The organism is Mycobacterium sp. BMJ-28, from assembly GCF_054404835.1.
This window is the reverse complement of record NZ_CM136783.1, coordinates 736693-791739: the sequence shown is the minus strand read 5'-3', so window position 1 is coordinate 791739 and position 55047 is coordinate 736693. Positions and strand designations below refer to the sequence as shown.

The 55047-nt window shown below is 67.9% G+C and carries 56 protein-coding genes, 1 pseudogene and 1 riboswitch (2 of these 58 cut by a window edge); of the genes and pseudogenes, 22 read left to right on the top strand and 35 right to left on the bottom strand.

Features of this window, described 5'->3' with window-relative positions; translation table 11 throughout:
• Window positions 1-932, bottom strand: partial view of a glutathione S-transferase family protein gene (locus tag ACXPWS_RS03985; RefSeq protein WP_458711192.1) — the 5' portion only. Its footprint begins 28 nt before the window's first position; the window shows 932 of its 960 coding nt (coding positions 1-932); it begins with the start codon at window positions 930-932; its stop codon lies beyond the left edge, outside the window.
• Window positions 933-1010: 78 nt separating this feature from the next.
• Window positions 1011-1421: a cold-shock protein gene (locus ACXPWS_RS03980; RefSeq protein ID WP_458711191.1), complete on the bottom strand. Its 411-nt coding sequence runs from the start codon at window positions 1419-1421 to the stop codon at window positions 1011-1013.
• Window positions 1422-1572: 151 nt separating this feature from the next.
• Here ACXPWS_RS03980 and ACXPWS_RS03975 point away from each other — a divergent pair, with 151 nt between their 5' ends.
• From ACXPWS_RS03975 to ACXPWS_RS03960, 4 genes are all read left to right on the top strand, one after another.
• Window positions 1573-1968, top strand: a complete 396-nt coding sequence (locus ACXPWS_RS03975) for a YccF domain-containing protein (protein ID WP_458711190.1) — start codon at window positions 1573-1575, stop codon at window positions 1966-1968.
• Window positions 1965-3020: a GTP 3',8-cyclase MoaA gene (gene moaA, locus ACXPWS_RS03970; RefSeq protein WP_458711189.1), complete on the top strand. Its 1056-nt coding sequence runs from the start codon at window positions 1965-1967 to the stop codon at window positions 3018-3020. Before ACXPWS_RS03975 ends, moaA begins: the two co-directional genes overlap by 4 nt.
• 20 nt (window positions 3021-3040) lie before the next feature.
• Entirely contained in the window at window positions 3041-3289 is a 249-nt protein-coding gene (locus ACXPWS_RS03965) for a MoaD/ThiS family protein (protein ID WP_458711188.1), read from the top strand.
• 245 nt (window positions 3290-3534) lie between these two features.
• Window positions 3535-3712: riboswitch (cyclic di-AMP (ydaO/yuaA leader) on the top strand.
• A 9-nt stretch (window positions 3713-3721) separates the two neighbouring features.
• Entirely contained in the window at window positions 3722-4942 is a 1221-nt protein-coding gene (locus ACXPWS_RS03960; RefSeq protein WP_458711187.1) for a transglycosylase family protein, read from the top strand.
• Between the two features lie 81 nt (window positions 4943-5023).
• On the opposite strand, the gene ACXPWS_RS03955 is transcribed toward ACXPWS_RS03960, so the two are convergent.
• Genes ACXPWS_RS03955 through ACXPWS_RS03940 form a run of 4 tightly spaced genes read right to left on the bottom strand, consistent with a single transcriptional unit; the run spans window position 5024 to window position 6598 of the window.
• Window positions 5024-5473 carry a molybdenum cofactor biosynthesis protein MoaE gene (locus tag ACXPWS_RS03955; protein WP_458713404.1) on the bottom strand — a complete coding sequence of 150 codons (450 nt, stop codon included), beginning with the start codon at window positions 5471-5473 and terminating at the stop codon, window positions 5024-5026.
• Window positions 5463-5939 (bottom strand): MogA/MoaB family molybdenum cofactor biosynthesis protein, encoded by a 477-nt coding sequence (locus ACXPWS_RS03950; RefSeq protein ID WP_458711186.1) that lies wholly within the window; start codon window positions 5937-5939, stop codon window positions 5463-5465. Before ACXPWS_RS03950 ends, ACXPWS_RS03955 begins: the two co-directional genes overlap by 11 nt.
• Complete coding sequence (gene moaC, locus ACXPWS_RS03945) at window positions 5936-6361, bottom strand: cyclic pyranopterin monophosphate synthase MoaC (protein ID WP_458713403.1); 426 nt, start codon at window positions 6359-6361, stop codon at window positions 5936-5938. The genes ACXPWS_RS03950 and moaC overlap by 4 nt, the downstream gene beginning before the upstream one ends.
• Window positions 6362-6406: 45 nt before the next feature.
• Window positions 6407-6598, bottom strand: coding sequence for a hypothetical protein (locus tag ACXPWS_RS03940; RefSeq protein WP_458711185.1), 192 nt, complete (start codon window positions 6596-6598; stop codon window positions 6407-6409).
• Window positions 6599-6682: 84 nt separating this feature from the next.
• Here ACXPWS_RS03940 and ACXPWS_RS03935 point away from each other — a divergent pair, with 84 nt between their 5' ends.
• Window positions 6683-8965, top strand: a complete 2283-nt coding sequence (locus ACXPWS_RS03935; protein WP_458711184.1) for a helicase-associated domain-containing protein — start codon at window positions 6683-6685, stop codon at window positions 8963-8965.
• Between the two features lie 34 nt (window positions 8966-8999).
• On the top strand, window positions 9000-10649 hold the full coding sequence (locus ACXPWS_RS03930; RefSeq protein ID WP_458711183.1) for a DNA repair helicase XPB: 1650 nt from the start codon (window positions 9000-9002) through the stop codon (window positions 10647-10649).
• Here ACXPWS_RS03930 and ACXPWS_RS03925 read toward each other — a convergent pair.
• Window positions 10646-11125 (bottom strand): MarR family winged helix-turn-helix transcriptional regulator, encoded by a 480-nt coding sequence (locus ACXPWS_RS03925; protein ID WP_458711182.1) that lies wholly within the window; start codon window positions 11123-11125, stop codon window positions 10646-10648. The two genes, ACXPWS_RS03930 and ACXPWS_RS03925, sit on opposite strands and share 4 nt — an antisense overlap.
• Before the next feature lie 82 nt (window positions 11126-11207).
• Between ACXPWS_RS03925 and ACXPWS_RS03920 the strand changes: the two genes are divergently transcribed.
• Window positions 11208-11624 carry a DUF5313 family protein gene (locus tag ACXPWS_RS03920; RefSeq protein WP_458711181.1) on the top strand — a complete coding sequence of 139 codons (417 nt, stop codon included), beginning with the start codon at window positions 11208-11210 and terminating at the stop codon, window positions 11622-11624.
• Here ACXPWS_RS03920 and ACXPWS_RS03915 read toward each other — a convergent pair whose 3' ends face one another.
• Both ACXPWS_RS03915 and ACXPWS_RS03910 read right to left on the bottom strand, forming a co-directional pair.
• Entirely contained in the window at window positions 11625-11969 is a 345-nt protein-coding gene (locus ACXPWS_RS03915; protein ID WP_458711180.1) for a cupin domain-containing protein, read from the bottom strand.
• 162 nt (window positions 11970-12131) lie between these two features.
• Entirely contained in the window at window positions 12132-12809 is a 678-nt protein-coding gene (locus ACXPWS_RS03910) for an SDR family oxidoreductase (protein ID WP_458711179.1), read from the bottom strand.
• 114 nt (window positions 12810-12923) lie between these two features.
• On the opposite strand from ACXPWS_RS03910, the pseudogene ACXPWS_RS03905 reads away from it, so the two are divergent.
• Window positions 12924-13958: pseudogene (locus tag ACXPWS_RS03905) on the top strand (YbfB/YjiJ family MFS transporter); the annotation flags it as partial.
• A gap of 42 nt (window positions 13959-14000) precedes the next feature.
• Here the strand turns inward: ACXPWS_RS03905 and ACXPWS_RS03900 are convergent.
• Window positions 14001-14933, bottom strand: coding sequence for a LysR family transcriptional regulator (locus ACXPWS_RS03900; RefSeq protein ID WP_458711178.1), 933 nt, complete (start codon window positions 14931-14933; stop codon window positions 14001-14003).
• A gap of 119 nt (window positions 14934-15052) precedes the next feature.
• Here ACXPWS_RS03900 and ACXPWS_RS03895 point away from each other — a divergent pair, with 119 nt between their 5' ends.
• The gene (locus ACXPWS_RS03895) at window positions 15053-15760 is read left to right on the top strand and encodes an SDR family NAD(P)-dependent oxidoreductase (RefSeq protein WP_458711177.1); all 708 of its coding nucleotides are present in this window, start codon (window positions 15053-15055) and stop codon (window positions 15758-15760) included.
• Window positions 15747-16139 carry an SgcJ/EcaC family oxidoreductase gene (locus ACXPWS_RS03890; protein WP_458711176.1) on the top strand — a complete coding sequence of 131 codons (393 nt, stop codon included), beginning with the start codon at window positions 15747-15749 and terminating at the stop codon, window positions 16137-16139. The genes ACXPWS_RS03895 and ACXPWS_RS03890 overlap by 14 nt, the downstream gene beginning before the upstream one ends.
• Here ACXPWS_RS03890 and ACXPWS_RS03885 read toward each other — a convergent pair.
• Complete coding sequence (locus ACXPWS_RS03885) at window positions 16136-17125, bottom strand: LLM class F420-dependent oxidoreductase (RefSeq protein WP_458711175.1); 990 nt, start codon at window positions 17123-17125, stop codon at window positions 16136-16138. The genes ACXPWS_RS03890 and ACXPWS_RS03885 overlap by 4 nt on opposite strands.
• 85 nt (window positions 17126-17210) lie before the next feature.
• Here ACXPWS_RS03885 and ACXPWS_RS03880 point away from each other — a divergent pair, with 85 nt between their 5' ends.
• On the top strand, window positions 17211-17867 hold the full coding sequence (locus ACXPWS_RS03880; RefSeq protein WP_458711174.1) for a hypothetical protein: 657 nt from the start codon (window positions 17211-17213) through the stop codon (window positions 17865-17867).
• Between the two features lie 59 nt (window positions 17868-17926).
• Here ACXPWS_RS03880 and ACXPWS_RS03875 read toward each other — a convergent pair whose 3' ends face one another.
• A complete protein-coding gene (locus ACXPWS_RS03875) occupies window positions 17927-19387 on the bottom strand; it encodes a class I adenylate-forming enzyme family protein (RefSeq protein ID WP_458711173.1) in 1461 nt (486 codons plus the stop codon).
• Window positions 19388-19483: 96 nt separating this feature from the next.
• Here ACXPWS_RS03875 and ACXPWS_RS03870 point away from each other — a divergent pair, with 96 nt between their 5' ends.
• From ACXPWS_RS03870 to ACXPWS_RS03855, 4 genes are all read left to right on the top strand, one after another.
• Window positions 19484-21103, top strand: coding sequence for an esterase/lipase family protein (locus tag ACXPWS_RS03870; RefSeq protein ID WP_458711172.1), 1620 nt, complete (start codon window positions 19484-19486; stop codon window positions 21101-21103).
• 119 nt (window positions 21104-21222) lie between these two features.
• Complete coding sequence (locus ACXPWS_RS03865) at window positions 21223-22851, top strand: esterase/lipase family protein (protein WP_458711171.1); 1629 nt, start codon at window positions 21223-21225, stop codon at window positions 22849-22851.
• Between the two features lie 207 nt (window positions 22852-23058).
• Window positions 23059-23484, top strand: a complete 426-nt coding sequence (locus ACXPWS_RS03860) for a pyridoxamine 5'-phosphate oxidase family protein (RefSeq protein ID WP_458711170.1) — start codon at window positions 23059-23061, stop codon at window positions 23482-23484.
• Complete coding sequence (locus ACXPWS_RS03855) at window positions 23481-23903, top strand: PPOX class F420-dependent oxidoreductase (RefSeq protein ID WP_458711169.1); 423 nt, start codon at window positions 23481-23483, stop codon at window positions 23901-23903. The genes ACXPWS_RS03860 and ACXPWS_RS03855 overlap by 4 nt, the downstream gene beginning before the upstream one ends.
• Here the strand turns inward: ACXPWS_RS03855 and ACXPWS_RS03850 are convergent.
• Window positions 23900-24445 carry a TetR/AcrR family transcriptional regulator gene (locus ACXPWS_RS03850; RefSeq protein ID WP_458711168.1) on the bottom strand — a complete coding sequence of 182 codons (546 nt, stop codon included), beginning with the start codon at window positions 24443-24445 and terminating at the stop codon, window positions 23900-23902. The genes ACXPWS_RS03855 and ACXPWS_RS03850 overlap by 4 nt on opposite strands.
• Before the next feature lie 76 nt (window positions 24446-24521).
• On the opposite strand from ACXPWS_RS03850, the gene ACXPWS_RS03845 reads away from it, so the two are divergent.
• Window positions 24522-25706 carry an FAD-dependent monooxygenase gene (locus ACXPWS_RS03845; RefSeq protein ID WP_458711167.1) on the top strand — a complete coding sequence of 395 codons (1185 nt, stop codon included), beginning with the start codon at window positions 24522-24524 and terminating at the stop codon, window positions 25704-25706.
• A 63-nt stretch (window positions 25707-25769) separates the two neighbouring features.
• On the opposite strand, the gene ACXPWS_RS03840 is transcribed toward ACXPWS_RS03845, so the two are convergent.
• From ACXPWS_RS03840 to ACXPWS_RS03830, 3 genes are all read right to left on the bottom strand, one after another.
• Window positions 25770-27917 (bottom strand): 3-hydroxyacyl-CoA dehydrogenase NAD-binding domain-containing protein, encoded by a 2148-nt coding sequence (locus ACXPWS_RS03840; RefSeq protein ID WP_458711166.1) that lies wholly within the window; start codon window positions 27915-27917, stop codon window positions 25770-25772.
• Between the two features lie 14 nt (window positions 27918-27931).
• Window positions 27932-29143 (bottom strand): acetyl-CoA C-acetyltransferase, encoded by a 1212-nt coding sequence (locus ACXPWS_RS03835; RefSeq protein WP_458711165.1) that lies wholly within the window; start codon window positions 29141-29143, stop codon window positions 27932-27934.
• Window positions 29144-29277: 134 nt separating this feature from the next.
• The gene (locus ACXPWS_RS03830) at window positions 29278-30387 is read right to left on the bottom strand and encodes an alkene reductase (protein WP_458711164.1); all 1110 of its coding nucleotides are present in this window, start codon (window positions 30385-30387) and stop codon (window positions 29278-29280) included.
• 79 nt (window positions 30388-30466) lie between these two features.
• Between ACXPWS_RS03830 and ACXPWS_RS03825 the strand changes: the two genes are divergently transcribed.
• Window positions 30467-31633 (top strand): pyridoxal phosphate-dependent aminotransferase, encoded by a 1167-nt coding sequence (locus ACXPWS_RS03825; protein WP_458711163.1) that lies wholly within the window; start codon window positions 30467-30469, stop codon window positions 31631-31633.
• On the top strand, window positions 31630-32829 hold the full coding sequence (locus tag ACXPWS_RS03820) for a DUF6986 family protein (RefSeq protein ID WP_458711162.1): 1200 nt from the start codon (window positions 31630-31632) through the stop codon (window positions 32827-32829). Before ACXPWS_RS03825 ends, ACXPWS_RS03820 begins: the two co-directional genes overlap by 4 nt.
• 19 nt (window positions 32830-32848) lie before the next feature.
• Here the strand turns inward: ACXPWS_RS03820 and ACXPWS_RS03815 are convergent, their stop codons facing one another.
• The 7 genes from ACXPWS_RS03815 to ACXPWS_RS03785 form a co-directional block, all read right to left on the bottom strand.
• Window positions 32849-33643: a phosphodiesterase gene (locus tag ACXPWS_RS03815; RefSeq protein ID WP_458711161.1), complete on the bottom strand. Its 795-nt coding sequence runs from the start codon at window positions 33641-33643 to the stop codon at window positions 32849-32851.
• Window positions 33637-34359, bottom strand: a complete 723-nt coding sequence (locus tag ACXPWS_RS03810; RefSeq protein ID WP_458711160.1) for an aspartate/glutamate racemase family protein — start codon at window positions 34357-34359, stop codon at window positions 33637-33639. Before ACXPWS_RS03810 ends, ACXPWS_RS03815 begins: the two co-directional genes overlap by 7 nt.
• Window positions 34356-35903 (bottom strand): NCS1 family nucleobase:cation symporter-1, encoded by a 1548-nt coding sequence (locus tag ACXPWS_RS03805; protein WP_458711159.1) that lies wholly within the window; start codon window positions 35901-35903, stop codon window positions 34356-34358. The genes ACXPWS_RS03810 and ACXPWS_RS03805 overlap by 4 nt, the downstream gene beginning before the upstream one ends.
• A gap of 84 nt (window positions 35904-35987) precedes the next feature.
• The gene (locus tag ACXPWS_RS03800; RefSeq protein ID WP_458711158.1) at window positions 35988-36689 is read right to left on the bottom strand and encodes a GntR family transcriptional regulator; all 702 of its coding nucleotides are present in this window, start codon (window positions 36687-36689) and stop codon (window positions 35988-35990) included.
• Window positions 36690-36757: 68 nt separating this feature from the next.
• Entirely contained in the window at window positions 36758-37675 is a 918-nt protein-coding gene (locus ACXPWS_RS03795) for a TIGR03564 family F420-dependent LLM class oxidoreductase (RefSeq protein ID WP_458711157.1), read from the bottom strand.
• Between the two features lie 43 nt (window positions 37676-37718).
• Window positions 37719-38159, bottom strand: coding sequence for an SRPBCC family protein (locus ACXPWS_RS03790; RefSeq protein ID WP_458711156.1), 441 nt, complete (start codon window positions 38157-38159; stop codon window positions 37719-37721).
• A gap of 134 nt (window positions 38160-38293) precedes the next feature.
• The gene (locus ACXPWS_RS03785; protein WP_458711155.1) at window positions 38294-38737 is read right to left on the bottom strand and encodes an SRPBCC family protein; all 444 of its coding nucleotides are present in this window, start codon (window positions 38735-38737) and stop codon (window positions 38294-38296) included.
• 93 nt (window positions 38738-38830) lie between these two features.
• Here ACXPWS_RS03785 and zwf point away from each other — a divergent pair, with 93 nt between their 5' ends.
• Window positions 38831-40327, top strand: a complete 1497-nt coding sequence (gene zwf / locus ACXPWS_RS03780; protein ID WP_458711154.1) for a glucose-6-phosphate dehydrogenase — start codon at window positions 38831-38833, stop codon at window positions 40325-40327.
• On the opposite strand, the gene ACXPWS_RS03775 is transcribed toward zwf, so the two are convergent.
• From ACXPWS_RS03775 to ACXPWS_RS03740, 8 genes are read right to left on the bottom strand one after another with little or no spacing between them, the layout of a single operon-like run.
• Window positions 40328-41800 carry an MCE family protein gene (locus ACXPWS_RS03775; RefSeq protein ID WP_458711153.1) on the bottom strand — a complete coding sequence of 491 codons (1473 nt, stop codon included), beginning with the start codon at window positions 41798-41800 and terminating at the stop codon, window positions 40328-40330. It lies immediately after the preceding gene.
• A 1-nt stretch (window position 41801) separates the two neighbouring features.
• Window positions 41802-42923 carry an MCE family protein gene (locus ACXPWS_RS03770; RefSeq protein ID WP_458711152.1) on the bottom strand — a complete coding sequence of 374 codons (1122 nt, stop codon included), beginning with the start codon at window positions 42921-42923 and terminating at the stop codon, window positions 41802-41804.
• Window positions 42920-44221: an MCE family protein gene (locus tag ACXPWS_RS03765; protein ID WP_458711151.1), complete on the bottom strand. Its 1302-nt coding sequence runs from the start codon at window positions 44219-44221 to the stop codon at window positions 42920-42922. Before ACXPWS_RS03765 ends, ACXPWS_RS03770 begins: the two co-directional genes overlap by 4 nt.
• Window positions 44218-45531 (bottom strand): MCE family protein, encoded by a 1314-nt coding sequence (locus tag ACXPWS_RS03760; RefSeq protein WP_458711150.1) that lies wholly within the window; start codon window positions 45529-45531, stop codon window positions 44218-44220. Before ACXPWS_RS03760 ends, ACXPWS_RS03765 begins: the two co-directional genes overlap by 4 nt.
• Window positions 45528-46559 carry an MCE family protein gene (locus tag ACXPWS_RS03755; protein ID WP_458711149.1) on the bottom strand — a complete coding sequence of 344 codons (1032 nt, stop codon included), beginning with the start codon at window positions 46557-46559 and terminating at the stop codon, window positions 45528-45530. The genes ACXPWS_RS03760 and ACXPWS_RS03755 overlap by 4 nt, the downstream gene beginning before the upstream one ends.
• 8 nt (window positions 46560-46567) lie before the next feature.
• Complete coding sequence (locus ACXPWS_RS03750; protein WP_458711148.1) at window positions 46568-47887, bottom strand: MCE family protein; 1320 nt, start codon at window positions 47885-47887, stop codon at window positions 46568-46570.
• A 4-nt stretch (window positions 47888-47891) separates the two neighbouring features.
• Window positions 47892-48719 (bottom strand): ABC transporter permease, encoded by an 828-nt coding sequence (locus tag ACXPWS_RS03745; RefSeq protein ID WP_458711147.1) that lies wholly within the window; start codon window positions 48717-48719, stop codon window positions 47892-47894.
• Entirely contained in the window at window positions 48716-49489 is a 774-nt protein-coding gene (locus tag ACXPWS_RS03740; protein WP_458711146.1) for an MlaE family ABC transporter permease, read from the bottom strand. The genes ACXPWS_RS03745 and ACXPWS_RS03740 overlap by 4 nt, the downstream gene beginning before the upstream one ends.
• A gap of 161 nt (window positions 49490-49650) precedes the next feature.
• Here ACXPWS_RS03740 and ACXPWS_RS03735 point away from each other — a divergent pair, with 161 nt between their 5' ends.
• On the top strand, window positions 49651-50007 hold the full coding sequence (locus tag ACXPWS_RS03735; RefSeq protein WP_458711145.1) for a UBP-type zinc finger domain-containing protein: 357 nt from the start codon (window positions 49651-49653) through the stop codon (window positions 50005-50007).
• Here the strand turns inward: ACXPWS_RS03735 and ACXPWS_RS03730 are convergent.
• Together ACXPWS_RS03730 and ACXPWS_RS03725 are read right to left on the bottom strand one after the other, a co-directional pair.
• Entirely contained in the window at window positions 50004-51569 is a 1566-nt protein-coding gene (locus ACXPWS_RS03730; protein WP_458711144.1) for a phytoene desaturase family protein, read from the bottom strand. The genes ACXPWS_RS03735 and ACXPWS_RS03730 overlap by 4 nt on opposite strands.
• Window positions 51570-51615: 46 nt before the next feature.
• Complete coding sequence (locus ACXPWS_RS03725; protein WP_458711143.1) at window positions 51616-52215, bottom strand: TetR/AcrR family transcriptional regulator; 600 nt, start codon at window positions 52213-52215, stop codon at window positions 51616-51618.
• 135 nt (window positions 52216-52350) lie between these two features.
• On the opposite strand from ACXPWS_RS03725, the gene ACXPWS_RS03720 reads away from it, so the two are divergent.
• Together ACXPWS_RS03720 and ACXPWS_RS03715 are read left to right on the top strand one after the other, a co-directional pair.
• Entirely contained in the window at window positions 52351-52830 is a 480-nt protein-coding gene (locus ACXPWS_RS03720; protein WP_458711142.1) for an ester cyclase, read from the top strand.
• A complete protein-coding gene (locus ACXPWS_RS03715; protein ID WP_458711141.1) occupies window positions 52827-53597 on the top strand; it encodes an MBL fold metallo-hydrolase in 771 nt (256 codons plus the stop codon). Before ACXPWS_RS03720 ends, ACXPWS_RS03715 begins: the two co-directional genes overlap by 4 nt.
• Window positions 53598-53602: 5 nt before the next feature.
• On the opposite strand, the gene ACXPWS_RS03710 is transcribed toward ACXPWS_RS03715, so the two are convergent.
• Window positions 53603-54451: an SDR family NAD(P)-dependent oxidoreductase gene (locus tag ACXPWS_RS03710; RefSeq protein WP_458711140.1), complete on the bottom strand. Its 849-nt coding sequence runs from the start codon at window positions 54449-54451 to the stop codon at window positions 53603-53605.
• On the bottom strand, window positions 54432-55047 hold the 3' portion of the coding sequence (locus tag ACXPWS_RS03705; RefSeq protein WP_458711139.1) for a cytochrome P450. The gene runs 731 nt beyond the window's last position; only the last 616 of its 1347 coding nucleotides appear in the window; the start codon falls outside the window, past its right edge — the gene reads right to left on this strand; the stop codon is at window positions 54432-54434. The genes ACXPWS_RS03710 and ACXPWS_RS03705 overlap by 20 nt, the downstream gene beginning before the upstream one ends.

Sequence of the window (55047 nt, the reverse complement as noted above, 5' to 3'; positions counted from 1 at the left end):
GGTCTGCCGACCAATGCTTCCCGCCCGTGCGCGGTACGCCAGCCGGACAGCTCGGGTCCCTTGGGCACGATCTGTGTCGGGTTGATGTCGGTGTGCACGACGTAGTAGTGCGTCTTGATCTGGTCGAAGTCGATGGTGTCACCGAAGCCGGGCGTCTGGAACAGGTCGCGGGCGTAGGCCCACAGCACCGGCATCTCGGACAGCTTGGACCGGTTGCACTTGAAATGCCCGTGATACACGGGGTCGAACCGGGCCAGCGTGGTGAACAGCCGCACATCGGCCTCGGTGATGGTGTCACCCACCAGATACCTTTGCGCGCTGAGTCTTTCGGAGACCCAGTCCAGGGCGGTGAACAACCGGTCGTACGCCGCGTCGTAGGCCTGCTGGGTGCCGGCGAACCCGCACCGGTATACGCCGTTGTTGATCTCGGTGTAGATGCGCCGTGCCACGTCGTCGATCTCGTCGCGCAGCGGTTCCGGATAGAGTTGCGGCGCACCGGGCCGGTGGTACGCGGTCCATTCGGTGGAGAAGTCCAGGGTGATCTGCGCGAAGTCATTGGTCACGACGGCGCCGGTGGGCACGTCGACGATGGCGGGCACCGTGATGCCCTTCGGATAGTTCGGGTCGCGTGTGAAGTAGGCGTCCTGCAGCCGCGGGATCTGCAGCACCGGATCGACCCCGCCCGGGTCCAGGTCGAAGGTCCAGCTGCGTTCGTCATGGGTCGGCCCGCAGTAGCCGATGGACAGCGCATCCTCCAGGCCCAGTAGGCGGCGCACGATGATGGCGCGGTTGGCCCACGGGCACGCCCGCGCGACGATCAGCCGGTACCGACCGGCCTCCACCGGAAAGCCGTCACGGCCATCGGCGGTGATCCTGGTGGTGATGTAGTTGGTGTCGCGGTTGAACTCACCCTGCTTGTCGACATAGGCCATGGGCCCAGTGTTCCCGTCGAACGCCGAAAAGATGTCGGCGTGACGCGGATTCGCCGACGGAAAGTCGGCGCCCGCAGATCAGGCGTCGAGCTCGGCGGCGACGGCCTTGACGACCTCGGACACCCGGCGGGCCACCTTGCGGTCGGGGTACTTGCCCTTGCGCAGTTCCGGCTGGATGGTGCTCTCCAGCAGCGTGATCAGGTCACCGACCATGCCGTGCAGTTCGTCGGGGGTGTGCTTGTGTTCGACGGTGGCCGCCTCCCGGCGGGTCCGGGACAAGCTCGGCGGCGGGTCGATCAGCTGGACGCTCAGCGCCTGCGGCCCACGGCGACCGGCAGCCAGCCCGAACTCGACCTTCTGGCCGGCCTTGAGGCCCTCGACACCCGAAGGCAGCGCAGAGGACCGGACATAGACGTCCTCGCCGTCCTCCTGGGACAGGAAGCCGAAGCCCTTCTCCGCGTCGTACCACTTAACCTTGCCGGTCGGCACTGCTGTTCACCCGCTCGTCTCTTGATCACATAATTAATGCGTCCCGCCTGCGCAGGACGCAATGGGAGCAGCTTATCTAATTCCCCGTTGGCCGCGCGGCCGCCCGTCGAATCCGGCCCCCCGGTAGGCTGTGAACACCGCTGGAGGGAACATGCGCCTGGTCCTGAATATCGTCTGGTTGATCTTCGGTGGGTTGTGGCTGGCTCTGGGCTACCTGCTGGCCGCCGTCATCTGTTTCATCCTGATCATCACCATCCCGTTCGGGTTCGCGTCGCTGCGCATCGCGCTCTACGCGTTGTGGCCGTTCGGCCAGACGATCGTGGATAAGCCGGGGGTGCGTCCGGGGGCGCTGGTCGGCAACATCGTCTGGCTGGTCGTGGCCGGAATCTGGCTGGCCATCGGTCATCTGGTGAGTGCCATCGCGATGGCCATCACCATCATCGGGATCCCGCTGGCGCTGGCCAACCTGAAGATGATCCCGGTCTCGCTGATGCCGCTGGGTAAAGAGATCGTGCCGGTCGACGACCCGGCGCGGGTGCTGCGATGACGCTGACCGATCTGGGTCTGCCGATGCCGAGCAGGCCGGTGCCCGCCGGGATGCCCACCGATGGTCCGCTGCGCGACACCTTCGGCCGGGTCGCCACCGACCTGCGGGTGTCACTGACCGATCGGTGCAATCTGCGCTGTACGTATTGCATGCCCGCCGAGGGTTTGGACTGGCTGCCCGGCAGCCAGCTGCTCAGCGCCGCCGAACTGGGCCGGCTGCTGACCATCGCCGTCACCCGGTTGGGTATCACCAATGTCCGGTTCACCGGCGGCGAGCCGCTGGTGTCCAGGAATCTGGAAGAGGTGATCGCGGCCGCAGCGGCCCTGCGGCCCCGCCCGCAGATCGCCATGACCACCAACGGGATCGGACTGGCCACCCGGGCGGCCGGGCTGAAGCAGGCCGGCCTGGACCGGGTGAATGTCTCCCTGGACACCGTGGACGCCACCCATTTCACCGAGATCACCCGCCGTGACCGCCTGGACGACGTGCTGGCGGGGCTGGCCGGCGCCGCGGCCGCCGGCATGGCGCCGGTGAAGGTCAACGCGGTGCTGGACCCGCGGACCGGCCTGGATGATGTGGTACCGCTGCTGCGGTTCTGCCTGGAGCACGAATACCAACTGCGGATCATCGAGCAGATGCCGCTGGACGCCGGGCACGCATGGAGCCGGGATCGGTCCATCGGCGCCGACGCGGTGCTGCAGACGCTGCGCCAGTATTTCGATCTCCGCCCGGACCCCGCCCCGCGCGGTTCGGCCCCTGCGGCGCTGTGGCGGGTCGACGGGACTGCGGCCACCGTCGGGATCATCGCGTCGGTCTCGGAGGCGTTCTGCGGTGCGTGCGACCGGACCAGGCTGACCGCCGACGGCCAGATCCGCAGTTGCCTGTTCTCCACGACCGAGACCGATCTGCGTGGGTTGCTGCGCGACGGGGCGGGCGACGACGAGATCGAGGCCGCGTGGCGGCGGGCGATGTGGGCCAAACCGGCCGGGCACGGCATCAATGACCCGAGCTTCGTGCAGCCCGTCCGGCCGATGAGCGCGATCGGCGGCTGACCGTGAGCGGAGTCGACACGGTGACGGTCACCGTGCGCTATTTCGCCGCGGCGCGGGCCGCGGCCGGGATCGAGACCGAAACGTTGCAGCTGCAAAAAGGCTTGACGCTGAACACGCTGGTGCAGCAACTGTCCGCGCGCGGGCCGGAGTTGGCGAAGGTCCTGGCACGCTGCTCGTTCTTGTGCGATGAGGTCGCCGTCCGCGATCGCGACAAGCCGCTGAAAACAACTCAAACCGTCGATGTGTTACCCCCGTTCGCCGGCGGGTAGCGGTGATTTGCGTCACATAACGAAACGGTCACAAATAGGCCATCGAGAGTTTGAGTGACGAAAACACCTGGGAAAACGCCCGAGCGGCCTGCGCCTTTAACGTTCTCACAAGATTTGCTGCCTGTGAAAACGCCGAAAGCGCACCGAGATGACGCATGCCCGCCGAACAGTTACGGTCTTGCCCAAGCCATTTGACCTATATCAAGTGGCCCGCTGTGCCCACTACGCCGAGCTCCATCCACCGGGCACTGCCACCGACGAACAACTCGGATGGAGGCGGGGGACCCACCGGTCCGCCGAAAGCAGACCAGGGCTCACAGCGTGAGCCCTTGGGGTGAAGCCGGCGTCGGCAACGACGCAGGCCGGGCAACCTCTCCAGCCCGAACCCGACAGCTGACCTCGCAGGCGTTCACGAGAGGACTGTCTTTTTCTATGAGTGGACGGCACCGTAAGCCCACGTCATCTTCAGTAAGCGTCGCCAAGATCGCCTTCACCGGCGCTGTTCTCGGTGGCGGAAGCCTCGCCCTCGCCGGCCAGGCCGGCGCCGCCACCGACGGCCAGTGGGACCAGGTTGCCCGCTGCGAGTCCGGCGGAAACTGGGCGATCAACACCGGCAACGGCTACCAGGGCGGTCTGCAGTTCTCGCCGGGTACCTGGTCCGGGCACGGCGGCAGTGAGTACGCCCCCGCCGCGCACATGGCCACCAAGGAAGAACAGATCGCCGTCGCCGAGCGCGTGCTGGCCTCCCAGGGCAAGGGCGCCTGGCCCGTCTGCGGCCGTGGCCTCGGTGCCGCGTCGCCGCGCAACGTCGTCAACGAGCCGGCCGCCCCGCAGGCTCTGGACAACCCCGAGGTCAACGGCGAGCTGCCCCCGCCGCCGCCCGCCCCGGACGCCGCACCCGCGCCCTTCGACGCCCTCTCCGCGCCGCTGCCCGACGCTCCCCCGCCGCCGCCGGCACCCGAACCGCTGCCGCCGGCACCTGAGGTGGTGCCCGTGGATGCGCAGCTTCCGGCTCCGGCGCCCGCCGACCTGCCGCCGGCCCCGCTGGACGCGCCCGCCCCGGCGCCCGTCGACATCGTCGCCGTCGACAACGTGGTCCCCGAACCGGCACCGATCGATCCCGCCGTCGCGCCGGCCGTCGAGGCCGCCAGCTGGGACGCCGCCCCGGCCCCGGCCGGTCAGCCCGAGGTATGGGCCCTGCACAGCGCCCCGATGCCGCTCGACCCGGTGCTGCCGGTGCCCGCCCCGGCTCCCGCCCCGGCACCCCCGGCCGATCCGCTGGCCCCGCTCGGCGCGGTCAACGTTCCGCAGCCGGCCTACGACGTGGCCAACCAGGCGATCTCGGGCCAGCTGCCGGCGCCGGCCGAAGGTGTCCCGCACCTGATCAGCCCGGAGAACCTGCCCCCGGATTCCACCATGGATCCCAACGTGGCGGGCAACGAGAGCCCCAACGTCAGCTACCTGCGACAGCTGTGGCACGCCGTGCAGAACCAGGACATCAGCGGCAAGGACGCGCTGATCGCCATCGGGACCCAGCGGTCGATGAACAGCCCCATCCCGGACGAGATCCCGGCTCCGCCGACCGCCCCGGGCGCTCCGGCGGCGGCTCCCGCTCCGGCCCCCGGCCCGGCCCCGTTGCTGCCGACGCCCTGATCTGACAACCGCCGAAACGGTATTCCAGCAGAAGAAGTTCGAGAACGAACCTGCTGGAATACCGTTTCGGCGTTTCTGTGCCTAGGCCGAGTTGACCCATTCGTCGGATCCGTCACCGAAGAACTGGTGCTTCCACACCGGCAGCCGGGCCTTGACGGTGTCCACCAGCAGCGCACACGTCTGAAATGCCGCTGCGCGATGGTCGGCGGCCACGGCCACGGTCAGCGCGGCGTCACCGATGTGCAACACCCCGATCCGGTGGCTCACCGCGACAGCCCGCACGCCCGGCGCGTCGCGCGCCACCTCCTGCACCACCTCGGTCAGCGTCTGCAGCGCCGACGGGTGGGCGGAGTACTCCAGCCGGGTGACGGTGCGGCCGCCGTCGTGATCGCGCACCACACCGGAGAAGCCGACCACCGCACCGGCCGCCTCATGCGCCACCAGGGCCTCGTGTTCGGGGAGCGAGATCAATTCCTCGGTCAGGGCGACGCGGAGCACCTCGGCGGTTGCCGAGCGCTCATCAGCGGGCATGATCGCCTCCGGCCAGTTGGTCCAGCGCATGCTCCAGCACACCGTCGAGCACGCCGAGGCCGTCCTTGACGCCCCCGGTGGAGCCGGGCAGGTTGATGATCAGGACGCCGTCGCGCACCCCGCACACCCCGCGCGACAGCACCGAGGTGGGAACGTGCGGAAGCCCGGATCGGCGGATGGCATCGGCCAGGCCGGGAATCTGGTAGTCGACGATGTTGGCGGTGGCGTCGGCGGTCCGGTCGGTCGGCGAGATGCCGGTGCCCCCCGAGGTGAGCACGACGTCCACCCGCGCCGCGACGGCGGCGAACAACGCACGATTGACCGCCACCCCGTCCGCCACCACGATGGGCGCAGGCACCACGAAGCCGCGGGCGGTGAGCCAGTCCACGATCACCGGGCCGGTGCGATCCTCATAGACACCGGCGGACGCGCGAGTGGACGCGACGATCACCTGAGCGGTTCTCATCGAGTCCAGGTCCCCGTCTTGCCGCCCTCTTTGTGCACCACCTGGATCCCGTCGATACGGGCGGCCCGGTCCACGGCCTTGATCATGTCGTACAGCGTCAGTGCGGCAACGCTCACGGCGGTCAGCGCTTCCATCTCGACGCCGGTGCGGTCGGTGGTGCGGACCGTGGCGGTGATGGTGACCTCGGTGGCGCCGATGGCGAAATCGACGTCGACGCCGGTGAGCGCCAGCTGGTGGCACAGCGGGATGAGGTCACTGGTGCGCTTGGCGGCGAGGATGCCGGCCACCCTGGCGGTGGCGAGCGCGTCACCCTTGGGCAGCCCGCCACCGGCGATGAGTTCGATGACGTCGACGCGGGTCACCACGGTGCCCACGGCGACGGCGGTGCGTTTCGTCGCATCCTTGGCCGTGACGTCGACCATGTGGGCGGCGCCAGACTCGTCGAGGTGCGAGAGCCCGCTCACGGATTACTTGTTGACGACGGTGACCGCGTGCGTGAACGGAAGCTCTTCGGCAGGCAGCGGGAAGGTCACATCCCCGAACGGGGAGAGGGCACCGACACGGTCGGTGGCGAGCTCGCTGACGGCATGTTCGCCGTCGGCCACCTGGGGCCAGCCATTGTCGACGTACTGGTTCTTCTTGTCAGCCACACCAGACATTGTGGCAGGTACCGCGCGCCGGGGCGAGACCGGTGGCCGTCTTGCCCGTCTGTCCTCCAGGAGGCTGCTTTACGCTGGTCAGCGATGACCCAACACTCTGCTTCGGCAGGCAGGAACGACGCTGCCGTGGGTGTGCCCCTGGGTGTCTGGCTGGCCGGCCTCCCCGACGACCGTCTCGTGCGTCTGCTGGAACTGCGACCCGACCTGACCCAACCGCCGCCGGGCACCCTCGCGGCGCTGGCCGCGCGTGCCCAGGCCCGCCAGTCGGTGAAGGCCGCCACCGATGCACTGGACTTCCTGCACCTGGCGGTGCTGGACGCCATGCTGGCGCTGCAGGCCGACACCGGTGCGGTCGGCGCCGAGCGGGTGGTCGAGTTCCTCGACGGGCGCACCAGCGCCGACGACGTGCAGGCCGCCCTGACCGATCTGACCGACCGCGCGCTGGTGTGGGGCGAGGGATCGTTGCGGGTGACCCCGGAAGTGGCTTCGGGCCTGCCGTGGTTTCCGGGCCAGTCGGTGCAGGCCGACCCGGAGCTGGCGCCGGCCGAGATCACGGCGCTGCTGGCCGGTGTCGACGAGCCGCAGCGCGAACTGTTGAAGCGGCTGGCCGAGGGTTCGCCGGTCGGGCGGACCCGCGACGCGGCGCCCGGCACCCCGGCCGATCGCCCGGTCCAGCGGCTGCTGACCGCCGGTCTGCTGCACCGGGTGGACACCGACACGGTGATCCTGCCCCGGCTGGTCGGCCAGGTGCTGCGCGACGAGCTGCCCGGTCCGGTCGGGCTGGCCCGCCCGGACCCGACGGTGAACACGACGACGCAGGCCGACGCCGACTCGGTGGCCGCGGGCGCGGCGCTCGACCTGTTGCGCCAGATCGACCTGACCATCGAAACCCTCTCGGCCACACCGATTTCCGAACTGCGCGCCGGTGGACTCGGGGTGCGCGAGGTCAAACGGCTGACCAAGCTGACCGGCATCGACGAGCAGCGGCTGGGGCTGATCCTGGACATCGCGGCCGGCGCCGGCCTGATCGCCTCCGGTGTGCCCGACCCGCTGCCGCCGGACGGCAGTGCGCCGTACTGGGCGCCGACGGTGGCCGCGGACCGGTTCATCGAGGCCGGGACCGCCGTCCGCTGGCAGCTGATCGCCTCGGCGTGGCTGGACCTGCCGTCGCGGCCGGGGCTGGTGGGCACCCGCGGGCCGGACGGCAAGCCTTACGGCGCACTCTCGGATGCGCTGTACTCCACCGCGGCCCCGCTGGATCGGCGGCTGCTGCTGGAGGTGCTGGCCGAATTGAAGCCGGGCGCGGGGGTGGACGCGGTGTCGGCGGCCGGGGCGATGATCTGGCACCGGCCGCGCTGGGCGGCAAGGCTGCAGCTCGAGCCCGTCACCGACCTGCTGCGCGAGGCACACGCGGTGGGCGTGGCGGGCCGCGGTGCGATCGCCTCCCCGATCCGGGTGCTGCTGGCCGGCGGCACCGACGACGACGTCATCGCCGCGATGGACAAGGCGCTGCCGACCCCGCTGGACCACTTCCTGCTGCAGGCCGACCTCACCGTCGTGGTGCCCGGGCCGCTGCAGCGGGAGCTGGCCGAGCAGCTGGGCGCGGTGGCCACCGTCGAATCGGCCGGCGCGGCGATGGTCTACCGGATCAGCGAACCGACCATCCGGCACGCCCTGGATTCCGGGCGGACCGCGGGCGAACTGCACGCCTTCTTCACGCGGCATTCCAAAACCCCGGTGCCGCAAGGCCTCACCTACCTGATCGACGATGTGGCGCGCCGGCACGGTCAGCTGCGGGTCGGGATGGCTGCGTCCTTCGTGCGGTGCGAGGACCCCGCCCTGCTGGCGCAGGCGGTGGCCAGCCCCGCCGTCGAGCCGTTGGACTTGCGGATCCTGGCACCGACCGTGGCCGTCTCGCAGGCCCAGATCGGCGATGTGCTGGCGGCCCTGCGCGGTGCCGGTTTCGTCCCCGCCGCCGAGGACTCGTCGGGGGCCGTGGTCGACATCAGTGCCCGCGGCGCCCGGGTGCCGGTTCAGGGCCGGCGCCGCACCTACCGTCCGCTGTCGGCTCCGGCGGCCCAGACCCTGGCCGCCATCGTCGCCGTGCTGCGCAAGGTGTCGACGGCCCCGGCGGCCGGCCAGCGGCTCGACCCGGCCGGCCTGATCGCCCAATTGCAGCAGGCCGCCCTCGCCCAGCAGCCGGTGGTGATGGGTTATGTCGACCCGGCCGGGGTCGCCACCCAGCGGGTGGTGGAGCCGATCAACGTCCGCGGCGGGCAGCTGACGGCGTTCGATCCGGCTGCCGGCCGGGTCCGCGAGTTCGCGATCCACCGCGTGACCTCGGTGGTGTCGGCAGACCCTGGATAATGGACGGGATGAGTAACAAGGACCGGGCCCGCGCATGACCGAGGGCCCGCTGATCGTTCAGTCCGACAAGACGGTGCTGCTCGAAGTCGACCACGAGCTGGCCGGTGCCGCACGCGCCGCCATCGCCCCGTTCGCCGAACTGGAGCGCGCCCCTGAGCACATCCACACCTACCGGATCACCCCGCTGGCGTTGTGGAACGCCCGCGCCGCCGGGCACGACGCCGAGCAGGTGGTCGACGCCCTGGTGAGCTTCTCCCGGTACGCGGTGCCCCAGCCGCTGCTGGTGGACATCGTCGACACCATGGCCCGGTACGGCCGATTGCAGCTGGTGAAGGACCCGGCCCATGGTTTGACGCTGGTCAGCCTGGACCGCGCGGTTCTGGAAGAGGTGCTGCGGCACAAGAAGATCGCCCCGATGCTGGGCGCCCGGCTCGACGAGGACACCGTCATCGTGCACGGCAGCGAACGCGGCCGGGTCAAGCAGATGCTGCTGAAGATCGGCTGGCCCGCGGAGGATCTCGCGGGTTACGTGGACGGTGAGGCGCATCCGATCACCCTGGATCAGGACGGCTGGGAGCTGCGCGACTACCAGGAGATGGCGGCGGACTCGTTCTGGGCCGGCGGCTCGGGCGTGGTCGTGCTGCCGTGTGGCGCCGGCAAGACCCTGGTGGGTGCCGCCGCGATGGCCAAGGCGGGCGCGACGACGTTGATCCTGGTCACCAACACCGTCGCCGGCCGGCAGTGGAAGCGTGAGCTGATCGCGCGGACGTCGCTGACCGAGAGCGAGATCGGCGAGTACTCCGGGGAGCGCAAGGAGATCCGGCCGGTCACCATCGCCACCTACCAGGTGATCACCCGCCGCACCAAGGGTGAGTACAAGCATCTGGAGCTGTTCGACAGCCGCGACTGGGGCCTGATCATCTACGACGAGGTGCATCTGCTGCCCGCGCCGGTGTTCCGGATGACGGCCGACCTGCAGTCCCGCCGGCGGCTGGGGCTGACCGCGACCCTGATCCGCGAGGATGGCCGCGAGGGCGATGTGTTCAGCCTGATCGGCCCGAAGCGCTATGACGCACCGTGGAAGGACATCGAGGCCCAGGGCTGGATCGCGCCTGCCGAATGCATCGAGGTCAGGGTCACCATGACCGATAACGAGCGGATGCTCTACGCCACCTCCGAACCCGAGGAACGGTACAAGCTCTGCTCGACGGCGCACACCAAGATCGCGGTGGTGAAGTCGATCCTGGAGCGTCATCCGAGCGAACCCACCCTGGTGATCGGGGCCTACCTGGATCAGCTGGACGAGCTGGGCCAGGAACTGAACGCCCCCGTCATCCAGGGGTCCACCAAGAATGCCGAGCGCGAGCAGTTGTTCGACCAGTTCCGCCGCGGCGAGATCCGCACGCTGGTGGTCAGCAAGGTCGCCAACTTCTCCATCGACCTGCCGGAAGCATCTGTGGCCGTTCAGGTTTCGGGGACGTTCGGGTCACGCCAGGAAGAGGCACAGCGGCTGGGCCGGTTGCTGCGACCCAAGGCCGACGGTGGCGGGGCGGTGTTCTATTCCGTCGTCTCACGCGACAGCCTGGACGCCGAGTACGCCGCCCACCGGCAGCGGTTCCTGGCCGAGCAGGGCTACGGCTACATCATCAAGGACGCCGACGACCTGCTCGGGCCCGCGATCTAGGAATCCAGCGCGCCCGCGGCCACCGCGGCCGCATTGATCCGGGTCAGCACCGCGTGCAGGTTTTCCAGCTCGGGCAGATCGACCCCAAGCCGGGCCACCACGGCGGGCGGGATGTCCAGGGCGCGGCGCCGCAGTGCCGCGCCCTCCGCGGTGAGCGCGACGTGGGTGCTGCGTTCGTCGGCGCTGCTGCGGGTCCGGGTGATGAAACCGAGGGTCTCCAGCCGTTTGAGCATGGGCGAGGTGGTCGCCGGGTCCAGCTGCAGCAGCGCGGCGATTTGCTTGACGGATAACGGCTCTCCGTCGGCGTTGGCGTTGTCCCACAGGGCCAGCATCACCAGGTATTGCGGGTGGGTGAGTCCGAGCGGTTCCAGCAGCGGCCGGTATACGGCGAGCACCGCTCGGTTGGTCACCGCCAGCGCGAAGCACACCTGACGTTCCAGGGCGAGCGGGTCGAGGTCTTCGGTCACGGTGGGCATGCTCACAGCGTACTACTTGATTAGTGTCCTAACTATTAGCGTACTATCTAAATAGATATCGGCACCACCCACAGGAGCCACCGTGACCGCACCGCACCCCACTGCGCCGCAGTACCTCGCGTACGCCTACGGGCGGCGCCTGCCCGATTCCATGCGCGCGTGGGTCACCGCGGACCTGACCGGTCCCGGCGCCGTCCGCCGGCACATGATCCGGTACGCGATCCCGCCTCTGCTGATCCTGGCCCCGCTGTGGCTGCTGCCCGCATCCCTTTACGTCCACCTGGAGATGACGGTGCCCATCTACTTCTGGGCGGTGGTGATGGCCTACGTGCTGAACAAGATTTGGCGTAGGCACCGCCTGGACCAGCACGGCCTGGACCCCGACCTGATCGACTCGCTGAACCGGCAGAAGAACGCCCGCCTGCATGACGACTACGCCCGGCGGTACGGGCCCCGGCCGGAATCGGCCAAGTGGCAGGCCAACAGCCGGCCGTTCTGATCAGACGTGCGGGCCGACCGGTTTGACGACGGTCAGCAGCACCGCGGAGTCGGCCAGCGCCATCAGGCTGTGCCGGGTCCGCGGAATCACCAGATGATCGCCGGGCGATCCCTCCCAGCCGGCGTCGGCGCCGCTCAGCCGCACCCTGCCCTCGATCACGTACAGCGTGGCCTCCCCCGGACTCTCGTGCTCGTCCAGGCCGTGGCCTTCGGCCAGGGCGATCAGGGTCTGCCGGAGTGCGTGTTCGTGCCCGCCGTAGACGGTGTGCGCACTGCGCCCACTGCTGGCCGCCCGGGCCGAGGCCAATTCCTGGCGCGCGAGGGCGGTCAATGAGATCTTCTCCATGAGATCCGATGCTCCCACTTCTGGGTTCGCCGCATCCGACAAGGAAGATCTCACATCGAATTCAAACTCGAAGTGGTGGTGCTGCCGGTCTCCGACGCGCCGCCCGGGTCGGCGTGCGGGCTGCACCTGGTGGTGTCCGACGTGGTGGCCGCGGGATGGCCATCAGGCGAGCGAATTCGACAGCGCCGCTTTGGCGTTGCGCGTGATGTCGTCGGCCAGGATCTCCGGCGCACCGTTGAGCAGACCGTCCACTGCCAGCCGCGCGACCACCGCGGGATCGGTCTTCTGCTCGGCCGGGATGTAGCTGACCATGTCGGTGTCCATGTAGCCGACGTGCAGCGCCGAGACACTCACGCCACGAGGGCCGAGTTCCTCGCGCACCGCGTCGGTCAGCGCCCAGGCCGCCGCCTTGGCCGACGCATACGCGCCGGAGGTGTGCGGGTGCAGCCAGGACAGCACCGACAGCACGTTGAGGATGGCGCCGCCGCCGTTGCGTTCGATGACCGGCGCGAAGGCACGGATCACGTTGAGTGTGCCGAAGTAGTGCGTCTCCATCTCGAGGCGCACATCCTCGATCGGCCCGGTCAGCAGGTTGGCCCGGGTGGACACGCCGGCGTTGTTCACCAGCACGGTGACATCGGAGGCGGTCTCCGCGGCCCGGCGCACCGACTCGGGGTCGGTGATGTCGAGCCGGACCGGGATGACGCCAGCCACGTCGACGGTCTCGGGGCTCCGCGCCGCGCCATACACTTTCGCACCGCGTGCGACGAGTTCGGTGGCGAGCTGCTTACCGAGCCCGCGGTTGGCGCCGGTGACCAGCGCGGTGATGTTCTCAGTCATACCGCCGTCAACGCCGGGCCGGCCCGATCCGGTACCCGACGGGTGTGAGGAATTGCCTTCCAGCTGTGAGCAATCCGATCCTTGGCCCGGCGTGGGCGCCACCCACACGATGGAATGATGCGACGACATCTGCACACCCCGGTGTTGCCCACCGCGGCGGCGTTGGCCGCCGCGATGGGCGTCGGCCGGTTCGTCTATACGCCGATCCTGCCGCTGATGACGGCCCAGTCCGGGCTCAGCGCGCACGGCGCCGGGCATCTGGCGACCGCCAACTACGTCGGCTATCTGGGCGGCGCGGTGGCCACCACGTTGTCCCCGCGGCTGGCGCGATCCGGCCTGGCCTGCCGGCTGTCGCTGATCGCGATCGTCGCGAGCATGGCCGCAATGCCGTTGACTGCCAACCTGTTCGGGTGGCTGACGCTGCGGACCGTCGCCGGGTTCGCCAGTGCGGTGGTGTTCGTCGTCGCGGTGAACACCCTGCTGGAGCGGCTACCCGAGAAGGTGGGCTGGGGTTTCGGCGGGGTGGGCGCCGGGATCGCGCTGTCGGCTGTCCTGGTGCTGGCGCTGCCGGCCGAGACGACGTGGCGGGCGGCGTGGTGGGCGGCGGCGGGTCTGGCCGCGGCGCTGGCCGCGCTCGGTTGGCCGGTGCGCCCACAACGGATCTCCTCGTCGACGGCCACCCGAACCGGGGCACACCGCGCAGGCACCGCACGGTTCGTGCTGCTGTTCGTCGGCTACACCCTGGAAGGCGTCGGCTACATCATCGCGGGCACCTTCCTGGTGGCCGCGGTGGCCCAGCACTCCCCCGGTGCGCTGGGCAACAGCGTCTGGCTGGTGGTCGGCCTGGCCGTGGTTCCGTCCGCCGCGCTGTGGGCCCGGCTCGGCAAGCGGCAGGGTCAGCCGGCGGCGATCACCGCGGCGCTGGCGCTGCAGGCCGCCGGCATCGCGCTGGCCTGTCGGGGCGGCGGGGCCGCCAGCTTGGCCGGCGCGTTGCTCTTCGGTGGCACCTTCATCGGGGTGAGTGTGCTGGCGGTGGCTGAAGGCCGGCTGCTCGGCAGGCGCGGTGCGGTGGCGCTGCTGACCGTCGGCTACTCGGTGGGCCAGATCCTCGGCCCGCTGCTGGTGGCGCCACTGTTGGACGATCACGCCCAGGGTTACCGGTCGGCGCTGGTCGTGTCGGCGCTCATCGTGTCACTCGCCGGGCTGGCCACCGCGGCGGTATGGGTCCTGGGCAGGCAACCACGTATCCGGGTCGCCCACACCCAGAGTGCCTGTATCGCGTGTGAATTCGTCGATGACGGCTCGCACGGCCGGCCGGTCTTCCCCGTCGCGCCACACCAGTGACCAGGTCCACAGTGGGGTGGGCTGCACCACCGGCCTGCGCACCAGGCCGCGCGGCTCCGGATCGTGCTGGCCGCGGGGATTGACCAGCACCGGGCGGCCCAGCCTGCGCACGTGCTCGAAGAAGGTCGGCCCGGTGACGCCGCCGTCGTCGGTGCGCATGACACGCGCGCCGGTATCGCCGGCGAAACACTCGGCGTAGCGATTCCACGACGACCAGCTCGCGATGTCGGTATCTGCCAGCACCACAACGTCTTTCGCCTCGACTGGTGATTCGTCGGTGCCCGGGCAGAGTGCGTAGAGCCGGTCCACGCCGATCAGGCCGGCCCGCAACGCCAGCGTGCTGAGGTCATCGTTCTGCACCCAGCAGATCGCCAGGTCCAGCGCACCGTCGGCAACCCGGGCGGCCTGGGTGTGCGACGGCATCACCCAGGTGTCCACCCGCAACTGGGCCACCCCGGCCGCGCGTTCGGCCCAGTCGGTGGGGCACCAGTTGACGCACCCGATGCGCACCGGATCGGTGACCGCCAATCCCGTTGCCCGCCTGCGCAAGGCGTCGGCCTGGTCGATCAGCGCACGGGCGTCGGCCAGCAGGGCGGCACCGGCCGGGGTCAGCGCCACCGACCGGCGGTCCCGGTCGAACAGCTGCACCTTGAGGTCACGTTCGAGCGCCTTGATCTGCTGGGACAGCGACGGGCCTGCGATGCGCAGGCGTTCGGCGGCACGACCGAAGTTCAACTCCTCGGCGACGGTCACGAAGTACCGCAACTGGCGCAGCTCCACCTGCCGAAGCGTAGTAGGCGTTACCTCTCACCAGCGAGGAATCCCGTCCCGCCGGCCGGGATGCCCGCGCCGCCGCGATCACGTTGACCACGGCAGCAGACCAACCGAAAGGCACAGAAATGAACACCACCACCCGCGTAGCGATCATCACCGGCGCATCCCAAGGCATCGGTGCGGCTTTGGTCGCCGGCTACCGCAAGCTCGGCTACGCCGTTGTCGCCAACTCCCGCAATATCGCCCCGAGTGATGACCCGATGGTGCTCACGGTGGCCGGCGATATCGGTGAGCCCGGTGTGGGCGGGCGCGTCATCGACGCCGCCGTGGAACGGTTCGGCCGGGTCGACACCGTGGTCAACAACGCGGGCATCTTCATCGCCAAGCCGTTCACCGAGTACACCGACGCCGACTTCGACGCCATCGCCGGGGTGAACCTGCGCGGCTTCTTCGAGGTCACCCGGGCCGCCGTCGCCGCGATGGCCGAGAACGGCGGCCACATCGTGAACATCTCGACCAGCCTGGTCGACCAGGCCGACAAAAAGGTGCCGTCGGTGCTGGCCTCGCTGACCAAGGGCGGGCTGAACGCCGCCACCAAATCGCTGGCCATCGAATACGCCGAGCGCGGAATCCGGGTGAACGCCGTCGCCCTCGGCATCATCGACACCCCGATGCACGCGCCGGAGACCCACGAATTCCTGGCCGCGCTGCACCCGGTGGGTCACCTGGGCAGCCTCGACGACGTGGTCGGCGCCGTGCTCTATTTGGAGAACGCGGGATTCGTCACGGGCGAGATCTTGCATGTCGACGGAGGTCAAAGTGCCGGGCACTGAGCAGGACGTTGCGAACGACACCGGGATGGACATCGTGCGCGCCGTACTCGACGAGTGGAAGGCCGGGATCGACGCGCACGACCCGGCCCGGGTGGCCGCGGTGTTCACCACCGACGCCGTCTTCCAGGGGCTGCGTCCCTACACCGTCGGGCGCGACGGGGTGTTCGGCTATTACGACGGACAGCCGCGGGGGTTGACGGTCGACTACCGGATGGACGAGGTCCGCCGGCCCGCCGAGAATGTCGTGCTGGGCTACGGCCGGGCGGATTTCACCCGGGCCGACGGCACCGTGATCGGCCTGACTCTCGGGGTGGTGCTGACCCGCTCCGACGATCGATGGCAGATCGCCCAGTACCAGGTCAGCGCGCTGCCGGCTTAGCTGAGCGCCGGGATGACCTCACGCTCGAACAACTCGATACCGGACCGGTCGTACGCGGCCTCGGGGAAGTACAGGATGGCGTACTCACAGCCCAGGTCGGACAGCCGGCGCAGCCGCTCGGTGACCTGCTCCGGGGTGCCGGTGGCCGAGTCCGGCGAGGCGACGTTGGCGAGCATCGCGTCGACGGCGGCCTCGCCCGCCTTGGTGACCTGCCGGGCGCGGATGCGCTCGAGTCGCTCCTTGACGTCGGAGTCCGAGGTCCCGACGACGGCGTTGAAGTTGGCCGACCGCACGATGGCGCCGTAGTCGGTGCCGACATCGCGGCAATGGTCGGCCAGGATCTGGGATTTGCGGGCGAACTCTTCGGGGGCCGAGCTGAAGTTGGTGTACTGCGCGTACTTGGCCGCGATCTTGAGGGTGACCTTCTCGCCGCCACCGGCGATCCACAGCGGCAGCCCGCCGTCCTGCGGCGGCTTCGGGGCGACGATGGCGTCGTTGACCTGGTAGTGCTTGCCGTCCAGGGTGACGCGGCCGTGCCGCCAGGCGTCGCGCATGATCTGCACGCCCTCGTCGAGCCGGCCCAGCCGCTCGCCGGCGGACGGGAAGCCGTAGCCGTAGGCCCGCCATTCGTGCTCGTACCAGCCGCCGCCGATGCCCATCTGGGTGCGCCCGCCCGAGATGACATCGACGGTGGCGGCAATTTTTGCCAGGTACACCGGATTCCGGTAGCTCATCGCGGTGCACATCTGGCCCAGTTTCACTCTGCTGGTGGTCGCCGCCAGCGCCGCCATCAGCGACCAGGCCTCATGGGTGGCTTCGTCGGTGGGCACCGGAACGGTGTGGAAGTGGTCGTATACCCACACCGAATCCCATGCGCTGTCATCGGCGTGAGCGGCCAAATCATGCATCACCGGCCAATGCTGCTCGGTGGGGATGTCGACGAGATCGAGCCGCCAACCTTGCGGGATGAAGAGTCCAAAGCGCATGCCTAGAAACTGTAGGCCCATCGATTTGTTATCTCGTCTACACTCTGAGGAAATTGTTCGCTACATCCAAGGGTGAGGACTGGTCATGACCAACTCGACACGTCGCTACGCGGCGGCCGTGGCGGCGGCCTTTGCACCACTGGCCGTGGTCTCTGTGATCACCGCCGCGCCCAGCAGCGCCGAGTGCGTCGACGGACAGACCAGTTTCAACGGCAACTGCGTCGACTCGAACTGCAAGAAGAGCGAGGTGCGCGACGGCGCCACCGGTGAGTGCCGCAACGCGCTGTCCGCCGCGCTGGGTAAGGCGCAGGCCCCGATGGTCGCCCAGGTTTCCCCGGAGCAGTGGGGCCAGGCCTACCAGGTGGGCCAGCAGTACGCCGGCCTGCCGGACGGCATGCGGGTCGCCAAGGACTCCTTCAACATCGTGAACTCCGCGATCGACGTGCCCACCAGCATCATCGGCGGGGTGAACGACCTGGCCTACACCGGTTTGCTGCTCAGCCAGATCGGTGGCGGTGGCGGCGTTGGCTTGACCGCGGCCCGAACCGCCGCGGCCCCGGTCAGCGCGATGGGCGCCATCGCCGACGCCGCGCAGGCGCTGCCGTCACCGAAGATCGGCCTGCCCAAGATCGGGATGCCGAAGGTGGGCCTGCCCAAGGTGGGGCTGCCCAAGATCGGGATGCCGAAGCTGTTCCAGGCGTGCCTGCCGGTGAAGTTCGTCTTCTTCCGGCCCTGCATCTGAGCCGAGACTCTTTCTTCCTTCTGGCCAGGAGCCCCCCGGGTTCCTGGCCAGAAGACTGTTCAGGGCCGGTACAGCGCCGCGACGTCGGGCAGGCTCACCTTCAGGGCGGGGTTGCGCGGCAGGCTGTCGACCAACACCACCGCCACCGGGACGCAATGGCGCGGCAGCCGCTCGCGGATCAGGTCCAGCAGCGCCGCCGGCTCCGGCGCGGGTTCGCCGGGGGTGGCCTGCACCGCGGCGAACGGCACCTGCCCCAGCCGGGCGTCGGGCACCCCGACGACGCAGGCGTCGTGCACCCCGGGGTGCTCCAGCAGCACCCGGCGCACCGTCTCGGGCAGGATCTTGAATCCACCGCGGTTGATGGCGCCGTCGGCCCGGCCGTGCAGGGTGATGAATCCGTCGGTGTCCACCGACGCGATATCGGTGGTCCGGATCCAGTCCGGATGGATCGACGCGATCCGGGCCTCCAGCAAGCCCTGACGTCCGGCCGGCAGCGGCTCCGCGGTGTCGGCATCGATGATCCGGACTTCGGTGTCGGGCAGCACTTTTCCAGAACTCAGCCGTTTCGCCGCACCGAACTGCCGGTACAGCTCGGGCGTCCAGGTGCACACCGATCCAGCGAATTCCGTTGCGCCGTAAGCCAATAGCACCGGTATTCGGTATCGCCGCTCGAACTCGTCGCGCAGTGCGGGGTCCAGCGGGCCGGAGGCGCTGATGATGTACTGCAGCGAGGACAGCTCCTCGGGGTCCAGGTCGGCGTCCAGCAGCATCCGCACCACCGCCGGTTGCACCCCGGCGCGTTGCAGCCCATGGGTTTTCACCACCCGCACCCACTCGTCCACGCTGAACTTCTCCAGTAGCACGATGCGCTTGCCGACGTAGGCGCCGGTGATCAGCTGGCACACCCCGCCGATGCCGCCCAGTGGCCAGTACACCAGTTCCGGTGGATCGTCGGGGCTCGCGCTGCCGCCGGTCACGCTGAACACCGTGCGTTCCAGCACCGGCGCCGGGATGGCCTGGCGTTTGGGCGGTCCGGTGGTGCCGCTGGTGAGCACGTGCAACCCGGGGTCCCCCGCGGTCGTGTCGATGTGACTGCGTTCCACACCGCGCACCGGCTGCGCCCCGCCCGCCGAGATCCGCACGCCGGCGCTGCCCGTCGCCGCGGCCGCCGCCAGCACCGGTTCGGTCCAGTCCTGGTCGCAGGCCAACACCGCGGGCAACCGGAGCTTCTGGACATCGGCGGCGATGGCGGCCGGGGACTGGAACGAATAGATCATCGACACCCAGCGCCGCGCCGCCAATAGGCCGATGACCGCCGCGGCATGGGGCAACCGGTTACGCACCACCAGCCCGACCGGCGCCCTGGCCGGCACACCGGAGGCATCCAGTGCGGTCTCGATCGCCTCGGCGATGGAGTCGATCTCGAAACCGGTGTACCAGCGTCCGCCGAATTCGATACAGGGCTGGTCACCGTAGCCGGCGACCCTTGCCGCAAAGGTTTCGGTAAAGCTTTCGGCCACCTCGTCACGGTAGCGCTCCGGCCAAAACCCCACGCGGACACCGACCGGTTCGGTATACACAGGACCGCTGGTATCGCTTATCGGGTGGGGGGTCTGATGTCGATGAACCATGGCAGCACACACATGCGGCGCGCGGTCGCGGTGTTGTGCACGATGTTGTGGGCTTTGGCGACCATGTGGATGGCCGGCGGCGTCGCGCACGCCGACGACACGTCCACGAAGAGCCCGTCCGAGGGCAGCTCGTCATCGGGCACGCAGGCCCCGTCCGACAAGCCCGACACACCGGCCACCTCGACGGGCACCGAACCCAAGCCGGCCGAAGACAAGCCCGGCACCGAGAAAGCCGACAAGCCGGATAAAACCGATACGCCCAAGCCGGCCCGTGGCACGCGTAAGCACGCCACCGCGACGGCCAAGACGGCCAAGCAGGCGACCGACACCAAGGTCGATACCAAGACCGAGTCCAAAACCGACCCCAAGCGCGAAGCCAACGTCGACACCAAGACCGATGCCAAGAGCGATCCGACGGCCAAGACCGTCAGCATCAGCACCGCGACGGCCAACGTCACCGCCGCGCCGGCCGCACTGAGGCTCGCCGCCACGCCCACGCCCACGGTCACCCAGCCGGCCACGGCATCGGCGCCCAACCCGATCAAACAGGCCACCCAGTTCGTCCGCCAGATGGCCGGGCTGGCCAACGATCTGGCCCTGATCGCGGTCTCACTGGTCAACAACCTGGCCGCCGCGGCCGCGACCGCCATCGGCCCCAAACCGTTCTTCGGCGTGCCGTATCGGGTGGCGACCGCCGTCGCCGGCACGGCGGCGGTCGCCGCCAAACTGCTCGACGGCACTCCGCTGGACGCGGTCAGCGAGGGACCGTTCAAGGTGAACTACGGCGTCGGCGATCTGCTGGCCTGGCTCAATCCGGCGAAATCGCCTGCCGGGGCCAATGATCCGTCGATCACCACCACCCCCGAGCATCCGCTGCCGATCATCCTGCTCAACGGCACCAGCGCCACCCAGGGTGTGAACTGGAGTGTCGGGGCGCCGGTCCTGGCCAACGCCGGCTACAAGGTCTACACCTTCAACTACGGCAACACCACGAACAACCCGAACTTCCCGATCCAGGCCACCGCCGACATCCGCAAGTCCGCGCAGGAACTCGCCGATTTCGTCGAGCAGGTGCGCGCCGAGAATCCCGAAGCCGGCAAGGTGATCCTGATCGGCCACTCGCAGGGCGGCGGCATCATGCCGTCCTACTACATCAACAATCTCGGTGGCGACCGGTACGTCTCGCAGTTCATCGGGATCGCGCCGAGCAATCACGGCACCGACGTGGACGGGCTGACCTACGCGAAGAACATCCCCGTGCTCGGCCCGCTGATCTTCCGCATCGTCGACCTGTTCGGCGCCGCCTGGACCCAGCAGGCGCTGGGTTCGTCGCTGCAGCAGGAAACCTACGGACAGGGTGACACCCGCACGGGCGTGCTCTACACGACCATCTCGTCGAAGTTCGACTGGGTGGTCACGCCGTACACCCAGCAGGCCCTGACCGGACCGAATGTCACCAACATCGTCCTGCAGGACCTGTACCCCAACTACAACGCCGGGCACCTCGGCATCGTGTTCTCCGCTCCGACGTGGACCGCGGTGCTGGGCGCGCTGGCCGCGAACGAGGCCGCCAACCCGGCACCGGCCACCCTGCTGGCGGCCTGAACACCGGACAAGAAATTGACATCAGCGGCCATTTGTTGCACGAAAGCCGCTCGCGCACACCGGTCGTCCGCTATAACCCGTACCGGGGGTTTCACCCATTCGGTGTCGGGGAGGCAGCAATGTCGTTGAATCATGTTGGCGCGCGGACGTATCGATGGGCGGCATTGCTGCTGGTCGGGTTGTGGACGTTCGCCACCCTGTGGGTCGCCGCCGGCGTCGCGTACGCCGATGACACCACCGCACATGATTCATCGCAGGGCAGTACACAGTCGGGCACCGAATCCGGCGGCGCTGCGGCGGACAAACCGGCGCACCAGCCCGGCAAGGACGGCGACCAGCCCGCCGGCGAGGCGACCTCGCCGGACAAGACGTCCGAGAAGGCCGACGACACCGACAAGCCGGTCAAGGCGCCGCGCGGGGCCCGCAAGCACGGCGCCACCCAGCCGTCCGCGGATGCCAAGCCGGCCGCCAAGACTGCGAAGACCGCGAAGGCCGACTCCAAAACCGCCACGGCCGACGCGGATTCGACGGCGGCTCCCAAGACCGCGAAGAAGGCGGCGGCCACCGCCGACGTCGGCACCACGGCGGCCACGGCGGCCAGCACGGCGGCCACGTTGAAGCTCGCCGTTCCGTCGGTCGCGCCGTCCACAACGGCGAAAGCCCCCAACCCGATCGCGCACGCGGTCCAGTTCGTCCGGCAGATGCAGGGGCTGGCCAACGACATCGGCCTGCTCGCCGTCACCGTGGTGAACAACCTGGCCGCCGCGGCGGCGGCCAGCATCGGGCCCAAGCCGTTCTTCGGGGTGCCCTATCACGTGGCCACCGCCATCGCCGGCACCGCGGCCACGGCGGGCAAACTGCTGACCGGGACTCCGCTGAACGCCGACTCCACCGTCACGGGCCCGTACAAGGTCACCTTCGGCGTCGGCGATCTGCTCGGCTACCTCAACGTCAACAAGCCGCCGGCCGGCGCCAATCTTCCGTTCACCGGAATGCCCACCGACCATCCCCTCCCGATCATCCTGATCGCCGGCACCGCCGCCAACGCCCCGTTCAACTGGAGCGTCGGCGCACCGCTGCTGGCCAATGCGGGGTACAAGGTCTACACCTTCAACTACGGCAATGTCACCAACAACCCGAACTGGCCGGTGCGGGGCACCGCCGACATCCGTAAGTCCGCGCAGGAACTCTCCGACGAGGTCGACCGGGTACTCAAGGAGACGGGCGCGGAGAAGGTCATCCTGATCGGCCATTCTCAGGGCGGTGGCCTGACCCCGACGTACTACCTGAACAACATGGGCGGCGCGGCCAACGTCTCGCAGTTCATCGGTATCGCGCCGGGGCATCACGGGGCCGACGTGGACGGGCTGGCCTACATCAAGAACATCCCGCTGATCGGTAAGCCGATCCTGAGCCTGGTGAACCTGTTGGGTCCGGCCTGGCTGCAGCAGGCGGTCGGATCCCCGCTGCTGGACGAGATCTACGGCGGCGGCGACACCCGGTCCGGGGTGCTGTACACCACGATCTCGACGAAGAACGACTGGATCGTCACGCCCTACACCAACCAGGCGCTCAGCGGCCCGAACGTCCAGAACGTCGTCCTGCAGGACCTTTACCCCAACTTCAACGCCGGGCATCTGGGCATCGTGTTCGCCAAGCCGACCTGGGACGTCGTCCTGGGTGCGCTCGCGGCCAACCCGGCGGCCAACCCGGCGCCTGCCGGGCAAAACCTCGTCGCGGCGGCTTGATCCCGTTCAGTTGGTGCGGTCGGACCACCCGGCCCCCGGCGCGGTCGATGATGCTCTCGGCATCGGGGTACCCCGTTCCGGTCTTTCCTGACGCCCGCACGGAAAGTGTGCTGCGCGTGGGTGTTTCACTGAACGAGCCGCGAATGTGGCCGCAGCGGGGGCAACGCATCCGTCCGTGTTGACGGTGGCCGGGGCTAGTCTGGAGCCATGGCCCTCTCCAAAGAAGAACGCGAACAGTTTCTCGCCGAGCCGCATATTGCGGCGCTGTCGGTGTACGCGGGCGCGCACCGCGGACCGTTGACGTTGCCGATCTGGTACCAGTACTCCCCCGGCGGCCAGCCGTGGCTGCTCACCGGAAAAGGCTCGCGCAAGCACACGTTGATCGAGGCCGCCGGCCACCTGTCCCTGATGGTCGAGCGTCTCGAGCCGTCCGTGCGGTACGTGGCGGTCGACGGCGCGGTCGACCGCATCGAGCCGGGCACCGACGAACAACTGGTCGAGATGACCAAGCGCTACCTGGCCCCGGACAAAGTCGACGGGTACCTGGAGTTCGCCCGTCGCGAGCACGGCGAGAGCGTGGCGGTCTATCTCAAGCCCGAACACTGGAACTCATCCGACCTCGGCTCGTTGTGAGCGCCCTGTCGGAGAAGGTGGTGGCCTTCCTCTCCGAAGGCACCCGCACCGCGGTCTTCGGCTGGGTGGCCGCCGACGGCCGGCCGCTGGCGGCACCGGTGTGGTTCTTCGTCGACGGTGACGAGTTGGTGTTCAACACCGGGAAGAGCACCGCCAAGGGCAAAGCCCTGCTCCGCGACCCCAGAGTGGTGCTGTGCATCGACGATTCGAACCCGCCGTTCTCGTTCGTCCAGGTGCAGGGCGTGGCGACGCTCAGCGAGGACCCCGCCGAGCTGCTCGACACGGCCACCCGCCTCGGTGCCCGGTATATGGGTGCCGAGCGGGCGCAGGAATTCGGCGAGCGTAACGGCGTGCCGGGTGAGTTGGTGGTGCGGGTCCGCCCGACCAAGGTGCATGCCGGGTTCGACGTCGCCGACTAAAGCCCCAGGGCGGCCATCGCGCCGTCCACGCTGACCGTGCGCAGCCGGCCCTGTTCGACGTCGGGGAACTGCACGCAGCAGTCCTGCAGTCCGCCCAGCGCGATCACCGCACGGGTGGACTGCTCCAGCGTGGCCTTGGCGCCGAACATGAGCTTGGTGAAGCGGTCCCGCCAGCCGAGCAACCGGTCGATCAGCCCGAGGTCGGCCAGCGCGGTCAGTTCGGCCAGGATGAGGATGAAGTCGCGCCGGTGCCGGTAGTGGAAGTCGAACCAGGCCTCCAGAAGTTCGCGTGGGGTGGCCCGCGCGGCCCCGCGCCGGCGTTCGTAGCCGGTGACCAGATCCTCGCCCTCGTCCAGCAGCGGCACCAGGATGCTGCGGACCAGGTCCTCGCGGGATCGGAAGTGGTAGTAGAGAGCGGGTTTGGTGATGCCGAGCCGGTCGGCGATGTCCTGCAGGCTGGTGCGGTGCACGCCTTTCTCGGCGAACAGTTCACGCGCGACCTGCTGGATGCGGATTCTGGTGTCCGACACCGGCCTGGTCACGTAGCCACCCTAGCCGACTTAACGATCGGTAAGCTGCTCGGCAAGCACTTACCTATCGTTAAGTAAGGAGACAGTCATGCACGTCCTCATCTCCGGCGCCAGCATCGCCGGACCGGTGCTCGCCTACTGGCTGACCCGCCAGGGCATCGACGTCACCGTGGTGGAACGCGCGCCCGCACTGCGCAAGACCGGCGGCCATGCCGTCGACCTGTTCCGGCCCGCGATGGAGATCTCCGAACGAATGGGGGTACTGCCACAGGTCATGGCGCAAGCCACCGGGACCACCCGGCTGAACATCTACCGGCCGGGCAACTCTCGTCCGGCCCGGATCGACTACGTGAAACTGATCGGCATCATGTCCGACCGGCACGTCGAGATCATGCGCGACGATCTCAGCGAGATCTTCTACGACGCCGGCCGCGACGACACCGAATACCTGTTCGGCGACCAGATCACCGCCATCTCGCAGGACGGTGCCGTCGAGTTCCGGCACGGACCGCCGCGGCGTTTCGATCTGGTCGTCGGCGCCGACGGCCTGCACTCGGGTGTCCGCGGGCTGGTGTTCGGCGACGTCGCCGAGCGCTTCCTCGGCGGCTACCTGTCGGTGGTCTCGGTACCGAAATCCCTTGCCCGCGAGGGTGATATGACGGGCTACTACGCGCCGGGCCACGTCGCCATGGTCTACACCGCCGACCATCTCGACGATGCGCGGGCGGTGTTCATCTTCCGCCCGCGAGAACCCCTGGATTACGACCACCGCGACGCGCCGCGACAGAAGGCGCAGCTGCGCCAGGCGTTCACCGGAATGTCGGCAGAGGTCGACCGTTGGCTGGCCGAGGTGGACGGGACGCCGACGTTCTATTTCGACGCCATCACCCAGTTGCAGATGCCCACCTGGTCGCGCGGCCGGGTCACGCTGGTCGGTGACGCCGGGTACTGTCCCGGCCCCGCCGTCGGCGGCAGCACCAGCCTGGCGGTGTACGGGGCATACGTCCTCGCCGATGCGCTGGCCAAAGCGAATGGCGACCATAGGGCGGCGTTCGCGGATTACGAGCGCACCATGGCCGCGCCGGTGGCGGGCGCCCGGACCATGGCCAGAACCAACGCCAAGACCATCGTGCCCGGATCCCGTGTCGGGGTAACGGCTTTGATGGGTGTCGCGCGGCTCATCTCGGCGCTGCCGCTCGGTGTCACGCAGTCACTGGCCCGGCGCAATCCCAGCGGGGTGCGGCTGTACGACACCATGCCGCTGCCGGCCTGATGCCCAGCAGACACAGACTCCCGCATTTCCGGATGGAAATGCGGGAGTCTGTGTCTGGTCGCGCTAGCTCTCCAGCGACGCCGGAGGCAGGAAGCGGTCGCCGTAGCGGGCGGCCAGCTCCTTGGCCCGGGCCACGAAGGCCGCCTTGCCGACGCCGAGGGCGCCCTCGTAGCCGACGATGAACTGCGCGGAGCCACCGGTGTACGGCGGGAAGCCGATACCCATGATGGAACCGATGTTCGCGTCCGCGGTCGAGGTCAGCACGCCCTCGTCGATGCACTTCTGGGTTTCCAGCGCCTCGGCGAACAGCATGCGGTCGACCATGTCCTGCAGCGGCGGGGTCGAGCTGCCCGACTTGAAGGTCTCGCGCAGCCCCGGCCACAGCTGGGTGCGCTTGCCGTCGGCGTATTCGTAGAAGCCGGCACCGGCCAGCCGCGAGGGCCGACCGAGCTCGATCATCTTCTCCACGACCGCCTCGGCCGGGTGCGGCTCGTAGGTACCGCCGGCCTCTTCGATGCCCTTGCGGGATGCGACGGCGATCTTGTGCATGAGCTCCAGGTTCAGCTCATCGGAGAGCTGCAGCGGTGCCGCCGGGTAACCGGCCTGCGATCCGGCCTGCTCGATGCTGGCCGGTTCGACCCCTTCGCCCAGCATGGCCAGCGCCTCGTTGACGAAGGTGCCGATCACCCGGGAGGTGAAGAAGCCGCGGCTGTCGTTGACCACGATCGGGGTCTTCTTGATGGCCAGCGTGTAGTCGAACACCCGGGCCAGCGCCTCGTCGGAGGTCTTCTCCCCGCGGATGATCTCCACCAGCGGCATCTTGTCGACCGGCGAGAAGAAGTGGATGCCGACGAAGTCCTCCTGGCGCTTCACGCCGGTCGCCAGACCGGTGATCGGCAGGGTGGAGGTGTTGGACCCGAGCAGCGCGTTGGGCTCGACGATGTCCTCGATCTCCTGGAACACCTTGTGCTTGAGTTCCTGGTTCTCGAACACGGCCTCGATCACGAAATCGACGCCCGCCAGATCCGCCGGATCGGCGGTCGGGGTGATCTTGGCGAGTAGCGCAGCGGACTTCTCTTCGGTGGTCTTGCCACGCTTGAGGGCCTTGGCCTCGATGGCCTCGGAGTACGCCTTGCCCTTCTGGGCGGCCTCGATGCTGACGTCCTTGAGCACGACGTCGAAACCGGCCTTGGCCGACACGTAGGCGATACCGGCACCCATCATGCCCGCGCCCAGCACACCGATCTTGGTGATCGGCACCGGCGCGATGCCCTCGGGCCGCGACGCACCGCCGTTGATGGCCTGCAGGTCCAGGAAGAACGCCTGGATCATGTTCTTGGCGACCTGACCGGTGACCAGCTGGGTGAAGTACCGGCTCTCGATCCGCGCCGCGGTGTCGAAGTCGACCTGCGCACCCTCGACGGCCGCGTCCAGGATGGCCCGCGGAGCGGGCATCGGGGCGCCCTTGAGCTGCTTGCGCAGCAGCGCCGGGAACGACGGCAAGATGGCCGCGAGCGCCGGGGTGGCCGGGGTGCCGCCGGGGATCTTGTAGCCCTTGACATCCCACGGCTGCACGTGGGCTTCCGGATTCGCCTTGATCCAGGCCTTGGCGCGTGGGATCAGTTCCTCGACCGAACCGACCAGATCGTCGACCAGACCGATTTCCTTGGCCTTGGCCGCGGTGAACCGGGTGCCCTGGCTCAGGATCTCCATGAAGGCCTTCTGGATGCCGAACATGCGCACGGTGCGGGCCACGCCGCCGCCACCGGGCAGCAGGCCCAGGGTGACCTCGGGCAGGCCGATCTGCACACCCTTGACGTCGGCGGCGATGCGGTGGTGGGTGGCCAGCGCGATCTCCAGGCCGCCGCCGAGGGCCGCGCCGTTGATCGCGGCGACGACGGGCTTGCCGAACGTCTCCAGCGTGCGCAGGTCGCGCTTGATGGTCTCGACCTCGTTGAAGGCGTCGGCCGCGTTGTCCGGGCCGATGTTGATCATGGCCTTGAGGTCACCGCCGGCGAAGAACGTCTTCTTGGCGCTGGCGATCACCACACCGGTGATCTCTTCCTGCTCGGCGAACAGGCGCTCCACCGCCAGGTGCATCGACTCTTTGTAGTGCTCGTTCATCACGTTGGCCGACCCGGTCGGGTCGTCCAGGGTCAGGGTGACGATGCCGTCGGCGTCCTTGTCCCAGTGAATCGTGTTCTCAGTCATTGGTTCAGTTCTCCCTAGACGCGCTCGATGATGGTGGCCACGCCCATGCCGCCGCCGATACACAGCGTGACCAGCGCACGCCGCGCGCCGCGGCGCTCCAGCTCGTCGACCATGGTTCCGGTGATCATGGCGCCGGTGGCGCCCAGCGGGTGGCCCATCGCGATGGCGCCACCGTTGACGTTGAGCTTCTCGTCCGGGATGTTCAGGTCCTTCTGGAACTTCAGGACGACCGAGGCGAAGGCCTCGTTGAGCTCGAACAGGTCGATGTCATCGACGGTCAGGCCGGCCCGGTCGAGCACCTTCTTGGTGGCCGGGGTCGGGCCGGTCAGCATGATGACCGGGTCGGCGCCGCTGGTGGCGGTGGCCACGATGCGCGCCCGCGGGGTCAGATTCTGAGCCGCCCCTGCGCTTTCCGAACCGATGAGCAGCAGGCCGGCGCCGTCCACGATGCCCGAGCTGTTGCCGCCGGTGTGCACGTGGTTGATCTTCTCGACGTAGTGGTACTTCTGCAGCGCCACATCGTCGAAGCCGCCCATCGCGCCGATCCCGTCGAACGCGGTCTTGAGCTTGCCCAGGCTCTCCACGGTGGAGCCGGGACGCATGTGCTCGTCGTGGTCCAGGATGACCAGACCGTTCTGATCCTTCACCGGCACAACGGACTTGGCGAAGTAGCCACCCGACCATGCGGCGGCGGCACGTTCCTGCGAGCGCGCCGCGTACGCGTCGACATCCTCGCGGGAGAAGCCCTCGATGGTGGCGATCAGGTCGGCGCCGATGCCCTGCGGGACGAAACCGATGCGGTAGTTGGTCTCCGGGTCAGATGCCCAGGCGCCGCCGTCGGAACCCATCGGCACGCGGCTCATGGACTCGACACCGCCGGCCAGCACCAGGTCGTCCCAGCCGGAACGGACCTTCTGAGCGGCCAGGTTCACGGCCTCCAGGCCAGATGCGCAGAACCGGTTCAGCTGGAAGCCACCGGTGGTCTCGGGCAGCTTGGCCACCAGTGCCGCGGTGCGGGCGATATCGCCGCCCTGGTCACCGACCGGGGACACGACACCCAGGATGACATCGCTGATCAGGTTCTCGTCCAGGTCGGGGAACCGGCTGCGGATCTCCTCGATCAGGCCGACCACCAGGTTGACGGGCTTGACCTCGTTGAGGGCGCCGCCGCGCTGCTTACCGCGAGGCGTGCGAATGGCCTCGTAGATGAAGGCTTCTTCGGACATGTGTAGTTCCCTTTCGGGTGGGTGACGGGGATCGTCGGTCGGGACGCAAGTCCACTGGTCGCGAAGCCTAACAAAACCGCAAACCAACCTGTTGGTTGGGCGTCTGCTCAGCGTCCCCGTCACCCGCTACAAAGTCATGCCGTCCGGGGTTCGGCCAGCTCAGCCAGGGTCGGGTAGTCGATGTACCCCTCTGCGCCCTGGGCGTAGAAGGTGGCCACATCCGGCTCGTTGAGGTCGGCGCCCAGCAAAAGCCGGTCGATCAGATCCGGGTTGGCCAAGAAGGTGCGGCCCACCGCGACGGCACTGACGGCGCCCCACTCCACATAGCTCTCCAGCTGGCAGAAATCGGTGCCGGTTTCGCGTCCGGTGTTAAGCACCAGGGTCTCCGACCACAGCGCACGCAGCACACCGAACTCCCGTGCGCTCGGGTCGATGAGCACGTGCAGATACGCGATGCCCAGCGGCGCGATCCGGTTCAGCAGCGCCTCGTAGGTGGCGACGGTGTCGTCCTCGCGCATATCGCCGGCCGAATTCCCGGGCGAGATACGCAAACCCACCCGGCCCGCGCCGATCTCGGCCACCACGGCCTCGACCACCTCGGCGGTCAACCGGGCCCGGTTCTCCGGCGAGCCACCGTAGGCGTCGGTGCGCTGATTGATCACATCGGACGAGAACTGGTGCAGCAGATAGCCGTTCGCACCATGGATCTCCACGCCGTCCAGGCCGGCGTCGACGGCGCGGCGTGCCGCGGCCCGGAAATCGGCGATGATGCCGGGAATCTCGTCGGCGCGCAGGGCCCGCGGCACCACCAGTGCCTTCTTACCCGCCGGGGTGTGGGTGGTCATGTCGGCGGCGATGGCCGACGGTGCGACGGGTTCGATACCGCCGTTGACCTCGGGGTGGCCCATCCGCCCGACATGCCAGAGTTGCATGAAGATGGTGCCGCCGGCGTTGTGCACGGCGCCGGCGATCTCGGCCCACTTCTCCTGATGCCGGTCGGTGTAGTTGCCGGGGGTGTTCATGTAGGCGCCGTTGGCGGCCTCCGATATCGCGGTGGCCTCGGTGATGATCACGCCGGCACCTGCGCGCTCGGAGTAGTACTGCGCGGCCAGGTCGGACGGGGTGCCGTCGGCCTGCGCGCGCGAGCGCGTCAGCGGCGCCATGAAGATGCGGTTGCGCGCCTGGGTGTCGCCCACCCGGATCGGCTTGAGCAAGGCGGCATCGGAGGCGAGGGTGAAGGCCATGTGCAGCTAAGCGCACCTGTGAGCCGATTCATTCCATGTCCCGAGCGCCGTGTGCGAAGTCCCACATACGCTCGGTGCCATGACGGTGTCCCGGCTTCAGCCCTACGCGGTGACGATCTTCGCCGAGATGTCCGCGTTGGCCGCGCGCATCGGTGCGGTGAACCTCGGCCAGGGCTTCCCCGACGAGGATGGCCCGGCCGGCATGCTCAAGGTTGCCCAGGAGGCGATCGCCGAGGGGGTGAACCAGTACCCGCCCGGCCCGGGGACACCGGCCCTGCGGGAGGCGATCGCCCGCCAGCGCGCCCGGCACTACGGCATGGAATACGACCCCGACAGCGAGGTGCTGGTGACGGTCGGCGCCACCGAAGCCATCGCCGCCGCGGTCATCGGGCTGGTCGAACCGGGCTCGGAAGTATTGGTGCTCGAACCGTTCTACGACTCGTACTCGCCCGTCATCGCGATGGCAGGCTGTGTACGCAAGGTGGTGCCGCTGGTGCCCGACGGCCGCGGATTCGCGTTGGACTTCGACGCGCTGCGGGCCGCGATCGGGCCGCAGACCCGGGCGTTGATCCTCAACTCGCCGCACAACCCGACCGGCATGGTGCTCAGCGATGCCGAACTCAGCGCCATCGCCGATCTGGCGGTGGCAGCCGATCTGCTGGTGATCACCGACGAGGTGTACGAAGCGCTGGTCTACACCGACTCCGACTACCTCAGACACCTACCGCTGGCCCGTTATCCGGGCATGGCCGAACGCACCGTGACGATATCCAGTGCGGCCAAGATGTTCAACGTCACCGGCTGGAAGATCGGATGGGCTTGTGGTGCACCAGAACTCATTGCCGGGGTGCGCGCGGCCAAGCAGTTCCTCACCTATGTCGGCGGCGCGCCGTTCCAGCCTGCGGTGGCCTACGCCCTGGATCACGAAGACGCCTGGGTGGTGGGCCTGCGGGACAGCCTGGAGAGCAAGCGCAATCGGCTGGCCGGGGCGCTGACCGAGCTGGGGTTCGAGGTGCACGACAGCCACGGCACCTATTTCCTGTGTGCCGATCCGCGTCCGCTGGGCTATCACGACAGCACCGCGTTCTGCGCCGAATTGCCGCACAAGGCGGGCGTGGCGGCCATCCCGATGTCGGCGTTCTGCGCCGGCGCCGACAACAGCTGGAATCATTTGGTCCGCTTCGCTTTCTGCAAGCGCGACGACACCCTCGACGAGGCGATCCGCCGATTGGACGTGCTGCGGTGAACGCCATCCCGGATCCGACCCTGGCCCGGATCGATGCCCTGCTGGCCGATATCGACGCCGACCTGGCCGCCCGCTACCCGGGCGACCGCACCGCGGCGCAGCCGGTGCACACCGTGTACCTCAGCGCCGCCGATGCCGAGGCGGACACCCCCGCTCGGTGGGGTCGGGCGGCGCTGGACCTGCTGGACCGGCACGCCGCGGTGTTCGCCGACCTGGGGGCACCCGACGTCGTGGAGGCGGTGCGCCGGCGGTTGAGCACCGCCCCGATCGCCGATCTGCGGCTGGACTTCGAGGACGGGTACGGGCGGCGCGACGACGATGTCGAGGATGCCGACGCCCGCCGCGCCGGAGATACGCTGCGCGCGTTGGGTTTGGCGTCGTCGGGAATCCGGTTCAAGGGACTGACGCTGGCCGACCGCCCCCGCGCGGTACGCACGCTGGAGCTGGTGCTCGACGGTGGGTTGCCCGACGGGTTCGTCTTCACCGTGCCCAAACTGCGCGCGGCCGAACAGGTGACCGCCACGGTGTGGGTGTGCGAGGCGCTGGAGCATGCGCACGGACTTCCCGCGGGATCGCTGCGGTTCGAATTGCAGATCGAGAGTCCGCAGGCGGTGCTCGGCGCCGACGGCACCGCCACCCTGGCCCGCGCCCTGCACCTGGCCGAGGGCCGGTGTACCGGTCTGCATTACGGCACCTACGACTACAGTGCGGCCTGCGGTATCACCCCGCAGAACCAGTCGCTGGAGCATCCGGTGGCCGATCACGCCAAGGCCGTCATGCTGGCCGCGGCCGCCCAGACGGGCGTGTGGGTGGCCGACGGCTCCACCCAGGTGAACCCGGTGGGCACCGATCCCCAAGTGCAGCAGGCGATCCAGCGTCATCACCGGCTGGTGACCCGGTCGTTGGAGCGCGGTTTCTACCAGGGCTGGGACATGCACCCGGGGCATCTGGTGACACGCTGGCTGGCGACGTTCACCTTCTTCCGGGCCGCGCTGGACGCCGCGGCCCCGCGCCTGCAGGCGTATCTGGACCGGCGTGGCGGCGCCGTGGTCGACGAGCCGGCGACCGCCGAGGCGCTGGCGGCGGTGGTGCTGCGCGGGCTGGACTGCGGAGCGTTCGGTGTCGATGAGGTGCTGGCGCGGGCGCCGGGTGCGGATCCGGCCACGCTGCGGAACCTCAAGGCCCGACGAGTGTGAAACCCTCGACGCAGCTGGATCAGGCGAACGGGTAGGGTCCCCGAGACTCGCCGAGATGTACGGTGTGGCTGACCAACCCGGCGCGTTCATCCCAGCTGTGCAGCATGTAGGCCCGCGGGCCGTCGTGACTGGAGGGCGCCGCGGTGGCGGCGAGTGACAGATCGATCTGCGTCGCGGTGCTCGGGCACGCGCAGACCACGGTGTTCGCCCAGCGTTTCACCATCGGCCGGTGCACATGGCCGCACAGCACGATCTCGATGTTGGTGCATCGCTGGACGACGGCTTGCAGCGATGGCTCATCGAAGTACCGGTACTCGTCCAGGTAGGGAATTCCGCAGACGAAGGGCGGATGATGGAGCATGACTATCGTCGGCTTGTCCGGTTCCTGCGCGAAAGTCTCCGCGAGCCAGTCCAGTCCAGCTTGGTCGATGTGCCCGTGATGCTCACCGGGGATCGTCGAGTCCACACCGATGATCCGGACGGGATGGTCGTCGACGCAGAAGTGCAACGGCCCGTCCTGCGGCAGGTAATCGTGGTCGGCGAAGGCGGCGCGCAGATTATCCCGGTCATCGTGATTGCCCGGAATCACCAGGTACGGAATCGGCAGTGCGGCGAGAATTTCCCGGATCGCACGGTATTCCAGCGGGTGTCCCGTGTCCACCAGGTCACCGGTGATGAGCACCAGATCGGGGCGGGTGTCCAGCGCGACGAGATGTGCGATGGCCTCGGCGAATCTGCCGTTGGAGTCGACCACACCTTGGTACAGCTGACCATTCGGTCGGACGTGCGGATCCGACAACTGGGCTATCAGCATGTCCGCCGGTCGGTGTACCCCTTGGGTGGTGGCACCGCGAACTCCCCCCGCTTGGATGTCCGCAGCCCCAACGTCACCAGCGATTGCACCGTCAACGTCGCCGCACTCACCCCATCGACCACCGGCACGCCCAGATCGGCGGAGATCGCGGCACACATGTCGGCCATGCCCGCGCAGCCCAGCACGATGGCGTCGGAGTCGTCGGTCTCCAGGGCCTCCCGGCACGCCTCGGTGATGATCTTGCGGGCGTCGGGGTCGGTCTCCAGGTCCAGCACCGCGATCTCACAGGCGTGGATGCCCCGGCAGAACCGTTGCATGCCATAGTGTTCGGCGAGGTCGGCGGCACGGCCCATGGTGCGCGCCAGGGTGGTCACCACACTGAAGCCCCGTCCCAGATGACTAGCCGTCTGCATTGCCGCCTCGGCGATCCCGACCACCGGTCCGCCTGCCACCTCGCGGGCCGCGTCCAGACCGGGGTCACCGAAACAGGCGATCACGTAGCCGTCGACGCGCTGCGATTCACCGCGCTCGATGGCGGCCAGCAGGCCGGGCACGCTCATCGCCTCGTCGTAGTGGCTCTCGATCGAGGGTGGCCCGAATTCGGAGGTCACGCCGACGATCTCGGTTCCCGGGCCGGCCACCGCCCGGGCGCACGCCTCGATGGTCGAGGTCATGGCCGCGGTGGTGTTCGGATTGATCACCCAGATCCGGCTCACGAAACGGACGCTGCCACCAGCGCATCCCGCCTACCCATCAGGTAGTAGATCGCAAACGCCACCCCGCAACCGATGAACCAGCTGTACTGCGCGGCGGTGTGCATGCCATACACCACCCCGCCCAACAGCACCGGGATCACCGCCAGTGCGGCCCCGACGACGGTGGCGATCACCGCGACCTTGTTGTAACCCTTGGTGTACCAATACTTTCCGCCCTCATCCATGGTGAACAGCTCATCGACCACCACCTTCTGCTTGCGGATCAGGTAGAAGTCGGCGATCAGCACACCGAACAGCGGACCGATGAAAGCACCGAGCGTTTCCAGCGTGTAGTGGATGACCTCGGGATTGTTGTACAGGTTCCACGGCGTGATCAGCACCGAGCCGACGGCGGCGATCATGCCACCGGCGCGCCAACTGATCCGCTGCGGGCTGACGTTGGAGAAGTCGAAGGCCGGGCTGATGAAGTTGGCGACGATATTGATGCCGATGGTGGCGATGGTGAACGTCAAGGCGCCCAACACGATCGCGAAGGTGCTGTCGATGCGCGCCACCGTCTGCACCGGGTCGGTGATCAGCTCGCCGAACACCGGCAGAGTCAGCGATGCGGTCACCACCACCAGCACCGAGAACACCAGGAAATTCACCGGCAGGCCCAGGAAGTTGCCCTTCTTCACCGCATCGAAAGACTTGCCGTAGCGCGAGAAGTCACCGAAGTTCAGCATCGGCCCGGAGAAGTAGGACACCACCAGCGCGATGGCGCCGAGCATCACCGGGACCGACGACCAGCCGGTGTAGGTGACGTCGCCAAGGTTCAGATCGATTGCGCCCCAACCGGCCTTGTAGATCAGGTAGCCGCACAGGATGAACATGACCACGTAGACGGCCGGGCCGCAGAAGTCGATGAACCTACGGATCGCTTCCATGCCGCGCCAGAACACACAGGCCTGCAGCACCCACAGCAGCAGGAAGCTGCCCCAGCCCAGCAGCGACAGCCCGGCGAAGCCGTAATCGTCCACTTTCGCGTACGGCGCCAGCCCGGGGAACAGCTTCACCAGGACGATGTCCAGCGCCGCCGAGGCCAGGAAGGTCTGGATGCCGTACCAGGCCACCGCGATCAACCCGCGGATGATCGCCGGGATGTTCGCCCCCAGCACGCCGCACACACTGCGGCAGATCACCGGGTACGGCACGCCGGCCAGCTGGCTGGGCTTGGCCACCAGGTTGCACAGGAAGTACACGATGCCGATGCCCACCAACAGCGCCACCAGCACCTGCCAGCTGGCCAGTCCGAGCGCGAACAGGCTGCCCGCGGTGACGTAGCCGCCGACGCTGTGCACATCGGACATCCAGAACGCAAAGATGTTGTAGGAACCCCAGGTCTGCTTGCGCAGCGGAGCGAGGTCCTCGTTGGTCAGCCGCGGGTCGTAACCGGGCTTGATCTCACCACCGCCGACCGGATGACCGGCCGCTTCCACGATGTCACCGGCGCCGATGACGGCGCCGGGCGGCACGTCGTTCTTGGGAATGACGATATCGGTCATGGTCAGTGACGCTAGAAACCAGGTGTTTCCCTGCTGTTTCACCGCGACTATCGATTGATTGCGAAGTAGATATATCTCCGGCGGTCAGGCCAGCAACCCGGTGTCGGTCGGCAGCGTCGCGATCACCGCATTGAGCCGGCCGGCGTGCGCCTCGGAGGCGGCCAGTAGCCGCTGCGTATCGCCGGCGACGAAGGCGTCCAGCATCGCGCCATGATCGGCGTGCAATTGGGCACGGTCCTCGGGGCCGACGTGCACCATGGACTGCACGGGTTCGGTGACATTCCAGGCCGCCTCGAGCATGTGCAGCAGCCGGTACATGCGGGACGGCCGGGTCAAGGCGGCGTGGAAGTCGCGGCTGCCCCGGTGATAGGCCACCCCGTCGTCGTCGCGAACCGCACATTCCAGCAGGTCATTGATCGCGATCGCGGCGTCGCGGTCGGCGTCGGTGGCGTTGGCGACCGCCGCCGCCAGCGAGGCGGATTCCAGAGTCTCCCGCACGATGTACATCTCGCGCAGTTCCGCGGCGGTCAGCAGCGCGACGCTGTAACCGGCGTGGGGTCGCTGGGTCACCAGATTCTCGCCGATCAGGGTTTTCAGTGCCTCCCGCACCGGGATCTGGCTGACCCCGAAGACCTCGGCCACCTCGGCAAGCGGGATCGCGGTACCTGGTGGCACACCGCCGTCGAGGATCGCCCGCCGAAGTTCTCCGAGCACGGCCTGCTGGGAGGAGCCGGCACGGTCGGCGATCAGCTGTGCGAGCAGCACGGATCGCCGTTGAGGCCGCATCCCCGCAGATTAGGACACCCGTGTTGCGTCGCTGTTTCGGGCCGCTTACAGCGCTCTGTTCGAGGCGCTTACAGCGCGCCGGCCACCTCCCATATCGGCTCCAGCGCGGCGTCGCCGGTGCGGACCAACGGGCTCAACACGATGTCGGTGGCCCCGGCATCGAGGTAACGCCGCAGCCGGCCGATCACCTGGTCGGCGGTGCCGACCGCGGCGAGGTCGGCCACCGAGTCGACCCCCTCACGCGCGATGACCTTCGCGTACGACGGGATGGTGGCGTAGAACTCGAGGGCCTCGCGCGCCTGCGCCCGGCCCTCGTCGACGTCGTCGGTGATCAACACGGGCACCGCCGCGATCACCTTCGGCGCAGTCCTGCCGGCTTCGGCGGCGGCGGCGGAGATCGTCGGCACGATGAACTGTTCCAGGGTGCGGGGGCCGGCCAGGTACGGCAAGGTGCCGTCGGCCAGCTCCCCGGTGACCCGTAATGCCTTGGGGCCCATGGCCGCCACATACACCGATAGTGGGGACCCGCCGGCCACGGTGACCGGCCATGCGGGAGCGGCGGTGAATTGTTCGCCGTGGAAATCGACAGCACCGGTATCCAGAATCGACCGCAGCACCTGCAGGTGTTCGCGCAGCCGGGTGATGGTGTCGGGCCAGGCGGTGCCGAAGGCCTGCTGCTCGGGTCCGTGCGCGCCGAGTCCGAGACCGAGGCTGAAGTTCCCGCCGGTGGCGGCCTGGGCGGTCTGCGCCGCGGACGCGACGACCAGCGGGTGGCGCGGATTGATAGGCACGACGAAGGTGCCCACACCCAGTCCGGGCACCGCGGCGCCGACATACCCGGCCAGCGAGATGGCGTCATGGTCGAACTGCTGGGCTATCCAAACCTGTCGTACGCCGGCCTGATGGGCGCGGCGGGCTTGATCGATGGCGGCGGCCACGTGGTTGGCCGCGGTGCGGTCTGGGTCGAGCACAACTCCGGTAGGCATAGTCGCGACAACGACCGGACCGCTGCCGGGCATTCCGTTCGGCTCAAGCTGAGTGCTTTTGCCGCACCTGCTGGCGCAGACTGTCCACGGCCACCTCGAGCACTATCTTCTTGGCACGCCGGACCAGGAACTCCGGGATCGGTGCGGCCAGGTCGATGATGAGGTCGAAGCGGACCCGGGTGCGGTCACCCTCGCGAGTCAGGTTGTATTCACCGTGCTGTCCGCGCTGGGTCAGGCTGTCGGCGGCGTCCCACACCACCCAGTCCTCGCCCCAGTGGTACTCCAAGATCTCCTTGTCGGTGAAGCCCATGATCTTGAGCGTCGCCCGGACGTGGTGCGGGCGCCCGTCGGGATGACGGTCGAGCACCTCGGCGTCCCGGTGCAGCGCCGACCACGACGGCACCGCATCGATGTCGGCGATAGCGTCCAGTATCTCCTCGGGCAAGGCGTCGAACACGACTTCCCGGGTTGCCTTGACTGCCATACCGGCAAATCTAATTACCGAATTACGCACACGCAGCGATTCCGTGGGCTAACTTTTTCATAACCGTAAGCAGAACGTCACCAGCGGCCCGGCCGGTCTGGGTGGCCATCTCCGGCGGCGCGTCGGCGAGTCCCTCAGGCGGATTTCTTGACCCGCAGCACTTCCTTGCGCAACCCGTTGGTGGCCACGTCGAGGGCGCCGCTCATCACCTTCTTGAGGATGAAGCCGGGCAGCGGGATGGCCAGCTCGACGGTGATGTCGAACCGCACCTTCGTGTTGTCGCCCTGCGGGGTCAGGGTGTAGCTGCACTGCTGCGATTTCAGCTGGCTCGCCTTCAGCAGCACCCAGCTGACCTTGTTCTGCGCCCAGGTGTACTCGATGGTCAGCACGTCGGTGATGCCGACCGTTTTGATGGTCTGCTTGACCGTCCGCGGCCGGCCCTCGGCATCGGTGTCGATGATCTCGGCCTTCTGGTACTGCGGTGACCACTTCGGGGTCGACTCGACATCGGCGACGACCGCGAAGATCTCCTCCGGCGTCGCTTCGATGACCACTTCGCGGGAGTCGCTGGTTGCCATGGGCTGACAGTAGCCACCGAGGGCGCGGCGCAGGCGGCAATTGACCTCCTCGATGTCGTGCAGAGTTCACCTACCGGTGGAAGCATCAGCCGGGTGGCAGACAACCCGCAGACCATCGCCTACCCCGCACCGGGTGCTCGCCCGCACGGCCGGGACACCGATCCGCTGGAACCGCATGTCATCGTCCTGTTCGGCGCCACCGGCGACCTCGCCAAGCGCAAGCTGCTGCCGGGCATGGCGTACCTGGATCAGTCGGAGCTGGCGCCCGATATCCAGGTGGTGGGGACCTCGCTGGAAGATCTCACCGACGACGAGTTCCGCGCCCTGGCCAAGGAGTCCATCGAGCGGTTCGGCACCCACAAGCTGACCGACGAGCAATGGGCCAACTTCGCCAAGATCCTGCGCTACGTGCCGCAGGGCGCCGGACCGGCGGCGCTGGCCACCGCGGTCGCCGAGGCCGAGGATCGTCTCGGCGGGAATGCTCAACGCCTGCACTATCTTTCGGTTCCGCCGAAGGCGGCTCGAGCGGTCATCACCATGTTGCGCGAGGCCGACCTGGTGGAACGCTCGCGGGTGGTGATGGAGAAGCCGTTCGGTACCGATCTGGCCAGCGCCGTCGCGCTCAACGATTTCGTGCACGAGACGTTCAAAGAACGCCAGGTATTCCGTATCGACCATTTCCTGGGTAAGGAAGCGGCGCAGAACATCCTGGCGTTCCGGTTCGCCAACGGCCTGTTCGAACCGATTTGGAACCGCAACTTCATCGATCACATCCAGATCGACATCCCCGAAATGCTCGGACTCGACGAGCGGGCCAACTTCTACGAGAGCACCGGCGCCTACAAGGACATGGTGGTCACCCACCTGTTCCAGGTGATGGCGTTCGTGGTGATGGAACCGCCGACCGCGCTGGAGCCGCGCGCGATCAGCGAGGAGAAGAACAAGGTCTTCCGCTCCATGCTGCCGATCAAGTGCAACGACGTGGTGCGCGGCCAGTTCGTCGGCTATCGCGAACTAGACGGTGTGGCAAGGGATTCCGATACCGAGACGTTCATCGCGATGAAGGTCGGGATCGACAACTGGCGCTGGGCCGGCGTGCCGATCTACCTGCGTACCGGCAAGAAGATGGCCGAGGGCATGCGCATCATCTCGATTGCGTTCAAGGAGGCGCCCAGGACGATGTTCCCGGCCGGATCCGGGGTCGGCTCGCAGGGTCCCGACCACCTGACCTTCGATCTGGCCGACAACTCCAAGGTGTCGCTGTCCTTCTACGGCAAGCGTCCGGGTCCCGGCATGAAGCTGGACAAGATGTCCATGCAGTTCTCCACACAGGAGATCGCGACGAACGGCGACGTGCTGGAAGCCTATGAACGGCTGATCCTGGACGCCATGCGCGGTGACCACACGTTGTTCACCACCGCCGAGGGCATCGAATCGCTGTGGGACCGTTCGGCGCAACTGCTGGAGGATCCGCCGCCGGTGAAGATCTATCAGCCCGGAACGTGGGGACCGAACGCGATCCATCAGCTGATCGCGCCGAACGCGTGGCGACTGCCGTTCGAGCGGGCATGGCGGGAAAAGCACAAGTAGCTACCGCTCGGGCGGCACCAACATCGATTGCCAGGTCCGGTTGCCCGGGTTGGCGAGATCGCCTTGGGTGTAACGCCGGCCGTCGGGACCGATGTAGTCCCCGGTGGCCGGGTCGTACGGGACGGCCACCGCAGGCGGCGCGGCCGGTGGCGGTGGGAGTGCCTGCGCCGCGCCTTCCGGGGTGGATGCCGCCGGCGTGCCCGGCGGGTACTGCGGAATGCTCTGCCCGGACAGCGTCGCGTTCGGGTCGCCCTTCCAGTTGTAGCCGTCGTTGAGCGGCACGTAATTCTCGTCGCTCTCACACATCTCGACCGTCGGCGCCCGCTTCCATGGCTTCGTCTCGCACGGGATGTTGCGCACCCCGCGCACGTTCAGGTCGGAGTCCTGCGGCACTCGGCAATACAGCTCCCCCGCCGTGCGGTCGGGGTAGTCCTGGTCCGACGGTGAGCGCTGCTGGCGCACCGGCAGGAAGCCGGTGTTGCACGGCGGCGGCAGGTTCAGGTTCAGGTTGAAGTCCAGATAGATCCCGTTGTAAGCCTGTTTCACCCCGGAATCCGCCACGGCGATCGCCGACATCACCGCGGTGCCCTGCGGGAAGAGCACCAGCAGTTGCTCGATGTCATTGCGGTAGGTCACCGCGATGTCGCCGAGGCTGACCAGGTTGGCCATCAGCACCGGCACCGTGGGCGCCACCCGGTCGAACAGCGCCTTGCCTTCGTCCAGCGCCGGCCCGCCCTGATTCAGCAGATCCCCGAATGCCCGGTCCTGGGCTTTGAACTGACCGAACACGGCGGCGGTGTGCGCGGCCCACGTTCGTATCGAATCCGAGTTCTGCACTTGGGAATCGAGCACCGGTGGCGCCTCGTCGATGAGCCGGCCCAGTTGATCGGTGGATTTGCCGGCCTCGACGGCCAGCGCAGTCGAGCCGTCCACGATCCGGGTCAGTTCCGGCCCGAGCCCGCCGACCGCCTTGGCTGCCTCGTCGACGACGGTCTTCAGGTTGTCCTGCGGGATGGCTTGCAGCGCACGGTTGGTGGCATCCAGCAGATTGCCGATATCGGCGGGCACCGTCACCTTGCCCACCGGGATGACGTCGCCATCACGAAGCACCGGCCCGCCCGTGCGGCCCGGCGTCAGCTCGACGAATTGCTCGCCGACCGCCGACCGGCTGTGCACCGCCGCCGAGACATCGGCGGGCACCGCGACGGCCGTCTGAAGCGTGAGTTCGGCCCGCACACCGTCTTTGGTGACGTCGATACCCGTGACCCGGCCGATCTCGTCGCCCCGGTAGGTCACCACCGAGCTCTCGTACAGGCCACCGGAGGTCGGCAGGTCCAGGGCGACCGTGTACCGCCCGTACCCCAACAGAGCCGGCACGTTGACGATGCCGAAGGCCATCACCCCCACCGAGATCAGCGTGACGGCGGCCAGGACCGCCAGCTGGATCCAGATCTTGCGATGCAGGCGCAGCATGTCAGTTCCCCCCGAAGTGGTAGGGGGCGATCAGTGGATTGCCGCCGGTGTAGGGGCTGGGCATCTGTCCGATGGTGCGACCCCACTGCATCTCGAGTTCGGTGAGGTCGCCTTCCCAGCGGGTGCCGGTGAAGATGCTGCTGTCCAGCCGGCTCAGCGTCAGGTCCAGCACCAGGGTGATGTTCGCGAAGTCACCGCGGAACCAGTTCGCCAGCGTGCTTTTCACCCATGGATAGGTGGACAGGAAGTCCAGGCCGCGAGTCAGCGACGGCCCGGCGTTGGCCAGTTCCCGGAACACCGGCGCCAGATTGCGCAGGTTGTCGATGAGCGCTTCCCTGCTCTGGGTCACCGTGGAATTGGCGACGGCGCTGAACTTGCCCAGGCTGTCGATGGCGTCGGCCAGCTTGGTGCGGCTGTCGGCCAGCACCGCCAGCGCCTGCGGGATGGTGGTCAGCGCCTTGTCCACCGTCTTGTCGTTGGCGGCGAACGTCCCGGCCAGCGAGTTCAAATGTTCGGTGGCGGTGATGATGTCGTCGGTCTGCGCGTTGAGCTGGGCGATGAAGGTGTCCAGCTGGGTGAGCAGGCTGCGCATGTCGCCCTCGCGGCCGGCCAGGGCCGTCGCGAAGGTCTGGTTGATCTCCTGCAGTTGTCCGAGGCCGCCGCCGTTGAGCAGGATGGACACCGACGCCAGGGTCTGTTCGGTGGTGGGATAGGTGGCCGCCCGCGACAGGGGGATCAGCGAGCCGTCGTGCAACTGCCCTTGGGCGGGTTCGTCCGTCGGCGGAGCCAATTCGATGTGCATGGAGCCCAGCAGGCTGGTCTGGCCGACTTTGGCGGTGCTGTTGGCCGGCAGATGCACGTCACCGTTGATCCGCATGGTGACCAGCGCATGCCAGTCCTGCACCTCGATCTTGGTGACGTTGCCGACGTTCACATCGGCCACCCGGACCCGGGTGTTCTGCTGGATCACCACGACATCGGGCAGCTGGGCGGTGATGGTGTAGGAACCGTCGCCGCCGCCCTCGGTGCCGGGCAGCGCCAGCGAATTCAGGCCGCGCCATTGGCATCCCGGGATCATCACCAGGCAACCGATCAGCAGGGCCACCAACAGGGGCCGTCTCATGGGTTGCCGCCGGGCACCATCAGACCGGGCAGGCCGGCCGTCGGATCGGTGGGCGTGGTGGGTGACTCGGCGGCCAGCAATCCCGTCGGATCGACGGGCGCGGGCGCGGCGGGTGCCGGCGCATCCGGGCGCAGCCGGTCCTCGCTGTAGGTGATCTCGTTGGGCCGGGCCGCCGCGCCCACGAACGGGTTTCCGCCGATCGGGAAGAAGTTCATCTGGCGGTTCTTGACGATCGGCGCCAGGTACTGGACGCACAGCTTCGAGGATTGCTCGAAGTTCATCCGGGACGCGGCTTGCACGGCACTGCAGAGGAATTGCACGGTGTTGGCGAAGTTCACCGGCGCCAGGATGCCGGTGACGGCACTCTGCGCGGGCTGGTAGATGTTCATGAAGTTCTGGAACACCGTCGGGGCGATGTGCAGCACCTGTTTGAGATCGGTGCGGCTGTCGTTGAGGGCGGTGGTGACCTGGCCGAGGTGGTCGAAGGTGGTGCCCAGCGCTTCCCGGTTGTCGGCGACGAATCCACGCACGTCGGTCACGGCCGCGTCCAGACCCTTTGTCGCGTCGGCGACTTCGTCGGGGGTATTGGTCAGTACCGTGCTCACCTGGGCCAGGTTCTGGTTGAACGCGGCCAGCAGATCACTGCTGGAGGACAACGCGGACACCAGTAGTTGCATGTTGCGTACCGTGCTGAAGATGTCGGTGCTGTGGTCGCCCAGTGCCGACATCGCCTGGGACAACTTGACCACGGTGGCGTGCGCGGTATCGCCTTCCCCGCGCAGGTTGTCCGCGGCGCTGTTGATGAATTCGCCGACGGCGTTGGGGCCGCCCGGTGTCTGCGGTTGCAGCGAATCGGTGAGCTTGGCCAATTGCTGACGGAAATCGTCCCATTCCACCGGGACGGCGGTTCGCTCCTGCGGGATGCTCTCGCCGGCAAGGAGTTTAGGGCCGCCCGAGTAAGCCGGCACCAACTGGATGGCGCGCGCGCTCACCAGTGAGGGCGACAGCACCGCCGCTTTCACATCGGCAGGCACCGGGTATTGCGAGTCGACGGAGAACGTCACCTTGGTCGACTGCGGCTGCGGTTCGATCTTGTCGACCGTGCCGACCGCCACCCCGAGGATGCGCACCTCGTCACCGGTGTACAGGCCGTTGGCATTGGCGAAGTACGCGACGAAGCTGTCTTTGGCGACGTGGCGCCACCAACCCGATCCGGCCGGGGCGGCGACCACGGAGATACCGGCGGCCAGGATCACCACCAGCAGGGCCGCGGTGAGCAGCCGCGCGTTGTTCCTCATGGCCGGCCTCCCGGCTCACCGGGTGCGGGCACCAGTACCGGCGTCGGGCCCACCGGCGCCGGGCCGGCAACCCCCGGCGGCGGTGCAGCGGGCGGACCGGGTGGCGGACCACCGGGCGGCGGGGCAGGCAGCGGTTCGCGGTACGGGTAGCGGGGATCGCCCGGGTTGCCGGTGATCGTTTCGGGCAGTGTGAGATTCGGCTCGCCGCCCTGGCCGGTTCGCGGGTAGGGCACTGGCAGCGCCGGGGTGCCCGGTTGGCCGATCGCCGGATCGACCAGCTGTGACGGCAGTTTGACGTTGGGATCCAGCCCGAGATCGGAGAAGGCGGAGTCGATGAACGGCTGGACGAACTGGCCGGGCAACAGGTTCACCAGCGAAGCCTTGAAGAAGGGTCCGGCACCGAGCACCTCACCGAACGACATGGCGTAGCGCCGCAGCAGCGACAGCGTTTTCTGCAGTTCCTGCTTCCGGTTGTCCAGGATCGACAACACCCCGTTGACCTTGTCCAGAGCCGGCTTCAGCGCAGTGCGGTTCTCGGCCACCAATCCCGAAATCTGGTGCGCGACAGCGGTGAGGTTGGTCATGAAGGTGTCCAGCGCACCGCGCTGGGCCACCAGTTCGGCCAGCAGCGCATTGGCGTTGACCACCAAACCGGCGATCTGGTCGCTGCGTTTGGCCAGCACGGTGGTCACCTTGTCGGCGTTGCCCAGCAGCGTGCGCAGTTGGGCGTCCCTGGCGTTCAGGGTGTCGGAGAACTGGGCGACACCGTCGAGTGCCAGCTTCAGATCGGCGGGGGTCTGCTTGAAGGTGTCAGCCAAGGTGGTCAGCGATGCCGACAACTGGGTGGTGTCCAGGCCGCTGATGGCCACGGTGAGATCGCCCAGTGCGCTGGGCAGATCGTAAGGAGAGGTGGTGCGTTCCAGCGGGATGGTTCCGGACAGCGTGCCGTCGCCGCGCGGGGTGACCTCCAGCATCTTGGTGCCGAGTACGGTTTCGGTCCTGATGGCGGCCTCGGTGCGGTCGCCCAGGTCGATATCGTCCTTGACGGTGAAGTCGACCCTCACCTTGGTGCCCTCCAGATGGATATCGGAGACCCGGCCGACGGACAGGCCGGAGACCCGCACGTCACTTCCGGATTTGATACCGCCGGCCTCGGCGAAGTACGCCGAGTAGTCGGCGGTGCCCTTGATGAACGGCAGCCTGTCATAGGAGAAGGCCGCGATCACGATCAGCGTCACGATCAGCGTGCCCACCACGCCGACGGCGACGCGGTTGCGTTCGGCGATGGGTTTGAGTGTCGGTCGTTTCATTTCGGCGCGCACCGTCCGGTGTCCTGGCCGGCGAGTTTCACGAACACGGGTTGGCCGCCTTTGCCGTTGACCTTGAGAATCGCGTCGCAGAGATAGAAGCCGAAGTAGTCGCCGTAGAGGCCGTTGCGTGCCAGCACCTGATAGGCGTCCGGCAGGGTCCGCACCAGGTCGTCGACGTAGGCGTGGTCGGATTCGATCTGGCCGGCCACCCGATCAGACTGGGCGACAAAGTCTTTCAGTGGTGGCCGGAGATCGGTCAGCAGGTCGGCGATGGTGGCCGCCGCCGCGCTGACATGCGCCACGCCGTGGGCGATGTCGGTTCTGCGATCCGAGAGCCCTTGGACCAGTTGCGACAAGCCGTCCAGTCCGGCCGCGAACTGCTGGTCCCGCTTGCCGAAGGTGTCCAGCACGGTGTTCAGGTTGGTGATCACCTCGCCGATCAGCTGGTCGCGACCGGCCAGCGTGGTGGTCAGCGCCGAGGTCTGGGCCAGCACCGAGGAGATGGTGCCGCCCTGACCCTGGAACACCTTGAGCAGTTCCCCGGACAGTGCATTGACCTGATCGGGATCCAGCGCCCGGAACAACGGGCGGAACCCACCGATCAGGGCATCCACGTCGAGCGCGGGTGAGGTGCGTTCCTTCGGGATGGTCTGACCGGGTGTCAGCCGGTGCACCGACCCGGCGCCTTCCTCCAGCGCCAGATACCGGTCACCGATCAGGTTCTCGTACCGGACGGCGGCGGTGGTGCCCTCGGTCAGGGTCAGGTTGCGGTCGATGGCGAAGTCGACGGTGACGGTGCCGTCCTTGTGCAACGTCATCTTCTGCACCTTGCCGACCTCGACGCCGGCGATCCGCACGAAATCGTCCTCCTTGAGCCCGGACACATTGGTGAACACGGCGTGGAACCCGGCCCGGGAGTCGAAGCGGAACTGCCCGAACACCGTCAGCAGGACGAACAGGAACGCCAGGCACATCGCGGTGAACAGCGCCACCCGCACCACCGTGCCGGTGATGCTTTGTCGTCGCATGAGTCGTCCTAGGGGTTCTCGGGTGAGCCGGGTGAAAGGGGCACGGGTGGGGGTGCGGCCGGCTCAGCCGGTGGCGGGAACGGTGGCGGCCAGGGCCCGGGTGCCGGCGGGCCGTTGTAGCGGATGCTCGGGGGTTCCGGAACCGCCCGGGTGACCGGCAGATAGTTGGCCCAGCCGGGGAAGCCGATACCGGGATTGGTGCGGATGTCCTGGCCGGTGCCGAATCCGGTGTCGGTGACCAGATATTTGACCGGGAAGTTCTTGCTGACGTCGGGCAGCGACCCACAGCTCGGCTTACCGCCCGGCCCGCCTTTGGCGTTGACCACGGGCAGGTTGTCCGGGAAGCGGTACGGGTCGTCCCCGGCGAGCATCGCGGCGTCCATGATCACCGATTTACCGTTGCCGCCCAGCGCATCCCGGCCGCCGTGCTCGAGGAACCACTGCGCACCCTGGAACAGGCACGTGTAGGTGGGCGAATACTTCAGCAGCAGGCTGGTGGTCGGGTCGAGGATGTTCATGGCGCGCACCAGGTTCTGCTGATTGCCGCCGATCACGTCGATACCGGACCGGGCGAATCCGACCGCCGACAGCAACAGGGCGTCCAGCGCGTGGGCGTGGCTGGTGACGGTGGCACCAGTGGTGGAGGCCGAATCCAGGATGGACACGATGTCCTGGGCGGCATCGGAATAGGCGGCCGTGGTCTGGCCGAACAACTGCCAGTCCCGCTGCACCGTCGGCATGCGCGGATTGACGGTCAGCAGCACGTTGTTGGCCGAGGTGATCGCCTCACCGATGCGTTCGCCCTTGCCCCGCAACGAGTCCGCCACGGCGGAGAGCACCGCGTTCAGTTTTGCCGGGTCGACGGCGTGCACCACCGACTGCAGGTTCTCGAAGACGGTGTTCACCTCGACGGTGACATTGCGCGACCGCAGCACGGCGCCGGGCTGCAGTGGCTGTGCACTGGGATCCGGTGGCACCACGAGATCGACGTACTTGGCGCCGAAGGCGGTGCTGGACTTGATCTCTGCCTCCACATTGCTGGGCAGGTACCGGAACGGGCCGGGGTAGAGCTTGAGGTGCAGCGAGGCCAGCCCGGTCTGCTCGCCGATCGAGGACACTTCACCCACCTGGACACCGCGCAGCTTGACCTTGGCCCCGTTTTCCATCACCAGGCCGGCCCGGTCGGAGACCAGGGTGACCGGGACGAACGAGCGCAGGGTGCCGTTGAACAGCACCGCGGTCAGCGCGATCGATGCCCCGATGACGATGAACAGGACGGGCGCATACCAGATCGGGTCGATCTTTGCCCGGCGCGCACTGGTGCTCATGGCCTCAACCCGCCAGATGGAAGTTGCCGGACTGCCCGTACACCGAGAGGGTGATCGTCAGCAGCACGAAAACCGTTGCGGTCACCGAGGTTCGCACCGCGCGGCCGACGGCCTCACCGACGCCGGCCGGGCCGCCGGTGGCGGTGAACCCGTAGTAGGTGTGCACCACCATCACCGCGGCCGCCATGGACAGGGCGGCGATGAACGACCACACCAGGTCCATGGGGCGCAGGAACGTGGAGAAGTAGTGCTGATACACGCCGTTGGACTGTCCGTAGATGACCGTGGTGCCGAACTGGGTGGCCAGGAAGGACATCAGCACAGCCACCGTGTACAGCGGGATGACGACCACGACACCGGCCACGATCCGAGTGGACACCAGGTAGGTGATGGCCCGGATGCCCATCACTTCCAGCGCGTCGATCTCTTCGTTGATCCGCATGGCGCCCAGCTGCGCGGTCGCACCGGCGCCGATGGTGGCGGCCAGTGCCACGCCCGCGGTGGCGGGGGCGATGAACCGGACATTGAGGAAGGCCGACAGGAACCCGGTCAGCGCTTCGATGCCGACATTGGACAGGGTGTTGTAGCCCTGCACCGCTATCAGTGCGCCGGTGGACAAGGTGAGGAAGCCGATGATCACGACGGTGCCGCCGATGACGGCCAGCGCGCCGGTGCCCAGCCCCATCACCGCGATGAGCCGCAACACCTCGCCCGGGTATCGCCGGACGGCATCGCCGATGAAGGCCAGCGACTGGCCGTAGAAGGCGGTCTGCTCACCGATGGCCCGCAACCGGACGGTCGCGCGGCGTTTGTCGGCGGTGGCGTCAGTCATGCTTGGGGGGCCACTTTCACGCCGAGGGCGGTGGCCAGGATGTTGATCAGGAACAGCGCCATGAAGGCGAACACCACCGTCTCGTTGACGGCGTTGCCGACGCCGGTGGGCCCACCGCCCACCGACAGCCCCTTGTAGCAGGCGATCAGCCCGGCCGACAGCCCGAACAGCAGGGCCTTCACTAGGGACACGATCACCTGGGGCAGGCCGGTGAGCAGGGTCAGGCCCGCGACGAACGCACCGGGGGTGACGTGCTGGACGTACACCACGAACAGGTAGCTGCCGGTCAATCCGACCACCGCGACCACCGAGTACAACAGCAGCGCGACGAAGGTCGCGGCGATGACCCGTGGAACGACAAGGGCCTGAACGGGATTGATGCCGATCACCTTCATCGCGTCGATCTCTTCACGGATGGTGCGGGCGCCGAGGTCGGCGCACATGGCGGTGGCACCGGCGCCGGACACCACGATCGCGGTCACCACGGGCCCCACCTGGGTGACAGACGCCAGCGCGGCGCCCGCCCCGGAGAGGTCACCGGCGCCGATTTCCAGGAGCACGATATTGAGGGTGAAGACGATCAACACGGTGTACGGAATGGACAGCATGATGGTCGGGAAGATGGACACCCTGGCCACGAACGAGATCTGCTCGAGCAGTTCGCGCCAGGCGAACGGCCGGCGGAACATGGCCGCGAACGTCTCGGCGGACAGCACCACGAAGCCGCCCACGGCTTCCATGGACTTGTTGAGCTGCGCCGAGGCGGTCATCGCGCGGACGTTAAGGCCCCCGAAGTTAGCTGTCAAAAGCAGTCCCGCGGGGAACGCCGACGTCAATATCGAATTTTGCTGGTGGGTATGACAAGTTCAATTTTGCTCAAGCTGATTCCATCTCGTCGATGAAAACGCTTGCCGCCCAGTAAGCTCAAGACATGGCCTCTCCCCATCCGGAAGTCGACCCGCACGCCGCCCCCAGTGGTACCGGATGCGTGGAATGTGACGCGGCGGGCGGCTGGTGGGTGCACCTGCGGCGCTGTGCGGCGTGCGGACACATCGGCTGCTGCGATGACTCGTTGTCCCGGCACGCTCAGGCGCACTGGCGCAGCACCGGACATCCCGTCATCCGCAGCTTCGAGCCGGGCGAGGATTGGTTCTGGAACTACGACACCAACCAGTATTACGACGGCCCGGAATTGGCTGCCCCGCAAAGCCATCCGGCCGATCAGTCGGTTCCCGGTCCCCGCCAGCGGGTGCCCAAGGACTGGATGGCTCAGCTGCAGGAGCGCTAAGCCAGCACCGCCCGGGCCGCGTTGTATCCCGGGATGAAGGTGATTCCCGGTCCTCCGTGGCAGCCGGCACTGCCCAGGTACAGCCCCTCGACGGGGATCGGTTGGTCGACATAGCCCTGTGCGCCGGGCCGGTTGGGTCCCATCTGCTCGGGATGGATGAGCCCGTGGCAGTAGTCTCCGCCGGGCGCGCCGAACATGGTGCCCATATGCCGTGGGGTGAACGTGGTGTGCAGCGTGATGAGTTTCTCGAAATCCGGTGCGATCCGGGTGATCTTCTCGATGACGCGGCGACCCATCTCGGCCTTCATGGCACCATAGGACGCTTCGCTGTTCGCGGTGCTTGTTTCGATGGGGAACCACAGCGAGAACGCCGAAACCGCATGTTTGCCCGGTGGCGCGAGGTCGGGGTCGTGCACCGAGGGCATCTGCATGGCGATGGCCGGGTCGGCGGGCACGATGCCGCGCCTGGCGTCCTCCCATTGCTGTTGTAGCTCCTCGGGTGTGCTGAAAAGCCCGATGGCCGCCTGCATTTCAGGATCGTTGAGCATGCCGTAGGGGTCGGCGAAGGTGGGGATCCCGTCGAGTGCGAAATGCATCTGCAGGTAACTGCCACGGTGATCGATGCGCGCGAAGCGCTCCCGGACGTCCGGGGGGATCACGGCGGGGTCGATCAGACCGTTGACCGTGAGATCGGGTGCGATCCCGGAGACCACGACCGGTGCGGTGACGGTCGAGCCGTCGTCGAGCCGCACCCCGGTGACCGCCCCGTCGTCGACCAGAATCTGGGTCACCTTGGTCCGCAGCCGAAGTTCACCGCCCGCCTCGGTGAGCCGCCGGTGTAGGTGGGCGGTGAGCGTCCCGATGCCACCGCGCAGTTTCTTCATCAGCACGGCGTTCTCGTCGGGGATGGCCAGGCCGAAGGCCAGGGCGGCGGCACTGCCGGGGGAGGCCGGTCCGCGATAGGTGGTGTTGACGGCCAGGAAGGCCAGCATGCCGCGCAGCGCGCCGTGCTTCTCGCTATCCGGCAGGTAGCGGTCCAGCACGTCGGTCACCGAGCCGAACAGCATGTCGCTGACGGCGGCGCGCTCGAATTCGTTTGTGGCGCAGGCATACATCTCATCGATGGTGCGGGGCGGCCGGCCGGCGTCGAACCGTCCCAGCGCCCTGGTGGGGGCCTGGCTCCAGGCCATCAGCCCGGCCATCCCGTTGACGGCTTCGGCGCCGTGCACCTCGTTGAGATGGGTGAGTAGTTTCATCGGGTCGGTGTAGTAGACCACCGGGTCGTCACCGACCCCGCGCAGTGACACCGACATGACGTCGACGTCGACGGTGGGCAGCTCGTCGAGCCCCAGTTCGGCGCTGACCACCGCGGAGGTCGGGAACTGCAGCGAGCCCGCGATCTCGAACTTGTAGCCGTCGAAGAGTTCGACCGTCGAGGCCATACCGCCGGCGTAGAGCTTGGATTCCAGGCACAGCGTGCGCAGTCCGGCACCTTGCAACAGGGCGGCGGCCGCCAGGCCGTTATGGCCTGCGCCGATGACGATGGCGTCGAAGTCCGGCATGTACCGAGGCTGGCAGCCGGACAAAGTTTTGTCAATAATGACAAAACTAGGGAGGCAAGATGCCCGTCTCCAAGGAGTTCAGCGCGGCCCGGCACAACCGCGCCAACTCGGGTAAGGACCGCTCGCCGAGCATCCACACCTCCATCGCGCCGAACACCGCCGCGGCGATGCAGCGGGCCGCGACGGTCACCCGCAGCCGGGCGTCGGTGCCCGCCCGGGGCGGATAGTCCCGACGCAAATGTTCCTCGACAACCTCCGCGAAATCGGCTTCGACCTGGCGGATGTGCCGCACGATCCGGCCTGGGTCCAACTCCTCGGCACGCAGTGCGGCGATCTTGGTCACCGCTTCCACGTCGTACGGCGAGGCCAGGATGGCCGAGTGCACGGATTCCACGATGGATTCCCCCGCCGACCGTTCGGCCAGCGCCGCACGGAACCACTCCAGCCCGGCGTCGTAGTCGAAGAACAGCAGATCGTGCTTGGAGGAGAAGTGGCGATAGAAGGTCCGCAGCGACACTCCGGCGTCGCCGGCGATCTGCTCGGCCGAGGTGTCCTCGACCCCCTGAGCCAGAAACCGGACCAGAGCGGCCTGCCGCAGCGCTTCGCGAGTGCGCTCACTACGCGCCGTTTGCGCTGGCCGGACCATCATTTCAACGTACCGCAGTGCTCATCGGCCACCCCAGGTTGGCAAAGCGCACCCTTTGACAGTTCACCGAACGGGCTTTAACTTGTTAGTCAACAAGTTAGTCTGCGATGAACGCCCGCCCCGAAGGAGTTCGAGATGATTGACGACACGCTGCGGCAGCGCCGCCTGGCGCTCATCAAGGAACACATGGCCACCGAAGTCACCCACGAATTCGATCGCACGCTCGACACCTTCAGAAACGCTGCCGGCGGACATCCGCGCTACGAGATCATGGCCACCGGGCAGATCTTCGAAGGCGATGACGAGGTGATGGGCTACTACAAAACCACCCGGACCGCGTTTCCCGATCAGCGCCACGACAACGCGCGGTTCCACGTCGCCGACGATGCGGTGATCGTCGAGTTCGACCTGCTCGGCACCAACCTGGGTGAGTTCTACGGACTGCCGCCGACGGGCAAGGCGTTCCGGGTGCCGATCATCGCGGTGTTCTTCTTCGCCGACGACGGGGATGGCGACCGAATCATCAACGAGCGCATCTACTTCGATTCGGCCAGCCTGGTCACCCAGATCGGCCGTGCCGAGCTGCTCGCGTTGGCCGGGCAGGGCTCTGCGTGAAGGTCCATCACCTGAACTGCGGCAGCATGCGGCTGCCGACCTATCCGCTGGTGTGCCACGTACTCCTGGTCGAGGCCGATGACGGACTGGTGCTGGTCGATTCGGGCTTCGGCACCGGCGACTGCGCCGAGCCGCGCCGGGTGGGACCGGCCCGTCATCTGACCCGGCCCGCCTTGTCGCGCACCGAGACTGCTCTGCACCAGCTCCAGGAACTCGGTTACCGCGCCGCCGATGTGCGCCATATCGTGCTCACCCACTTCGACTCCGACCACATCGGCGGCATCGCCGACTTCCCGCTGGCCCGGATCCACACCACCGCCGCCGAGGCGCGCGCGGCGGTACACGCGCCGGCCCCGCGCGAACGCATCCGGTATCAACGGACCCAATGGGCGCACGACCCTCTGCTCGTCGAGCACGACCCCGACGGCGAGACCTGGCGCGGATTCGCCGCGGCCAAAGAGCTGCTCCCCGGCATCGTGCTGGTCGCACTTGCCGGGCATACCCGCGGCCACGCCTGCGTGGCGGTGGACGCCGGCCATCGCTGGGTACTCCACGCCGGTGACGCCTTCTACCACCACGGGACAGTCGAGGGCACGCCCGTGCCGGCGATGCTGAACCGGATGGAGGCCTTCGTCGCATTCGACCGGAAACGGGTGCGAGACAACCACGCCCGGCTGGCGGAGCTGGTCGGTCGCGGCGAACCCGACCTGATGGTGGTCAACGCGCACGACCCGGTTCTCTACGAACGGGCTTGCGCCACAGGGTGACGAGGTCAGCGCCGGCGCCGGCGGCGCAGCACCGATTCCGCCCGGCTCAGCACGTCGTAATAATGGGTCGGGGTGATCCGGGTGAGCACATCGAACACGTAGGCGTCGGGCCCTACCAGGACGCGGGCCTTACCGGCCTGCACGCCACGGTGGATGATCTCGGCCGCCTTGTCCGGCTCGGTCATGGTGAGCGCGGCGAATTCGGCCACCATCTGATCGTGGGTGCGGCCGCGTCCGTCGGGGTCGTCCCGGAACCGCGCATTGCGCACGATGTTGGTGTTGATGCCCCCGGGATGCACATTGACCGCCGACACGCCGGTGCCGCGCAACTCCTGGCGCAACGCATCGGTGAATCCGCGAACGGCGAATTTGGCTGAACAGTAAGCACTCTGGTTGGGCATGCCGGCCAGTCCGAACACGCTCGAGGTGTTCACGATGACGCCGAAATCCTGCCGTACCAGGGTGGGCAGGAAGGCCCGGGTGCCGTTGACGACGCCGTGGAAGTTGATATCCCACAACCAGTTGTCGTCCTCGGGGTCGGCATCGAGCACACGGGAAGCCACCGCTACGCCGGCATTGTTGAACACCGCGCCGATCGGCGCCGGCGCCCACTGCGCGACCTCGGCGGAGAAGTCACGCTGCGCCTGGGCGTCGGCGACATCGAGCACCTTGGCCAGCACCGGGCCGGACAGCGACGCCTCGGTCTCCTTGAGCCCCGCCTCGTCGATGTCGGAGAGCGCGACCGGGCAGCCGTGCGCCGAAAGGCGTTGGGCCAGCGCGCGCCCGATCCCGGATGCCGCGCCGCTGATGACGGCGGTACGGCCGCTGATGGTTCTACGCGTGGATGTGCGCACGTTGCTCCTCGTGGTGGTCGGTGGACGACGGTGGGCGCCGGAACACGACGGCCCGGCCACCGTCTGCCGGGGCGATCGCGACGCCGCGAGAATGCTGTCGCTCACCACGGGCGGTGGTGGTGCCGAATTCGAAGTCCTGCAGCAGGGTTCGCAGGGTGACCGTCATCTCCATGTTCGCGAAGGCAGCGCCGATGCAGCGCCGCACACCACCGCCGTACGGAACCCAAGCGTAGTTGTCGGGATGGGAACCCATGAACCTGTCCGGGTTGAATGTCTCGGGTTCGGCGAAATTCGCCGCCGATCCATGGGCCAGCCCGAAGCTCGCAATGACCGCGCAACCTTGTGGAATCACCCACTCCCCCAATCGGATTCGGGTTTCTGCGATGCGCGCGGTGAACTCCACCACCGGCCGGGTGCGCTGCACCTCCCAGATGACGGCTTGCCGCAGCTCTCCGTCGTCGTGCCGCAGCCGTTGCAGTATCGAGCCGTGCCGGCGCAGCCGTTCGATGGTCCATGCCAGCGACGTCGCGGTCGTCTCGTGGCCGGCGGCGAGCAGCGTGAGCAGTTCGTCGGCGACGTGGCCGTCGGCGATCGGC

What these genes read in the sequence shown, in the direction of transcription:
- ACXPWS_RS03975 (WP_458711190.1), top strand. Translation starts at nt 1,573, where the DNA reads ATGCGCCTGGTCCTGAATATCGTCTGGTTGATCTTCGGTGGGTTGTGG.
- moaA (WP_458711189.1), top strand. Translation starts at nt 1,965, where the DNA reads ATGACGCTGACCGATCTGGGTCTGCCGATGCCGAGCAGGCCGGTGCCC.
- ACXPWS_RS03960 (WP_458711187.1), top strand. Translation starts at nt 3,722, where the DNA reads ATGAGTGGACGGCACCGTAAGCCCACGTCATCTTCAGTAAGCGTCGCC.
- ACXPWS_RS03955 (WP_458713404.1), bottom strand. Translation starts at nt 5,473, where the DNA reads ATGCCCGCTGATGAGCGCTCGGCAACCGCCGAGGTGCTCCGCGTCGCC.
- ACXPWS_RS03950 (WP_458711186.1), bottom strand. Translation starts at nt 5,939, where the DNA reads ATGAGAACCGCTCAGGTGATCGTCGCGTCCACTCGCGCGTCCGCCGGT.
- moaC (WP_458713403.1), bottom strand. Translation starts at nt 6,361, where the DNA reads ATGGTCGACGTCACGGCCAAGGATGCGACGAAACGCACCGCCGTCGCC.
- ACXPWS_RS03940 (WP_458711185.1), bottom strand. Translation starts at nt 6,598, where the DNA reads ATGTCTGGTGTGGCTGACAAGAAGAACCAGTACGTCGACAATGGCTGG.
- ACXPWS_RS03935 (WP_458711184.1), top strand. Translation starts at nt 6,683, where the DNA reads ATGACCCAACACTCTGCTTCGGCAGGCAGGAACGACGCTGCCGTGGGT.
- ACXPWS_RS03930 (WP_458711183.1), top strand. Translation starts at nt 9,000, where the DNA reads ATGACCGAGGGCCCGCTGATCGTTCAGTCCGACAAGACGGTGCTGCTC.
- ACXPWS_RS03925 (WP_458711182.1), bottom strand. Translation starts at nt 11,125, where the DNA reads ATGCCCACCGTGACCGAAGACCTCGACCCGCTCGCCCTGGAACGTCAG.
- ACXPWS_RS03915 (WP_458711180.1), bottom strand. Translation starts at nt 11,969, where the DNA reads ATGGAGAAGATCTCATTGACCGCCCTCGCGCGCCAGGAATTGGCCTCG.
- ACXPWS_RS03910 (WP_458711179.1), bottom strand. Translation starts at nt 12,809, where the DNA reads ATGACTGAGAACATCACCGCGCTGGTCACCGGCGCCAACCGCGGGCTC.
- ACXPWS_RS03895 (WP_458711177.1), top strand. Translation starts at nt 15,053, where the DNA reads ATGAACACCACCACCCGCGTAGCGATCATCACCGGCGCATCCCAAGGC.
- ACXPWS_RS03885 (WP_458711175.1), bottom strand. Translation starts at nt 17,125, where the DNA reads ATGCGCTTTGGACTCTTCATCCCGCAAGGTTGGCGGCTCGATCTCGTC.
- ACXPWS_RS03880 (WP_458711174.1), top strand. Translation starts at nt 17,211, where the DNA reads ATGACCAACTCGACACGTCGCTACGCGGCGGCCGTGGCGGCGGCCTTT.
- ACXPWS_RS03870 (WP_458711172.1), top strand. Translation starts at nt 19,484, where the DNA reads ATGTCGATGAACCATGGCAGCACACACATGCGGCGCGCGGTCGCGGTG.
- ACXPWS_RS03865 (WP_458711171.1), top strand. Translation starts at nt 21,223, where the DNA reads ATGTCGTTGAATCATGTTGGCGCGCGGACGTATCGATGGGCGGCATTG.
- ACXPWS_RS03860 (WP_458711170.1), top strand. Translation starts at nt 23,059, where the DNA reads ATGGCCCTCTCCAAAGAAGAACGCGAACAGTTTCTCGCCGAGCCGCAT.
- ACXPWS_RS03845 (WP_458711167.1), top strand. Translation starts at nt 24,522, where the DNA reads ATGCACGTCCTCATCTCCGGCGCCAGCATCGCCGGACCGGTGCTCGCC.
- ACXPWS_RS03840 (WP_458711166.1), bottom strand. Translation starts at nt 27,917, where the DNA reads ATGACTGAGAACACGATTCACTGGGACAAGGACGCCGACGGCATCGTC.
- ACXPWS_RS03835 (WP_458711165.1), bottom strand. Translation starts at nt 29,143, where the DNA reads ATGTCCGAAGAAGCCTTCATCTACGAGGCCATTCGCACGCCTCGCGGT.
- ACXPWS_RS03830 (WP_458711164.1), bottom strand. Translation starts at nt 30,387, where the DNA reads ATGGCCTTCACCCTCGCCTCCGATGCCGCCTTGCTCAAGCCGATCCGG.
- ACXPWS_RS03825 (WP_458711163.1), top strand. Translation starts at nt 30,467, where the DNA reads ATGACGGTGTCCCGGCTTCAGCCCTACGCGGTGACGATCTTCGCCGAG.
- ACXPWS_RS03815 (WP_458711161.1), bottom strand. Translation starts at nt 33,643, where the DNA reads ATGCTGATAGCCCAGTTGTCGGATCCGCACGTCCGACCGAATGGTCAG.
- ACXPWS_RS03805 (WP_458711159.1), bottom strand. Translation starts at nt 35,903, where the DNA reads ATGACCGATATCGTCATTCCCAAGAACGACGTGCCGCCCGGCGCCGTC.
- ACXPWS_RS03800 (WP_458711158.1), bottom strand. Translation starts at nt 36,689, where the DNA reads ATGCGGCCTCAACGGCGATCCGTGCTGCTCGCACAGCTGATCGCCGAC.
- ACXPWS_RS03795 (WP_458711157.1), bottom strand. Translation starts at nt 37,675, where the DNA reads ATGCCTACCGGAGTTGTGCTCGACCCAGACCGCACCGCGGCCAACCAC.
- ACXPWS_RS03790 (WP_458711156.1), bottom strand. Translation starts at nt 38,159, where the DNA reads ATGGCAGTCAAGGCAACCCGGGAAGTCGTGTTCGACGCCTTGCCCGAG.
- ACXPWS_RS03785 (WP_458711155.1), bottom strand. Translation starts at nt 38,737, where the DNA reads ATGGCAACCAGCGACTCCCGCGAAGTGGTCATCGAAGCGACGCCGGAG.
- ACXPWS_RS03775 (WP_458711153.1), bottom strand. Translation starts at nt 41,800, where the DNA reads ATGCTGCGCCTGCATCGCAAGATCTGGATCCAGCTGGCGGTCCTGGCC.
- ACXPWS_RS03770 (WP_458711152.1), bottom strand. Translation starts at nt 42,923, where the DNA reads ATGAGACGGCCCCTGTTGGTGGCCCTGCTGATCGGTTGCCTGGTGATG.
- ACXPWS_RS03765 (WP_458711151.1), bottom strand. Translation starts at nt 44,221, where the DNA reads ATGAGGAACAACGCGCGGCTGCTCACCGCGGCCCTGCTGGTGGTGATC.
- ACXPWS_RS03760 (WP_458711150.1), bottom strand. Translation starts at nt 45,531, where the DNA reads ATGAAACGACCGACACTCAAACCCATCGCCGAACGCAACCGCGTCGCC.
- ACXPWS_RS03755 (WP_458711149.1), bottom strand. Translation starts at nt 46,559, where the DNA reads ATGCGACGACAAAGCATCACCGGCACGGTGGTGCGGGTGGCGCTGTTC.
- ACXPWS_RS03750 (WP_458711148.1), bottom strand. Translation starts at nt 47,887, where the DNA reads ATGAGCACCAGTGCGCGCCGGGCAAAGATCGACCCGATCTGGTATGCG.
- ACXPWS_RS03745 (WP_458711147.1), bottom strand. Translation starts at nt 48,719, where the DNA reads ATGACTGACGCCACCGCCGACAAACGCCGCGCGACCGTCCGGTTGCGG.
- ACXPWS_RS03740 (WP_458711146.1), bottom strand. Translation starts at nt 49,489, where the DNA reads ATGACCGCCTCGGCGCAGCTCAACAAGTCCATGGAAGCCGTGGGCGGC.
- ACXPWS_RS03735 (WP_458711145.1), top strand. Translation starts at nt 49,651, where the DNA reads ATGGCCTCTCCCCATCCGGAAGTCGACCCGCACGCCGCCCCCAGTGGT.
- ACXPWS_RS03730 (WP_458711144.1), bottom strand. Translation starts at nt 51,569, where the DNA reads ATGCCGGACTTCGACGCCATCGTCATCGGCGCAGGCCATAACGGCCTG.
- ACXPWS_RS03725 (WP_458711143.1), bottom strand. Translation starts at nt 52,215, where the DNA reads ATGGTCCGGCCAGCGCAAACGGCGCGTAGTGAGCGCACTCGCGAAGCG.
- ACXPWS_RS03720 (WP_458711142.1), top strand. Translation starts at nt 52,351, where the DNA reads ATGATTGACGACACGCTGCGGCAGCGCCGCCTGGCGCTCATCAAGGAA.